Below are 55,141 nucleotides of genomic sequence, written 5' to 3' on the forward strand. Positions count from 1 at the left end.
TCTAACTGGGCCTATAACAGGACCCTGGTTGTTTGGACCGTTAATAATATTCCCCACACCTTCATAAATATTATTGGTTCCATGAGCCACAAGCATTGCCCCAAAAGGAGTCCCGATCCCATATGAGGCACCTGTAATAGCCACGCCTAATTCAACCTGAGCAGCCCCACCAACAATTGTTATTCCATTCGCCCCATAAAAAAAAACCTGACTCCTCAGTTCCCTCTGCTCCTCCCAAAAAACAGCAACTCCTTCAGCCGCACTGATAACGCCCTCTTTCACCTCTTCAACCACCTCATCCACAAACGCCGAGACTTCCCCCAGAAAACCCAACCGGGCAACACCGTCATGGATATGCATCGCACCGGCCGCACAGCCCAGTGCAATCAGCTCCTCGGCGGCCTGGTTGAGGTCTTCCAGTGAGCACTGAGCCTCATCTTTCATGAGGGACCTGCCACGTCATGCCTGCGCTGGTACGGGCGGCGATATGTTCGAGGATGATGTCGCCATAGCGAATAGCGACCGTTTCGATGGGTTGCGATTGACCCTTTGCACTCGAGGTAAGGACGTGCAAAACAATTTGGGCAATACGGGCTTCTCGCAATTCGATTCTGAAGTACTTCTCTTCACCTACGGTGGGTGACGCCCGATAGAGATGAATAATGCAGTTCACCTTTTCGCCGTCATCCAATGCTTTAGCAAGAAGAGGCGAAGACTTGTCGATGTATTTGGTTATCACCACAGGGGAGTGATTGGCGTTGCTACCGAACGCGTTCGGTGACCTGCCCGGCGAGCAAACCATGGGTCACCGATAACACCATGATCTCGTCCAGATGTGAGGTTTGACATTTATTACCCATAGACTGCGGTGTCGAACACCCCGCGGAGATCAGACCGTTATTGACCCCCTTAATGGTCATGTAACTGTTATTGGCCATGTGCTGCTCACTATCAGGGTTAAAGCCTGCATTTTGAGCGGGTGGCGATACAAGCTTTGTAGGGGTTTTCTGAAGTTTTCAAAAGAATCGCTAAGCATGACCGGCAACACTCAGCCCAACCGTTCCACCTCCGGCAGTTCCATTGCACCCACCTCGTGCAGCAAAAAGTCGCTCAAGCGGCGCAAACGTTCACCGCCGGGCCGGGTTTTGGGCCAAACCAGGTAGTAGTTTTCACCGCTGGCCACTGCCGTGCGAAAGGGCAGGCTCAAGCGGCCCTGAGCAACGTCTTCGGCGACCATCAACAAATCGCCCATTGATACGCCATAACCCCGAGCCGCAGCTATCATGCCCAACTCCAGCGTGTCGAATACCTGGCCGCCTTTAAGGGAGACCTGTGCGGTCAGCCCCATGCAATCGAGCCAGTGCCGCCAATCGCGACGGTCAGGCGTGGGGTGCAACAATTCGGTCGCCGCCAGCCGTTCGGCATTCCAGGGCAATTCGTCTTGCACCTGGGGCGCACCCACCGGGATCAGCATCTCGGGAAACAGCAACGTCGCTTCCCAGTCAGGCGGGAAGTGGCCGTTGCTCAACAGCACGGCGCAGTCAAACGGTTCTTGATTGAAATCCACATGGTCAATGTCCATCCACGCGCTGGTGAGTTGCACTTCATTGCCCGCTTGCAAATGACGAAAGCGGCTTAAACGTGCCAATAACCAGCGCATGGTCAGCGTTGAAGGCGCCTTCATTCGAAGAATGCCATCTTCAGCGCGCAAGGTGGTGCACGCACGTTCCAGCGCGCTGAACCCTTCGCGTACACCGGGGAGCAACAGCCGGGCGGCTTCGGTCAGTTGCAATGTTCGCCCGTTACGCTGAAACAAACGGCAGGCGAAATGAGCTTCAAGGGTTTTGATATGCCGGCTCACCGCACTTTGGGTGATCGACAACTCCTCGCCCGCCCGGGTAAACGAACTGTGACGGGCGGCGGCTTCAAAAGCGCGCAGGGCATAAAGCGGCGGAAGATTACGAATCATCAGGGCTGTTCCGTTAGCGCAAGGAGTGCCAAAGAGTGACATGAGTTTAAATCATGTCACTTATCATTTTTATCCCTTTGCTTAAATCAGTCAGGGCACCGAAAATTCAGCCTTTAAACGCACTTGAAGACAATTGACCGATGATCAAAAAGCATCCTGCACGTATCGAACTCGGGGCCATTCTGCGGCTGGCAGGGCCGTTGATTGCCTCGCAGTTGGCTCACATGTTGATGGTGCTCACCGACACGTTGATGATGGCGCGCCTCAGCCCCGAAGCATTGGCCGGTGGCAGCCTTGGGGCCGCCAGTTACTCATTCGTGTCCATTTTCTGCATCGGCGTTATTGCCGCCGTCGGTACGCTGGTGTCTATTCGCCAAGGGGCGGGGGACATAGAAGGGGCCACCCGCCTGACCCAAGCCGGATTGTGGCTCGCCTGGGCATTGGCCCTTGTGGGTGCCGTGGCGCTGTGGAATATCAAACCTCTGTTGCTATTGTTTGGCCAGACGCCCACCAACGTCGAAGCTGCGGGTGAGTTTCTGCTATTGCTCCCGCTGGCCTTGCCCGGCTACATGACCTTTATGGCGCTGCGCGGGTTCACCAGTGCGATGGGCCGTGCAACGCCAGTGATGGTGATCAGTCTGATCGGCACCGTGGCCAACTTTTTGCTCAATTACGCCCTGATCACCGGTATGTTCGGGCTTCCGAAGTTGGGCCTAATGGGTATAGGCCTGGTGACAGCGATTGTGGCCACCGCTATGGCGCTGGGCCTTGCTTGGCATATCCATCGTCACCCGGCCTACGACGCCTATCCGATCGGCAAAGGTTTATCCCGGCTTAATGTCACGTACCTGCGTGAACTGTGGCGGCTTGGCCTGCCTATCGGCGGCACCTATGCCGTAGAAGTGGGCTTGTTTGCGTTTGCCGCACTGTGCATGGGCACGATGGGCAGCACGCAACTGGCCGCTCATCAAATTGCCCTTCAGATTGTGTCTGCAGCTTTTATGGTGCCCGCCGGTCTCTCCTACGCGATCACCATGCGTATCGGCCAACATTACGGTGGCGGCGATTTACTGCGGGCACGATTGGCAGGGCGCGTCGGCATCGGTTGTGGCGCGTTGATCATGCTGGGTTTTTCAGTGGTGTTCTGGTTTTGGCCGACCCAACTTATTGGGCTGTTTCTGGACTACAACGACCCGGCGTTCCGTCCGGTGTTCGAGCTGGCCGTGAGCTTGTTGGCGGTCGCCGCCTGGTTCGAGCTGTTTGATGGTGCACAAACCATCGCGATGGGCGCCATTCGCGGGCTCAAAGATGCCAGAACCACGTTTTTGGTCGGGCTGTTCTGCTACTGGGCCATTGGCGCCCCAATGGCGTGGCTATTAGCGTTCACACTGGGCTGGGGCCCCACGGGGGTCTGGTGGGGGCTCGCATTGGGGCTGGCCTGCGCGTCAATCAGCCTGACACTGGCCTTTGAATGGAAGATGCGGCGCATGCTCAAGCGAGCGCGTAAGGCCGTGAACACTGCGAGCGTGAATACCTTGACGTGATGAAGGCTGCGCTTCAGGCCGGCGATACCGTCTGCTGCGCAGTCCCCAACGTCAAAAACTCCACAAGATCTGTAAACGGCAGCGGTCTGCTGATGAAGTAACCCTGCACCTGGTCGCAGCCAAAATCGCGAAGCAACGATAATTGCTCAGGGGTTTCTACGCCCTCGGCGACCACTTCCAGCTCCAAGTTGTGAGCCAGGTTAATCATGGCCAGCACCAGCTTGCGGTTTTCTTCGCGGATTTCCATGCCGCCCACGAAGCTTTTATCAATTTTAAGCAGCGCAATCGGCAGGCTGTTGAGGTGAACAAACGATGAAAAGCCCGTGCCAAAGTCATCCAGGGAGAAACGTACGCCCAAGCGCCCCAGCGCATCCATCGTTTGTTTGACCAAATCACTGCGGCGCATCACGGCGGTTTCAGTCAATTCGAACTCAAGCCAGTTGGCTTCAACGCCACGCTCGGTGATCAGGCGGCTAAGGGTCGAGAGTAATTGACTGTCCTGAAACTGGCGGAACGAGAGGTTGACGGCCATATGCAAAGGCGCCAGCCCGCGCTCGCGCAGCGCCTGCATATCACGCAGGGCACGCGAAATGACCCAGTAACCCAGCGGCACGATCAGCCCGCTTTGTTCGGCCAGTGGCACGAACTCATTGGGCGCAAGCAATCCGCGTTCGCCATGTCGCCAGCGCACCAGCGCTTCCAGACCCACGATATTTCCCGAGATCAGATCCAGGCGCGGTTGGTAATGCAATTCAAGTTCGTCGCAGCGCAACGCTCGGCGCAGTTCACTTTCGAGGTCGGCCAGGCTTCGCGCATTGCGATTGATGCGCTCGTCGAACACGTGATAGGTACAGCCTTGGGTCGTTTTGGCCTGTTGCATGGCGATGTGTGCATGCCACATCAAGGGGTCGGCCCCGGCGTTGACGCGGGCATGGGCAATCCCGAGGCTGCAACCGAGCAGAAGGCTTTCGCCGTCGATCCAGTAAGGCTCGGACAACACCTCGATGAGGCGTTCTGCCATCCACTCGGCACGCTCCGGCGCTCGTCGGGTATCGATCAACAGTGCGAATTCATCACTGCCAAGCCGTGCTAACTGATCACCGGCTTCAAGTCTGCTTTTAAGGCGTGCAACCACCTGCAGAATCAAGCGGTCACCGGCCTGATGCCCCAGCGCATCGTTGACGTGACGGAAGTTGTCCATATCCAGATGCCCCAATGCGAGGCCGCGCCCGTCGTTTTCGGCCAAGCGTACGGCCAGCAAGGCCTGAAAGCCCTGGCGGTTGGCGATACCGGTCAGCGGGTCCTCTTCGGCCAGGCGTTGCAGGGTGTATTCGAGTATGCCGCGCTCACGCACATGGCGCAGACAACGTCGCAGTACATCCGTGGTCAGACTGGGCCTGACCAGCCAGTCGCTGACGTCCGGGGGTGAAATTTGCGGCTCAGCGTCCAGCAACAAGACGGTGGGCAAGCGGCAACGACCCGGCGCAGGCTGCAAGGTGCTCGTCGTCAGGAGCAGTGCGTTGCGATCGTTCTCAAACAGGTAACTCACGGACTCCCAGCTGGGTGCGCACAGCAAAATGACTGAGCCTCCCATCGGCAGCAGGCACGTTCGTACCAACGCTTCCCAAGTGGGATCTTCAGCCAGTAAAAGCAAACGCAAGGGTTCGACATGCTCAGACACGCTAACTCCCTGAACTCTACTTAATGGAGTGATGAGCATTATGGTGCTCCCGTCAGTCATGACACACGAGGCCATTTGTCCGGAGCACGCGACCTGAACTTACCCTAAGGTAGACGCAAAATAAGGGGGTGGCCCGCGACAAACACACAAAAGCGGCAAATTTAGACCAAGAGCCGTGTCACACCGTCGCACAGAGGCAGCATTATCTGCTCAGCCTGTTAAAATGCTCGCCCTTTTTACACACGACCCCCTAACTCGTCATGTCCCGACTCAATCCCCGGCAGCAAGAAGCCGTGAGCTACGTCGGCGGCCCTCTTTTGGTGCTCGCCGGCGCAGGCTCCGGCAAAACCAGCGTGATTACCCGAAAAATCGCGCACTTGATTCAGAACTGCGGCATCCGTGCCCAATACATCGTCGCCATGACCTTTACCAACAAAGCCGCCCGGGAGATGAAGGAACGGGTCGGTACGCTGCTTAAAAAGGGTGAAGGCCGAGGCTTGACGGTGTGTACGTTCCACAATCTGGGGCTGAATATCATCCGCAAGGAACATGCGCGATTGGGTTACAAGCCGGGGTTTTCGATCTTTGACGAAGCCGACGTCAAAGCGCTGATGGCCGACATCATGCAAAAGGAATACTCGGGCGACGACGGGGTCGATGAAATCAAGAACATGATCGGCTCGTGGAAAAACGACCTGATCCTGCCGCCCGAGGCGTTGGAAAATGCACGTAACCCCAAGGAACAGACAGCCGCCATTGTTTACACCCATTATCAGCGCACGCTCAAAGCCTACAACGCGGTGGACTTTGACGACCTGATCCTGCTGCCGGTCAAGCTCTTCGAGGCGCACGCCGACATTCTGGAAAAGTGGCAGAACAAAGTGCGCTACCTTTTGGTGGACGAGTATCAGGACACCAACGCCAGCCAGTACTTGCTGGTGAAATACCTGATCGGCACGCGCAACCAGTTCACCGTGGTGGGCGATGATGACCAGTCGATCTACGCTTGGCGCGGTGCCCGCCCGGAAAACCTGATGCTGCTCAAGGACGATTATCCGTCCCTGAAAGTGGTCATGCTGGAGCAGAACTATCGCTCCACCAGCCGCATCTTGCGGTGCGCCAACGTGCTGATTGCCAACAACCCACATGCCTTCGAGAAGCAACTGTGGAGTGAGATGGGCCACGGTGATGAAGTGCGGGTGATTCGCTGCCGTAACGAAGACGCCGAAGCGGAGCGCGTCGCGGTTGAAATTCTCACGCTGCACCTGCGCACCGACCGGCCTTACAGTGACTTTGCGATCCTCTATCGCGGGAACTATCAGGCCAAATTGATCGAGCTGAAGCTGCAGCATCATCAAATTCCGTACCGTTTATCGGGTGGCAACAGCTTTTTTGGCCGTCAGGAGGTTAAAGACCTGATGGCCTATTTCCGCCTGATCGTGAACCCGGATGATGACAACGCTTTCTTGCGGGTTATCAACGTCCCACGCCGAGAAATCGGTTCGACGACGCTGGAAAAACTCGGAAACTACGCCACCGAACGCAAAATTTCGATGTATGCGGCCACCGATGAAATCGGCCTGGGCGAGCACCTGGACGCTCGTTTCACCGATCGTCTGGTGCGTTTCAAACGCTTTATGGACCGTGTGCGAGAACACTGCTCGGGTGAAGACCCGATAGCTGCCCTGCGCAGCATGATCATGGACATCGACTACGAGAACTGGCTGCGCACCAACAGTTCCAGCGATAAAGCCGCTGACTACCGCATGTCCAACGTCTGGTTTCTGGTCGAGGCGTTGAAAAACACCCTCGAAAAGGACGAAGACGGCGCCATGACCATTGAGGAAGCCATCGGCAAGCTGGTGCTGCGCGACATGCTTGAACGCCAGCAAGAAGAGGAAGACGGTGCCGAGGGCGTGCAAATGATGACGTTGCACGCCTCCAAAGGCCTGGAGTTTCCTTACGTGTTCATCATGGGCATGGAAGAAGAGATCCTGCCGCACCGCTCCAGCATCGAAGCAGACACCATCGAAGAGGAGCGCCGCCTTGCCTACGTGGGCATTACCCGCGCACGTGAGACGCTGGCGTTTACCTTCGCCGCCAAGCGCAAGCAGTACGGTGAGATCATCGACTGCGCGCCGAGCCGCTTCCTTGATGAGTTGCCCCCGGACGATTTGGCCTGGGAAGGCAACGATGACACCCCTACCGAAGTTAAAGCGGTTCGCGGAAATACAGCATTGGCCGATATACGCGCCATGCTAAAACGCTAAAATCGACTATTTTTTCATTCTACCTTCAGCGCATATGCGCTATTTGAGGACGTTACGTTGGAAGCACTGCACAAGAAAATTCGCGAAGAAGGCATCGTGCTTTCCGATCAAGTGTTGAAGGTCGACGCCTTTTTGAACCATCAGATCGATCCGTACCTGATGAAACAGATTGGCGATGAGTTTGCGCGCTTGTTCAAGGATGCGGGCGTCACCAAGATCGTCACCATCGAAGCCTCGGGCATTGCCCCGGCCGTGATGACTGGCTTGAACTTGGGCGTGCCGGTGATTTTCGCACGCAAGCACCAGTCCCTGACCCTGACTGAAAACCTGCTGACAGCCTCGGTGTACTCCTTCACCAAGCAAACTGAAAGCACCGTGGCTATCTCCCCGCGCCACTTGCAGGCCACTGACCGCGTGCTGGTGATCGACGATTTCCTGGCGAACGGCAAAGCCTCGCAAGCGCTGATTTCGATCATCAAACAAGCCGGTGCAGAAGTTGCCGGCCTGGGTATCGTGATCGAGAAGTCATTTCAGGGCGGCCGCGCTGAACTGGACGCACAGGGCTACCGCGTTGAATCGCTGGCCCGGGTTAAATCCTTGTCGGGTGGCAAAGTCACATTTATTGACTAAACCACCTCTGTAGTCGCTGCAACTGGCGGCGATTAGCGGCGCCGTGATCCTTATCGCAGCCTGCGGCAGCGACTACTGGGTTACGGGGTGATGTTGCGCGTTGCCTCCAATCCCGCCAGCAGCAAACGCTGGTACAGCTCTTCACGCAGCCCGTCTGGGTTTTCCAGCCCCATGCGTGCGAGGTGCTCAGGGAATGCCTGTGGTGAGGGCGCTTCCAGCGTGGCTTTGCCCAGTTCATAGATCTGCGTGAGTTTGAATTTGCTTCTAAGCCAGTTCAACGCCCGCAGCAGGTCTTGTTCCTGTGCGCTGAAATCGCTCCCCAGCGGATACTCCGGGAATAAATGCGAATGCTGTTCGGCAATCCCCTGGAGCCGCTCCGGGCTGTTGTCCATAAAACGTGGATCCAGGCAAAAATCCTCCGGCAACTTACGGAAGAACTGGGCCTGCGCAATCAGTTCGGCCTGAAAGCGTGAATCGGTGATATTGAGCAACGCTTCGATCACTTGACGATCGGTCTTGCCACGCAAGTCTGCGATGCCGTATTCAGTGATCACAATGTCGCGTAAATGGCGCGGGATGGTGCAATGACCGTATTCCCAGACAATATTGGAATTGACTTCCCCACCTGACTCACGCCAGCTGCGCAGAAGGATAATGGAGCGCGCATCGTGTAACGCGTGGCCTTGGGCAACAAAATTATATTGGCCGCCCACCCCGCTCAGCACTCGACCGTCTTCCAGTTGATCAGACACGGCGGCCCCGAGCAGCGTCATGGTGAATGCGCTGTTCACAAAGCGGGCATCTCGCCGCTGCAAACGCTTAAGGTCTTCCTGACCGTACAGCTCATTGATGTAGCTGATGGCGGTCATGTTGAATTCAGCACGTCGGCTGAGAGGCAAGGCCCTTAAGCGCTGGTAGAAACTGTCAGGCCCCAAAATGAAGCCGCCGTGAACACTGACGCCATCGGTGTGCAGAGATTCGTCCAAAGTGCCGGCATTGGCCTGCCTCTGGCGCTCAACATCGGGGTAAACCTTGCGTCTAACAATGCCCGCATCCACCAGCACCATCAGCCCACTGACGAACATTTCACTGCATCCGTAGAGGCCTTGGTCAAAGGGCCCGGTGCCACCTTCGCGCTCAATCAGCGCCTGCCACGGGGTGACATCGACAGTGTCCAACAGGGCGCGATAGCCTTCTCTGTCCGATTGACGCGTGAGTAAGGCCCCAGTCAATGCATCCCCCATCGAACCGATGCCAATTTGCAACGTACCGCCATCGCGCACCAGGGTGCTGGCATGCACACCGATAAAGTGATCTTGCAGGGTGAGCGGCATATTGGGGGTCGAAAACAAACGTGTGCGCTCAACGTCGTCGATCAGGTAATCGAAGTCAGCAGACTCAACCTCTGAATCACCCGGCATATAGGGTAAGTCGCCATGAACCTGACCCACCATCAGGATGGTTTCGCCTGCGGCTCGCCGCTTAGCGATCATGGGCAGCAAATCAAGGGTGATGTCGGGGTTGCAACTGAGGCTCAAACGGCTGGAGTCCTGCGGATCGCAAGCGATCAACTGTGCAATCACGTTCAAACCGCTGGCGTTGATGTCGCGTGCCGCGTGGCTGTAATTGCTGCTGACATAGTCTTGCTGCGCCGGCGGGCTATCCAGCAGGCTGCCCGCCTGCATATAAAATTGCTGGATGTGAATATTGTCTGGCATACGGTTGTGACGCAGGTCAGACAAGTAATCCAGCTCGATATAGTCGCCGAATACCCTTTCGACAAAGGGCTCAAGAAAGCGCTGCTGCAACCCGTCACCCAAGGGCGGGCGACCCAGACTCAAGGCGGTGTAAATCGTTAACTGGCGATCAGGCAGACCTTTAATCCGCTGATACAGCGCATTGATCAACCGATTGGGCTTGCCCAGCCCTAGCGGTGTACCCAAGCGAATATGGGCTGGCAAACGTGCGAGCAGCTCATCCACTGTGCGCTCGATCGAACAGGACTGCACCATCTGACCCTCCTTTACCATCCGTGTATAGAGATGTGACAGAGAGTGACTGTAGTTGGTTGCAAAGGCCAGTGACGTACGCGCAGGTTTGCACGAACGAAGCCAGCGGATGTTTCAGGCGGGATAAGTGTGCCCGCGCGTTTCATCGCGCGGGCACACCCTGCTCTGACGCAGGGTTTTACAGCTTGATCCAGGTGGATTTCAGCTCGGTGTATTTGTCGAACGCATGCAATGACTTGTCGCGGCCATTACCGGATTGCTTGAACCCGCCAAACGGCGCAGTCATGTCACCGCCATCGTACTGGTTAACCCACACGCTACCGGCCCGAAGGGCTTTGGCGGTCAGGTGCGCCTTTGAAATATCGGCCGTCCAGACAGCAGCAGCCAGACCATAAGGGGTGTCGTTGGCAATCTGGATCGCTTCAGCAGCCGTATCGAAGGAGATGACCGACAGCACGGGGCCAAAGATCTCTTCCTGGGCGATTTTCATGGCATTGCTGACGCCGTCGAAGATGGTCGGCTCAACGTAAGTCCCGCCCGTTTCTTGAAGGATTTGCTTACCGCCCGCGACCAGTTTGGCGCCTTCGCTATGACCCGACTCGATGTACGACAGCACGGTGTTCATTTGCTGTGTATCAACCAGCGCGCCCACCGTGGTTTCAGGGTCCAGAGGGTTGCCTGGCTTCCAGCCTTTGAGGGCTTCGATCACCAACGGCAGGAAGGTGTCTTTGATCGAACGCTCGACCAGCAGACGGGAACCTGCGGTGCAGACTTCGCCCTGATTGAAGGCGATCGCGCTGGCGGCGGATTCGGCAGCTGCTTTAAGGTCTGGCGCGTCGGCGAAAACGATGTTCGGGCTTTTGCCACCCGCCTCTAGCCAGATGCGCTTCATGTTCGATTCGCCAGAGTAAATCATCAACTGCTTGGCGATCTTGGTCGAACCGGTGAACACCAGCGTGTCGACATCCATGTGCAAAGCCAGCGCTTTGCCGACGGTGTGGCCGTAACCGGGCAGAACGTTAAGCACGCCTGCGGGAATACCGGCTTCGACAGCCAGTGCAGCAATGCGGATAGCCGTCAGTGGCGATTTTTCTGAAGGCTTGAGGATCACCGAGTTACCGGTAGACAACGCAGGCCCCAGTTTCCAGCACGCCATCATCAGCGGGAAGTTCCACGGCACAATGGCGCCGACCACGCCGACTGCTTCACGGGTAACCAGACCCAATTGGTCATGGGGGGTGGCGGCCACTTCATCGTAAATTTTGTCGATGGCTTCACCGCTCCAGCTCAGTGCACCGGCGGCGCCGGGCACGTCGATGTGCAGCGAATCGCTAATGGGCTTACCCATGTCCAGGGTTTCAAGAAGCGCCAGCTCCTCGGCGTTTTGCTTGAGCAGATCGGCAAAACGAATCATCACCGCTTTACGCTTGGCAGGTGCCAACCGCGACCAGACGCCGGACTCGAAGGTTTTGCGGGCATTTTCAACCGCACGCTTAGCGTCGGCGGCATCGCAACTGGCGACCTTGCCCAGCAAGCGACCGTCGACCGGGCTGAGGCACTCGAATGTTTCATTGGAGACTGCGTTGGTGTATTCACCGTTAATAAACGCACGACCTTCGATTTTCAGCTGCTGGGCCCGTTGTTCCCAATCAGCACGCGTCAGGGTGGTCATTCGAGTGTCCTCCTCATTGTTCAATGGAAGTGCCACCCTAACCAGTGGCCCTGGAACTTTCAATATATTTGACACATGGGGCGCGAATGCCTTGGCTTGTTCGTTTTAATAAACATAACCTTGGGTCTTTAAAGATCCACACATCTCACATTCAGGGGGGACAAGAACCATGAGTATCGAAAGCATCGTCGATTTCAACACGGCCAACACTCAGCCGGAACGCTTCAGCCCGGCTTCGGGAAAAGTGCTCAAGGGCTCCCCTGAGCAAGTTGTCCACAATCACTACAACAGTCCTTGTGGACAGATGAACGCTGGCGTGTGGGAAGGCGCTGTAGGTCAATGGACCGTCAATTACACCGAGCATGAATACTGCGAAATCATGCAGGGCGTTTCGGTTCTGCGTGACCATCAAGGGAATGCCAAGACACTCCGTGCGGGTGATCGTTTTGTAATCCCGGCCGGGTTCAGGGGCACATGGGAAGTACTGGAACCGTGTCGGAAGATTTACGTGGTGTTTGAGCAGGGCGCTCCAAGGCTCTGATTTAGACCCCTTCACAGCCTCGCCATGTAGACAGGGCGGGGCTTTTTATTGCCTGCTTTTGCACCCAACTATGCACAAATGCCGAAACACCTCAGGCGGTGCGCATGGGCCAAATTAAGCCAGTCTTTGGAGGCAGGAGCTGCGGTGCCAAACACTCATGGACGAGGAGGCACTGACAGTATCACCGCTCATTTTCGATGACTGACAAGGATGACTCATGTCGACAGTTACAGTAGTTAAAGGAGCAGCACTGGCTGCATGTGTAGCAATTTCGGGGTTTTCACTGCCATCGATGGCTGCTGAAGACGGGCTGTGCAATAAAAATATGGCAATCAACTACTTTTTGGCACCTGAGGCAACGCCCCAACTGGTTGAGTGGTTACGCATCGCTTACGGCGCACACGGGGTTCGTGTAGAACGGCCGGGAGAGGCCTTCACCAAAGAGTTCAACGCCTTTCGCTTAAGGGTGTTGGTGGACGAAGAAAATATCTTGATCAAACAAATGTGTGGGTAAACGCGCCTGGGATCTTTTTGACGGGGCAAGGAAGCGCAGTGAACTTCTCTGCTCAAGCCCCGCCAACACCTGCTTTTATTCAATCAAAAATCTATCTATGCAAGGAAGCAACACGATGACTTTAATTAAACTGAAAACAGCAGCACTGGTTGGTTTGGTAACGCTTGGCTTCGGCGCCCTGGAAGCATCCGCATCCGCATCCGCATCGGATTCGGTGGCAGGCAAATGCCACCTCGACTTTGCGCTGACCAAGATGATGCACCGGGCAACACCTGAATTTTTGGAAGATATCCGCATTCGCTCAGGCTCTGCCGTCGTGCGACTGGAGAAACCGGGACAAAAATTCACGCAAGATTTCCGAGATGATCGCCTGCGTGTGATCGTCGACGAAAACAACATCATGCAGCGTTATCTGTGTGGCTAATGGAATGACACTGGCGTAGCTGTCTAGCGCCCTTTAAACACAAAAAAGGCCCGTATCTCGCGATACGGGCCTTTTTTGTAAGAAGAAAAACCAATTACTTGATTTTGGCTTCTTTGTAGATCACGTGCTTGCGAACCCGCGGATCGAATTTTTTGATTTCGATTTTGTCCGGAGTGGTGCGCTTGTTCTTATCAGTGGTGTAGAAATGGCCTGTACCAGCGCTCGACACCAAACGGATCAATTCACGCATGAGTAGCTCCCTTAGATCTTGCCAGCACGGCGGATTTCGGCCAACACGACAGTGATGCCGCGCTTGTCGATGATACGCATGCCTTTAGCAGATACGCGCAGACGAACAAAACGTTTCTCTTCTTCAACCCAGAAGCGGTGATGCTGCAGGTTCGGCAGGAAACGACGACGGGTTTTGTTATTTGCGTGGGAAATGTTATTCCCAGTCACCGGACCCTTACCGGTAACTTGACAGACTCTCGACATGCCTCAGCCCTCTAAAACCACATGCCCAACCCGGCATGGGTTGGCCGCTTAATCTCTCAGTCATGGCGCCAGGCGCCGCGTTTCTTTAAGGGTCTTACCGGCTACACCTACAAACGCAGGAACCGGGCCCCTAGAAAAGAGCGCTGCTTTATACCAGAAAGACTAAAGAGCAACAACAAGCGATGTGATTTGCTGTAATTAATTTAGCGCGCATTCTAGCGCCAATCCGCGCTAAAGCCTATGTCCGGCTATCTACAACCGCTCGTCGCGAGATGAAAGGTTTCAGTCAGCATTGTCCAAGGCAGAGGGTGCTGCATACATTCTTGCTTCACAGCGACACCACAGATTACGCGTTAAAACGGTAGTCATTTGTCTACCCGCGCACTACGGTAGGACTTTTCCAGACTGCACTCGCAGATGGGCCCCATCGACTTGCAAAGGAAACACACCATGCGCCTCGCTGCCGCCCCCTTTTTGCTGACAATGTGCTTGAGCCCGTGGGTTCACGCGGCAACACTGACCGTTTGCACCGAGGCAAGCCCAGAAGGGTTCGACGTGGTGCAATACAACTCGCTCACCACCACCAATGCCTCCGCAGACGTGCTGATGAACCGGCTGGTGGACTTTGACGCGCATACGGGCAAGTTGGTGCCGGGGCTGGCACAAAGCTGGTCAGTGTCCCCTGATGGCCTTGTGTACGATTTCAAATTGCGCCCCGGGGTCAAATTTCACACCACCAAATATTTCACCCCGAGCCGGGAACTGAACGCCGACGACGTGCGTTTCAGCTTCGAGCGCATGCTCGACCCTGCCAACCCGTGGCACAAAGTTGCCCAAAGCGGTTTCCCTCATGCGCAATCTTTGCAATTGCCAGCACTGATCAAAAAAATCGAGACGCCTGACCCGCTCACCGTGCGCTTTACCCTAAGCCATCCAGACTCCACGTTCCTGCCAGAACTGAGCATGGGTTTCGCCTCGATTTATTCAGCCGAGTATGCCGACAAGCTCCTCAAGGCTGGCACCCCAGAGCTGATGAACAGCCAGCCGATTGGCACAGGCCCCTTTGTCTTCACGCGCTTTCAGAAAGATGCGGTGGTGCGCTACAAGGCCAATCCTGATTACTTCGCGGGCAAGCCCTCGGTAGACGGACTGATTTACGCCATTACGCCAGACGCCAACGTACGCCTGCAGAAACTGCGTCGCAATGAATGCCAGATAGCCCTGTCGCCAAAACCGCTGGACGTGGACAGCGCATCCAAAGACCCGGCATTAAGCGTCGCTCAGACACCGGCCTTTATGACTGCGTTTGTGGCCATCAACAGCCAGCATCCGCCCCTGGACAAACCTGAAGTGCGTCAAGCGATCAACCTCGCATTCGATAAAGACTCCTACCTTAAAGCTGTATTCGAAAACAGCGCTCAGGCGGCTAACGGCATCTACCCGGCCACCACCTGGAGCTATGCCAAGGATTTGCCGGGTTACGCTTACGACCCAAAAAAAGCCAAGGAGCTGCTGGCCAAAGCGGGCCTCAAGGACGGGTTCAAAACAACGATCTGGACACGCCCGACAGGCAGTGTGCTGAACCCCAACCCAAGTCTGGGTGCGCAGTTATTGCAGGCTGACTTGGCCAAAATTGGCGTTCAGGCGGATATTCGGGTGATTGAATGGGGTGAATTGATTCGGCGCGCCAAGGCAGGGGAACATGACTTGTTGTTCATGGGCTGGGCCGGAGACAACGGCGACCCGGATAACTTCCTCACACCACAATTTTCCTGCGCGGCAGTGAAGTCCGGGACTAACTTTGCGCGTTATTGCGACAAAACGCTGGACACCTTGATCAGCGAGGGCAAAACCCTCACCGATCAGGACAAACGCAGCGCGCTGTATCAAAAAGCCCAAGGGCTGATTCAGCAGCAAGCGCTTTGGCTACCGTTGGCACACCCAACGGCTTACGCACTGACCCGCAAAAACGTACAGGGTTATCAGGTTAACCCGTTTGGCAGGCAGGATTTTTCGACCGTCAGCGTCAAGCCTTAATCCTTACATCCAGCCGTGCTCAACCATTGAAAGCGGCTGGCCTTCGCCGACAATAAAATGATCCAGCACTCGCACCTCAATCAAATCCAGCGCCTCGGTGAGGCGCTGGGTCAGCGCGCGGTCGGCCTCGCTCGGCAAACTGATACCTGACGGGTGGTTATGACAGAAAATCACTGCAGCGGCGTTGTGCGCGAGTGCACGCTTGACCACTTGGCGCGGGTACACGCTAGCGCTGTCGATAGAGCCGCGAAACAACACTTCAAAGGCCAGCATTCTGTGTTTGGTGTCCATAAACAGGCACCCGAACACCTCATGCGGCTCATGGCGCAGTTGTGCTGTAAGGAAATCACGAACCGCCTGCGGGCTCTCCAGCGCGCAATCACGACGCAAACGCTCGGCCAAGTGACGGCGACCCATTTCAAGGACGGCCTGTAACTGGGTGAACTTGGCTGGACCAAGCCCAAGCGGTCGGCAAAATGAGCTCAAGTCCGCCTCCAGTAAAGCCCGCAGACTCCCGAACTCATTGAGTAGATGGCGGGCCAGATCAACAGCGCTTTTGCCGGAAACCCCGGTGCGCAGGAAGATTGCCAATAGCTCGGCATCAGAAAGACTGGATGACCCATGCTCTAAAAGTTTCTCGCGCGGTCGTTCGCCCGCGGGCCAATCTCTGATACTCATAACACCTCCGTGTGAGTGGTCGCCCGCTGTTCCCTAGCAGGCGCTGTGTTATCTTAGCCCATCATTTTTGCGTGGCATTTGGCCATTTTCCGCGCAGTCATCATCGAACTAAAAGGCAGGCCTATGCAGCGGCTGTATCGAAAACGCATTGTTTTGGGCGTCGGCGGCGGCATCGCGGCTTACAAGAGTGCAGAGCTGGTTCGCCGCCTGCTGGATCAAGGCGCCGAAGTCCGCGTTGTGATGACGCGCGGTGGCAGCGAATTCATCACCCCCCTGACCATGCAGGCCCTTTCCGGGCACCCCGTTCATCTGGACTTGCTCGACCCTGCGGCAGAGGCCGCAATGGGTCATATCGAGCTGGCCAAGTGGGCCGATCTGGTGCTTATTGCGCCTGCGACCGCTGACCTGATCGCGCGCCTTGCCCAAGGGCTGGCCAATGATCTGCTGACCACGCTGGTGCTCGCCACGGATGCCACGGTCGCCATTGCGCCCGCGATGAATCAGGCCATGTGGCGCGATCCTGCCACTCAAGCCAACACTCAATTGCTGCAAAGCCGCGGCTTGCGCGTGTTTGGGCCGGCCTCTGGGAGCCAGGCCTGTGGCGACGTGGGCTTTGGACGCATGCTGGAAGCCGATGATCTGGTGCATTGCGCAGCAGAGTGCTTTCAGCGCCAGCTGTTGACCGGCAAACATGTGCTGATTACCGCTGGACCGACGCAGGAAAACATCGATCCGGTGCGTTACATCACTAACCACAGCTCGGGGAAAATGGGCTTTGCCCTCGCCGAAGCGGCGGTTGAAGCCGGTGCCCGCGTGACCCTGATTACCGGCCCGGTGCACTTGCCGACCCCGGATCGGGTGAGTCGCATTGATGTCGTCAGTGCCCGCGACATGCTCGCGGCATGTGAAGCAGCGATCCCCTGTGACGTGTTTATTGCCTCGGCTGCCGTCGCGGATTACCGCCCAGAAGTTGTCGCCCCGCAAAAACTCAAGAAAGACCCTACCAAAGGTGACGGCCTGTTGCTGCAAATGGTGCGCAACCCCGACATCCTGGCCACCATTGCTACACGCCCTGACCGTCCCTTCAGTGTCGGCTTCGCCGCAGAAACCGAGCACCTGCTCGATTACGCTGCGCGCAAGCTGAAGGACAAGAACCTTGACCTGATTGTCGCCAATGACGTGGCTAACCCCAGCATTGGTTTCAACAGCGAGGAGAACGCGTGCAGCGTGATTGATCGCCAATTGCACGCCACTGTGTTTGCCCAGACCAGCAAGGGCAAGATTGCCCGCCAGCTGATCACTTTTATCGCCGAACGTCTGAACCAGGTTTAACTCGTATGCACGCTTTACAAGCCAAAATTCTCGATCCACGCATTGGCAACGAATTTCCGTTGCCGCAGTACGCCACACCCGGCTCCGCGGGCCTCGACCTGCGCGCCATGCTCCAACAGGACACCGTGCTGGAGCCGGGGCAAACCCTGCTGATTCCCACTGGCCTGTCGATTTACATTGGTGATCCGGGCCTCGCTGCACTGATCCTGCCACGCTCGGGGCTGGGCCATAAGCACGGTATCGTGCTGGGTAACCTGGTCGGTCTGATCGACTCCGATTACCAAGGCGAGCTCATGGTCTCGTGCTGGAACCGTGGCCAGACCGCCTTCAACATCACCATCGGCGAGCGCATCGCTCAGTTAGTGCTGGTGCCAGTGGTGCAAGCACACTTTGAGATGGTTGAAGCGTTTGACGAAAGCCAACGTGGTGCTGGCGGTTTCGGGCACTCCGGAAAGCTTTGACGGTGAAGCATCCGCTCGGGCGCCCTGCCCGAGCAGATGCATCTGGCGGGTTAATTCAGGATGATTCTCGCCCAGATCGGGATACCTTTTTCAGACTCGAATTCAATAGCAGCCTTGTGCCATAAGCCCAGTGATGCCAAATGGCCTCTCGAACTCTCGCGCCAAAACACCGTCCAAACCTTCAGTTTGCGTTCAACAGTATCCCGTCACCCCCGTGATTGCATGCCGTAGCGCTCAGTCGTTTTTGCGCGCCTGATCGTTTCAACGCGCCTATTGAATTCTCTGACAGACCATGGAGTCCCCTGTAATGAGCAGTCCCGCTACGGTTGCACCGAAGTTCCCCGACAGTATTTTTCGCGCCTACGACATTCGAGGCGTTGTGCCGACCACGTTGACTGCTGAAACTGCCTACTGGGTAGGACGGGCCATCGGCTCGCAGAGCTTGGCTCAAGGCGAACCTAACGTGTCGGTAGGTCGCGACGGCCGCTTATCGGGTCCGGAACTGGTTGAGCGCCTGATTCAGGGTGTAGCGGACAGCGGCTGCCACGTCAGCGATGTGGGCCTGGTGCCAACCCCCGCGCTGTATTACGCCGCGAATGTGCTGGCGGGCAAGTCGGGCGTAATGCTCACAGGCAGCCATAACCCGTCGAACTACAACGGTTTCAAAATCGTCATCGCGGGCGACACGCTGGCCAACGAGCAGATTCAGGCGCTGCATACCCGCCTTAAAACCAATGACTTGACCTCAGGTGAAGGCACCATCACCCAAGTCGATATTCTGCCGCGCTATTGCGATGAAATTACCAAAGACATCAAGCTGGCCAAACGCCTGAAGGTGGTGGTCGACTGCGGAAACGGCGCGGCCGGGGTCATTGCGCCCCAACTGATCGAAGCGTTGAACTGTGAAGTGATACCGCTGTTCTGCGAGGTCGATGGCAACTTTCCCAACCATCACCCGGACCCGGGCAAGCCAGAAAATCTGGTGGATTTGATTGCCAAGGTCAAAGAAACCAACGCTGATCTCGGGCTGGCCTTCGATGGCGACGGCGACCGTGTAGGCGTGGTGACCAATACGGGCACGATGGTGTTCCCTGATCGTTTGTTGATGCTGTTCGCCCAGGATGTACTGACCCGTAATCCGGCTGCCGAAATCATCTTCGATGTGAAGTGCACGCGTCTTCTGACCCCTCTGATCAAAGAATATGGCGGCCGTCCACTGATGTGGAAGACCGGTCATTCGTTGATCAAAAAGAAAATGAAAGAAACCGGGGCTTTGCTGGCCGGCGAAATGAGCGGGCATATCTTCTTCAAAGAGCGCTGGTTCGGTTTTGATGATGGCATTTACAGCGCTGCCCGCCTGCTGGAAGTGCTCAGCAAGCAAGAAATGAGCGCCGAAGAACTGTTTGAGACCTTCCCGAACGATATTTCTACGCCAGAAATCAATATCGATGTGACGGATGAGAGCAAATTCAGCATCATTGACGCCTTGCACGACGCTCAATGGGGTGACGACGCCAAGCTGACGTCTATTGATGGTGTTCGCGTCGACTACCCGCACGGCTGGGGCCTAGTTCGCGCATCCAACACTACGCCGGTGCTGGTGCTGCGATTTGAGGCTGAATCCGAGACCGAACTGCAACGAATCAAGGATGTTTTTCACGCTCAATTGAAGCGTGTGGCACCTGACCTCTCCCTACCGTTTTGATCGACTTTGTATTACCGGAGCCCTGAATGACCCTCGAACGTGATGCCGCCTCCAACGTCGCCAAGGTTTTGTCCGAAGCGCTGCCCTACATTCGCCGTTACGTCGGCAAGACGCTGGTGATCAAGTACGGCGGCAACGCAATGGAGAACGATGAGCTGAAAACCGGCTTTGCTCGCGACATCGTGTTGATGAAGGCCGTGGGTATCAACCCGGTGGTCGTTCACGGTGGTGGCCCACAAATCGGTGACCTGCTCAAGCGTTTGTCCATCGAGAGCCATTTTATCGACGGTATGCGCGTGACCGACTCGCAAACCATGGACGTGGTTGAGATGGTGCTGGGCGGTCACGTGAACAAAGAGATCGTCAACCTGATCAATCGCCATGGTGGCAGCGCCATCGGCCTGACGGGTAAAGATGCCACGCTGATTCGCGCCAAAAAAATGCTCGTGACTCGTCAGACGCCAGAAATGACCACGCCGGAAATCATCGATTTTGGTCATGTCGGTGAAGTGGTCGGTATCAACACTGATCTGCTAAACATGCTGACCAAGGGTGATTTCATCCCCGTGATCGCACCGATTGGCGTGGGCGAGAATGGCGAGTCTTACAACATCAACGCCGATCTGGTGGCGGGTAAAGTTGCCGAAGCGCTGAAGGCCGAAAAGCTGATGCTGCTGACCAACATTGCCGGCTTGATGGACAAAGAAGGCAAAGTGCTGACCGGCCTGACCACCGCGCAGGTCGATGACCTGATTGCCGATGGCACCATCTACGGCGGCATGCTGCCTAAAATCCGCTGCGCACTGGAGGCCGTGCAAGGTGGCGTGACCACCGCGCACATCGTCGACGGCCGCGTACCTAATGCGGTACTGCTGGAAATCTTCACCGACACTGGTGTAGGCACGCTGATTACCAACAGCAAATCTGTATAACCGATGCAAAAAAGCCCCCGTCCGGCGTGTCCGGACGGGGGCTTTTTTATGGCTGCGGTGTTTTGCTGTGCGGGTTAGATCCCGTACTGCGCCCGATAGGCTTCTACCGCAGGAAGGTGCTGTTTGAGTGTTTCGTCTTCAGCCAGAAATTCCAGTACTTGGTTGAGCGAAACAATGCTGACGACCGGAATGTTGAAGTCACGTTCAACTTCTTGAATGGCCGACAGCTCGCCGTTGCCACGCTCCTGACGGTTCAGGGCAATCAGTACGCCTGCGGCATTTGCGCCTTGGGCCTGAATGATCTGCATCACTTCACGGATGGCGGTGCCCGCCGTAATCACGTCGTCGATGATCAGAATATCGCCTTCAAGCGCGGAGCCAACCAGACTGCCACCTTCGCCGTGAGCCTTGGCTTCCTTGCGATTGAAACACCACGGCATGTCGCGTTCGTGATGTTCAGCCAATGCCACGGCCGTGGTCGCCGCCAAAGGTATACCTTTGTAAGCCGGGCCAAATAGCACGTCGAAGGAAATGCCGCTGTCTACGATCGCGGCGGCATAGAAGCGCCCCAGCTGAGCCAGCGCTGAACCGGTGTTGAACAAGCCGGCGTTGAAGAAGTAAGGGCTGGTGCGCCCGGACTTCAAGGTGAACTCACCGAAGCGCAAAACGCCGCGATCAATGGCAAAACGGATGAAGTCGCGCTGATACGTTTGCATGAAAAAGGCCCTGGATACCACGGATTTAGCTAATTAGTATGACGGCGTGTATCATACACGCACGTGATTTTTGGGGCCATTTATGCGGATCATCAGTGTGAACGTTAATGGCATTCAGACGGCAGTCGAGCGCGGTTTGCTCAGTTGGCTGCAAGCTCAGAATGCCGACGTTATTTGCCTGCAGGACACCCGCGCCTCCGCCTTTGAGTTGGACGATCCGGCCTACCAGCTGGATGGCTACTTTCTTTATGCCTGCGAAGCTGAAGTTCCTGCCCAAGGTGGCGTGGCTTTGTATTCGCGGTTGCAGCCGAAAGCCGTCATCACGGGGCTTGGCTTCGAAACGGCTGATCGCTACGGGCGCTACCTGCAAGCTGATTTCGACAAGGTCAGCATCGCGACCTTGCTGCTCCCTTCGGGGCAGAATGGCGATGAAGACTTGAATCAAAAATTCAAGTTAATGGACGACTTTGCCCGCTATCTGGATAAACAGCGCCGCAAACGTCGCGAGTACATCTATTGCGGCTCACTGTATGTGGCGCAGCAGAAACTCGATGTCAAAAACTGGCGTGACGGCCAGCAATCTCCTGGTTTCCTGGCGCCTGAGCGGGCCTGGATGGATGAGATTGTCGGCAACATGGGCTATGTCGATGCCCTGCGTGAAGTCAGTCGCGAAGGCGACCAGTACAGCTGGTGGCCTGACAACGAACAGGCCGAGATGCTTAATCTGGGCTGGCGTTTCGATTATCAGTTGTTGACCCCGGGCCTGCGCCGCTTTGTTAGAAGCGCTCGTTTGCCGCGTCAGCCACGCTTCTCGCAACATGCGCCGCTGATCGTTGACTACGACTGGACACTGACTATCTAAGTGTTTTCGCCGTCAAAAAAAGGCCCGTATCGAAAGATACGGGCCTTTTTTGTATGCCGAATTTGTCGGGGCCGAGTGATCAGGCGGTCATGCTGTGGCGTTGAGGGATACAGTGCCTACATACCAGGAAACAGCCTGCCAAATTAAGGGAAATGGCTGATAGCAACTTAATAAAGCTGCCCGATACAGTCCGCGGACTTCATCGGTTAGGCCTGTAGAGGTCGCGGTGTCTCCGGCACTTTATTAAGGACATACGCTATGTACATGCGACTAATCCGTCGAGAGGATCGCAAACGTCTGGGTATTGGTTTACACCGGATTGAGTCACCATTTTTTGCCCAAAGTAAGGTTGAGAGCGCCTTAAGGTCGCCTTTCAGCACGCTGAGCTTATTTGACATTGACACCACGTGGCCAAGCGGCCGGCCGCTAACGCATCAAGAAATAGTAAAAGGCGTCGAAGAAGGTACGTTTTTGTTGGTGACGGATGATCCTTTTAGTCCGTTGAGTGAAGACACCTTCAATAAGTATTACCACATCACTGGCCGAGGCTGGCCAGGAAGTTTTGCTGCGCCTGCAGAGCCTGAGAAACCGACGCCGGCAAAGACAGAACCTGTTCTTAGACAAAAGCCGAAGCCACAACCCGAAGAACCTGGCTTCTATATCGTCATGAAAAGCACCACGGGCGAACGATTGAAAGCCGCATTGTTCGCGGCTCAAGATCCTGCAGTAATGAGTAAGTTTGAGGCCTTAAATCCGAATCTCGGCAACATCAACGCGGGGACCATGATCGTATTAAGCGATCCGAATAACCTGCACTGCACCCGAGAAGAAGCCATCTTGATGCAGGCGGCGTCCAAAACCAACGATGCAATCAAAGAACTCAGCCCCGAAGAAGCGGACTTTATGGTGAGGCACCGTGAAGAGTTCGAATCCTTTTTTGCTCACGCGTCGACGTCCATCGGCATGGGCGAGGCGATGTTTGCCAAAAACCTGGACGATGTGAAACTGCTCATGAAGGATATTGAAGCGCTGCATGTAAGGACATTTGAAGCGAGTGGTGGCCTAAAAACCGCTGAGTTCTTTGCCGAACGTAAGCGTTTGTTGGCACAGCTCAACACGAACCTCACGGCTCTGACCCGCAAAAGTATCGGGTTCCCTGACCACCCTAATCTCAAAAGTGCGCTGGGCATTTCCAGCCGCAGCCTGATTCATCGCTGGACGTTGGCAGGCGGAGCGGATCAAATTCCCGGGTATGCAACCCATATTGAAGGCGTGTCCAGGGCGGCCAAGTATGTGAAGTACGGCGGCTGGATTGGCACCGCTATTGGTGGCGGCGCGTCAGTCATGAAGGTTCAGGATGTGTGTGCAGCGGGTGATGCAGAGGCTTGCAGGAAAGTTAAATTTACCGAGGCGGGAGGGTTCGTTGGCGGCATCGCTGGAGGTGCAGCTGCGGGCGCAGCTCTAACAGGAACAACTGTCGGAATGGCGTGTTTAGCTGTTGGCCCACCAACTGTTGGTATTGGCACATTAATCTGTGGCGTGTTAGTTGTCGGGACTGGATCTCTTGTCGGAGGTTTAATTTTGGGTGCGGCCGGAGAAGAGCTCGGCGAGGTTATTTATGAGCACAGCAAATGAGTACCGCTGAGTACATTTTTGGCTATACCGGGGGATTGGTTCTACTGGGTGTTTTAGTTTGGATCAGTATCGCTCTTCATTTGGCCTATACCAAGATAGATCTGATATTGACTCATTTAAAAAACTGCCCTGCGATAATGGTAAGAGCTCCATTGCGACATGGAGGACCGTGGGGGAAGTTATTGCTGGTTGGAGGAATTTCAGGAATTATCACATTCCCGAATTTTTACTTAAAAAGGGGTGAGTTAAACGCAGACGATTTATCCAAGCTTCCCTTCATGCTGAGACGAAAGCTCTTAATTATGCACTGGAGTATCATTCTGCTTTTGAGCGCCGCTTTTATACTATGGGTTATCGGGAAAATCGTTGGCTGGCATCATTAAATCCGCTCCAATCCCAGTTTTGCTCTTACTGACTTATAAGCTCATCTCAGCGTGCAACGCTGTTCGCTAAAGCAAAAACGGCGCCTACCCAAAAATGAATAAGCGCCGTTTTTCTTGGTCTTCACCGCAGCACTTAACAGCAAGACACTTCGGTCAGTGTCTTAAGTAAACAGCAGTGCGCCCCTACGTGGGCCTTTTTGTCTGAAACCGCGCAGTAACCTTTACTTGATCGGTCGCCACGTGAAGGGATAGCGATAAGCGATCCCGTCATTAGCCTTGACCCCGGCAATCACCACCAGTACGACCGCGCCAATCAGCACCAGCCCCAATAAGGCAAAGCCGATCAGCACGAACATCAGCACGTAGCAAATGGCCGAAGCTATCGCCACAGTGATCTGGAAATTCAGGGCTTCCTTGCCTTGGTCGTCGATAAAGGGGTCGCTGTCGCGTTTGAGCTGCCACACGACAAGCGGCCCGATCAGACTGCCAAACGGGAACCACATCCCCAGGAACGCCGAGAAGTGACAAAACATGGCCCATTTACGAGCGTCGCGGCTCGGCTCGGGTTTTGAAAGGTCTAGCTCGCTCATGACGTTCTCCAGTTAGGGGTTGAAGGCTTGGGCAATCAGTCCGCCAATGCAGCTTGCTGCAGAGCGAAGATTTCGTTCATGCCTTTTTGGGCCAATGCCAGCATGGCGTTCAGCTCTTCAGGCTGGAACGGCGCGCCTTCGGCAGTACCTTGGACTTCAATGAAACCACCGCTGCTGGTCATGACCACGTTCAGGTCGGTCTCGGCTGCCGAATCTTCAGGATAGTCGAGGTCAAGCACAGGCACGCCTTGATACATACCGACCGATACCGCTGCAATCATTTGCTTGATCGGGTCGCCACCTTTGAGGCCACCGCGTTTTTTGATGACTTTGAGAGCGTCGACCAGCGCCACCATGGCACCCGTGATCGAGGCCGTGCGCGTACCACCGTCAGCCTGGATCACGTCGCAGTCGACGTACAGGGTAATGTCGCCCAGCTTGGACATGTCGAGTGCGGCGCGCAGGGAGCGGCCGATCAGGCGCTGGATTTCGAGTGTGCGCCCGCCTTGTTTGCCGCGGCTGGCTTCACGCTGATTCCGGTCACCGGTGGCGCGTGGCAGCATGCCGTACTCGGCGGTCAACCAGCCTTGGCCCTGGCCTTTCAGGAAGCGCGGCACGCCGTTCTCAACGCTGACGGTGCAGATGACTTTGGTGTCACCGAACTCGACCAGTACAGAACCCTCTGCGTGTTTGGTGTAGTTGCGGGTGATGCGGATCGAGCGCAGCTGATCGGCAACGCGACCACTTGGACGTTTCATGTGGGATACCTGTACGGGACGGAAAACTGTCGAGCATTATAAAGGGCATGGCTTCATAGAACACGCCTAAAAGCACCCACTGTCCCTGACGTCTGCCATACGCCCGTTTGAGCATCGAAAACGGCCTAACCTGCATCAGATATTTCAGCCGCGAAAGCTGGCTGAAAGTATTCCCCTCTAACATCCCGTCATCACCGGCAAAAGACCGGCCGGCCTGAACTGCATTGCCTCACGCAGTCAGCGCCAAACCCACAACAATAATAAGGGTGACTTTATGCTGACCTTCCTTGGCTTTGCCATGGTCATTACGTTCATGTACCTGATCATGACCAAGCGCCTGTCGGCGCTGATCGCCTTGATTCTGGTGCCCATCCTGTTCGCCGTGTTCGGCGGTTTTGCCCCGAAAATCGGTCCGATGATGCTTGAAGGCATCACCAAACTCGCCCCTACCGGGGTGATGTTGATGTTCGCCATCCTCTACTTCGCCTTGATGATTGACTCCGGCCTGTTCGATCCGGCCGTGCGCAAAATCCTCAAACTGGTCAAGGGCGACCCGCTGAAAATCGCCGTAGGCACCGCCGTGCTGGCGTTGGTGGTGTCTCTGGATGGCGATGGGGCAACCACCTACATGATTTGCGTGGCGGCCATGCTGCCGCTCTACAGCCGTATCGGCATGAGCCCGCGGATCATGGCCGGGTTGATCATTCTGGCCGGGGGCGTGATGAACATGACCCCGTGGGGCGGCCCTACCGCGCGCGCCGCCAGTGCGCTGCACGTTGATCCCTCTGACATCTTTGTCCCCATGATCCCGGCCATGCTCGCGGGGTGTGCGGCCATTCTGGCCATCGCGTGGTGCTATGGCCTGCGTGAACGTGCCCGCCTGGGCGAGTTGCACCTGCAAGGCGATGAAGTCGATCACAGCGAAATCAGCGTCTCGCAGTTCCCGGATGCACGTCGGCCAAAGCTGATCTGGTTTAACGGTGCACTGACCCTTGCATTGATGGTGGCCTTGATTGCGGGCCTGCTGCCCTTGCCTGTGCTGTTTATGGTGGCGTTCAGCATTGCCATGATCGTCAACTACCCGTGCCTGCAACAGCAAAAGGACCGCGTCGCGGCCCATTCCGGCAGCGTGCTGGCCGTGGTCGGGTTAATTTTTGCGGCGGGTATTTTTACCGGAATCCTGTCGGGCACCGGCATGGTCGATGCCATGTCCAAAAGCTTGCTGGCGGTTATTCCGCCCTCGCTCGGGCCTTATCTGGCGGTAATTACCGCGTTGGTAAGCATGCCGTTCACCTTCTTCATGTCCAACGATGCGTTCTACTACGGTGTGTTGCCCGTCCTAGCCGAAGCGGCCAGTCATTACGGCATTACCGCCGCTGAAATGGCCCGCGCCTCCATTGTCGGCCAGCCTGTGCACTTGCTGAGTCCCCTGGTGCCATCGACTTACCTGCTGGTGGCGCTGGCCGGTATCGAATTTGGTGATCACCAGCGCTTCACCCTCAAATGGGCGATTCTGGTGTGCCTGTGCATCATGGTCGCGGCGTTGCTGCTGGGCACCTTTCCATTGTTCAGTACGCTTTAAACCCACACGCACCCGTAGCAGCGGCCGCAGGCTGCGTTCGGTTGCGAAGCGGCCGTAAATTCAGAGCGCTCGGTTCTACCGACACGCTGAGGCTTCTGTTTTTTTACGGCGACGCTGTCGCCGGACGCAGCCTGCGGCAGCTGCTACGGAATAGGGTGCGAGTAATATATTTCAGAAATGTTTCAAGACCACGCCAGCTGTGCAATGCTGGCGCTATGCTCATTTGCCTACTACATCTTAAGAAACATCTGTAGGAATTCCCCGCAGCTATCTGATCCTTCGACACATCCATCACAGGGAGCCAGCATGCTGACCCTGCTCAATTTACTGTCCGCTGTGGCCCTGCTGATTTGGGGCACGCATATCGTGCGAACCGGCATTTTGCGGGTTTACGGCACCAACTTGCGCCATGTCATCGGGCGCAACGTTTCCAAACGCATGTTTGCCTTTGTCGCAGGCATTGTCGTCACGGCCATGGTGCAAAGCAGTAACGCCACGGCCATGCTGGTCACCTCCTTTGTCGGCCAAGGGCTGATGGCGCTCACGCCAGCACTGGCAACCATGCTGGGCGCTGATGTCGGTACCGCGTTAATGGCGCGAGTGCTGACCTTCGACCTCTCATGGCTGTCGCCGCTGCTGATTTTTCTCGGGGTGATTTTCTTTCTGTCGCGCAAGCAGACCCGCGCCGGTCAATTGGGCCGGGTCGGAATCGGACTTGGGCTGATCATTCTCGCGCTGCAACTGATTGTTGAAGCCGCAGGCCCCATCACCCACGCCCAAGGCGTGAAGGTCATATTCGCCTCACTCACCGGCGACTTGCTGCTCGATGCCTTGGTGGGAGCGCTGTTCGCGATGGTCTCCTATTCAAGCCTGGCGGCCGTGCTGCTGACCGCAACCCTGGCGGGCGCGGGGGTGATCAGCCTGCACGTAGCCATCGGCCTGGTGATTGGTGCCAACATCGGCAGCGGCGTGCTGGCCTTGCTCAGTACCAACATGCAAAACGCGGCAGGTCGGCAGGTGGCGCTGGGCAGCTTGCTCTACAAGCTGATCGGTTTACTGCTGATCATGCCGGTGCTTGATCCGCTGGTCGAATGGATGGATGGCCTCAACTACAGTGCCCAAGAACTGGTGATCGGCTTTCACCTGCTCTACAACACAGCGCGATGCTTTTTGTTGCTGCCCACCGTTGGCGTTATGGCCCGGCTGTGCGCCTGGATGTTGCCCGAGCAAGAACAAACCAATGGCGTCATCAAGCCCCGTCATCTTGACCCCGCTGCACTGGACACGCCCAGCCTGGCACTCACCAATGCCGTGCGTGAAACCCTGCGCATTGGCGACGTGATCGACACCATGCTGGTCAATATGCTCGACGTATTGCGCGGCAAACAAACTGCGATCACCCAGCAAATGCGCACCCTCAGCGATGAAGTCGAAGTGCTCTACAGCGCCGTTAAACTCTATCTGGCGCAAATGCCCCGCGAGGACTTGAGCGAGCAGGACAGTCGGCGCTGGGCTGAAATTATCGAACTGGCGATCAACCTCAAACTCGCCAGCGACCTGATCGAACGCATGTTGCGTAAAGTCCAGCAGCAGAAAACGTCACAGCGCCGTGCGTTTTCTGAAACCGGGCTTGAAGAGCTGGTGGGCCTGCAAACTCACCTGATCGAAAACCTGCGCTTGGGGCTGACGGTTTTCCTGAACTCAGACCCTCACAGTGCTCGCCAACTGCTGCGCGAGAAACGTCGCTTTCGTGCACAAGAACGGCGCTTGGCCCACGCCCACGTCAGTCGCCTGCAACGAAAAATCACTCAAAGTATCGAGACCAGCTCCGTGCATCTTGAACTGATCGCCGATATGCAACGGCTTAATTCGCTGTTTTGCGGCAGCGCCTACGTGGTGCTGGAAACCTCTGAAATCGGGGCGCTGGAGCTTAATGAAACAGCGGACACTCAACATTCGCCGTGAACGTTGCACGCCGGGACGTTGTCAGTCTGTAAGCAGCGACTAACCTGCACAGTCTGTTTGCCCACCCCCGTAGGATTTTTTATGCGTTGCCTGCTGTTGATTTGCCTGTTGCTAGGCGCCGCCAAAAGCTATGCACTTGATCGTTACAGCGTGGAGGGCTACCAGCTCCCCAATGGCTTGCAACTGATACTCAAGCCGGGCAGCGAACGCGGGCACGTGGCCATCCGGCTGGTCGTCGGCGTGGGGCTGGACGACTTCAGCTGCGCCGAGCAACAGTTGCCGCATCTGCTGGAGCACTTGCTGTTCAGCGGCACTGACGACAGCGGCGAGGGCGGCCTTGAGGAACGCATGCAAGCCTTGGGCGGTGAATGGAATGCCTTTACCAGCCATGCCGACACCACCTTTGTGATCGAAGCACCGGCCAAAAACCAACGAAAAGTGCTCGACCTGCTGTTGAGTTTGCTCACCCGCACCCCGCTGACGGACCAGCGCATCAGCGAAGCCAAGCACGTGGTTGAGCGTGAAGACGGCGGCCATTATTCGCACTTGCAACGCTGGCTCGATCGTCAGGATTTGGGCCACAGCGCTAGTAATCAACTGGCGGTTGAGTTAGGCCTCAAATGCGCCGAGCGCGCCGAAGTGCACAACCTCACCCGCGAGCAACTTCAAACGGTACTTCAAGACTGGTACGCCCCCAACAACATGACGCTGATCATTGTCGGTGACCTGGATCGCCTGCTGCCGGCCTACCTGGAACGCACCTACGGCGCACTCGAACCGGTGGAACCCAGCGAGCACAAACCACTGGCAGCAATTGATGCCAAGGCCGATGCCGAACGGGTGCTGATCCGTGGGGTGGTGGGCAATACCGCCAAACTCCACTGGTTACTGCCCGAGCCCGTGATCGAGGGCCAAAGTGACGACACCTGGAACCTGCTCAGGGATTATCTGGAGTGGGCGTTGTACAGCGAACTCAGGCTCAAACAGGGGCTGTCGTATGGGCCCTGGGCTGAGCGTGAAGTGTTCGGAGGGGTCGGATTTTTGAGCCTTAATGCGGATCTGGAGCGCGACGATGTCCCTCGCGCCCGTGAGGTGGTTGAGCAACTCAAGGCGAACCTGCTCAAGGACGGCCTCAACCCTGAAATATTTGCCCGCCTCAAAAACGCGGCCGTCGCCCGTCAAGCGTGGGCGTCGCAAGGTAACAGCGCGCTGGCCGACTATTACTGGGCCTCGATGGGCGACTACGAAGACGGCCACTTTAGCGATCCGGCCAAGCAGCTACAGGCTATCAGTCTTGATCAGGCCAACGTCGCCATGCGTGAGCTGTTCGCTGAACCCGGGTATGTGCGCATCGAGAAGCCGCTGTTCAGTTATAACAGCCTGAGCCTCGCCATCCTGGGTGCTCTGGGGGTATTGCTGGTGCTGGCCCTGTGTTGGCGAGTCTGGCGTCATCGTCGGCACTGAGCCCTAATTGTTACAACCCGAAACGGTTTGATACCGTAAAATCATTGCCATTCGCGGCTGTTCAAATCAGCCGCCAGTGTGCGGAGTATGCATCGTGAGTGATCGTTCCCATCCTTGGCAATTGCAAACCATCGTCAGCCAACTGCGCTCGGCACGTAACCAGTGGCGCACGCAAAACGGGCGCGTCAGCGGTGAACAGGGCGGCCGTGAATTACCCTCGCGTGCGGCCATGGCAGACATTCTGGAAGCCCTGTGCGGTGCCTTGTTTCCGATGCGTCTGGGGCCGGTTGACCTGCGTGAAGAAAGCGAAGATTTCTACGTGGGTCACACGCTGGACGTCGCACTGAATGCGTTGCTGATTCAGGCGCGACTGGAGTTGCGTTACGCGGCGCGTCAGGGCGGTCTGCCCGATGATGGCGTGGACGCGACCGCAACGCTGTTGATTCAGGACTTCGCGTTGGCGTTGCCCAAACTGCGCAGCATTCTGGACACGGACGTACTGGCGGCGTACCACGGTGACCCGGCGGCGCGCAGCGTTGATGAAGTGTTGTTGTGCTATCCGGGGATTCTGGCGGTGATTCATCACCGCCTGGCTCATCATCTGTACCGTGCCGGGCTGCCGCTGCTGGCGCGCATCAGCGCCGAGATCGCTCACTCGGCCACCGGTATCGACATTCACCCCGGTGCTCAGATTGGCCGCAGTTTCTTTATCGACCATGGAACCGGCGTCGTGATTGGTGAGACCGCGATCATTGGCGAGCGAGTACGGATTTATCAAGCCGTGACGTTAGGGGCCAAGCGTTTCCCGGCCGATGAATCGGGGCAATTACAGAAGGGCCATCCACGCCATCCGATTGTTGAGGATGATGTGGTGATCTATGCCGGTGCGACCATTTTGGGGCGTATTACCATCGGGCAAGGGACGACGATTGGCGGCAATGTGTGGCTAACCCGCAGCGTGCCCGCAGGCAGCAACCTGACCCAGGCCAACTTGCTGCACGATGACGGCACACAGAAGTAAAACAGTCCACATGAGTAGGGCTTTTGCTCGCGCTTAAGCCCTTTCCCACACTTCAAAGCTGAACGCGGGCTTACCATCGGCCGCTGCATGCAATTCTTCTGACACCAGCGTCCATTGCGTGTGATCAAACTCAGGAAACCACGCATCGCCCACCGGGCTCAGGCCCACCCGCGTCAGGTACAACCGGTCGGCATCCGGCAACCCCTGGCGGTACAGTTGCGCACCACCAATCAACATCACTTCGCTGACGCCCTGCTCTTCAGCCCATTCCTCTGCGCGCTCAATGGCGTCTTGGAGAGAGGCAAAGACCTCGGCACCTTCAAGGTGTAAATCGGTCTGACGACTGACCACCAGATTCAAGCGACCCGGCAACGGGCGGCCCAGCGAATCCCAGGTTTTACGACCCATAATGATCGGCTTACCCAGCGTGGTTGCCTTGAAATACTTGAAATCCGCAGGCAAATGCCACGGCATGCTGTTATCGACGCCAATCACGCGGTTTTCAGCAAGGGCCGCGATCAGGCTAAGAGGGAGTGTTTTTTTCATGGCGCGAGAATACCAGAGCCACCCGCACCCGCAGTACCCCGCCTGACTAACAGCGGTTATGCTCATGGCTCACTTGAATGGACTGGCCTGTGACTCAACTTTCCCCTTTGCAACGCCTTTGGTTGACCGAAACCGTGCGCCTGCGTGAAGAACACGCCGGCCCGCTGGACGACCTTGAAGCCAATCGCCATGCCCGCGCCAGTGGCGGCGACTTGCCGGCACGCGTCCAAAACCGTGCCCTGTGGCTGGCCAAGCGCGATGGTTTGCTTGACGCCATGCAGCATTGGTTACAAGGCGCGAGGCTGGCGTTGCTGGTGTTGGCCGTATTGGCCGTTGTCAGCGGTGCCGGGCTGGCATTTGCTGCGCTGGGCGACGGCAGAACACCCGTTAACGTCTTTTGGGCGCTGGGCAGCCTGCTGGGCCTGAACCTGATTCTGCTGGTCAGCTGGGTGCTCGGTGTGTTGTTTGCCGGGGAGCACGGGGCCAGCCTGGGCCGATTGTGGTTATGGCTGAGCGAAAAGCTCGCGCGTGACGCCAAGGCCGCGCAATTGGCCCCCGCATTAGTGCTATTGCTGCAACGGCGCAAGCTTAATCGCTGGGCACTCGGCACACTGGTCAATGGCCTGTGGCTGTTGGCGATGCTCAGTGCGCTGGTGATGATGCTCTTGTTGATGGCGACCCGGCGCTACGGCTTTATCTGGGAAACCACCATTCTGGGTGCGGACGTCTTCGTCGCCGCCACCCGCGCACTGGGGGCGCTGCCGAACTGGCTAGGGTTCAACGTACCGACCGTGGAGATGATCCGCGTCAGCAATGACTCCAGCCTCTACAACAATGAACTGGTGCGTCAGGCGTGGGCGGTCTGGTTGGTGGGCGTGGTGCTGATTTACGGGGTCATGCCGCGTCTGTTGCTCGCCGTCTTCTGCCTGTGGCGCTGGAAAGTCGGCCGCCGGACGCTGCAACTGGACCTCAATCTGCCCGGTTACAGCCCGTTACGCGAGCGCCTGATGCCCAGCAGTGAGCGTCTCGGGGTCAACGATATCGCCCCCGATCAGTTGCATAACGTGAGCGCCGGTAGCAGTGACCTGCACACCGATGGCGCCTTGATCGTGGCCATTGAGCTAGACGATCAGCACCCGTGGCCTCCCAAATTGCCCGTAACGGTCAAGGACGCCGGCATCCTCGACACCCGCGAATCGCGACAAAAGCTGCTGGAGCAGATGACCCGCTTTCCCCCGAGCCGACTGGCCATCGCCTGCGACCCACGTCGCTCACCGGATCGCGGCAGTCTGGCGTTGATTGGCGAACTGGCCCGCAGCGCCAGCGAAACCCGCGTATGGCTGTTGCAAGCCCCGCCCGGCCAGGCACTGGACGCTGATCGCCTGAGCGACTGGCACACGGCACTGGATCAGCTAGGTCTGCCCTATGCCGCCAGTGCCCCGCTGAACTGGCTGGAGAATGGCCATGACTAAACCACTTACGCTGGCCGTAGTGGGCCATACCAACGTCGGTAAAACCTCGTTGCTGCGCACCCTGACCCGCGATGTTGGCTTTGGTGAAGTGTCCCATCGCCCCAGCACCACACGTCATGTTGAAGGTGCACGACTATCAGTGGACGGTGAACCGCTGCTGGAGCTGTACGACACACCGGGGCTGGAAGACGCCATTGCTCTGCTCGACTACCTGGAACGCCTCGACCGCCCCGGCGAGCGGCTTGATGGCCCGGCGCGGGTGGCCCGCTTTCTCGACGGCAGCGAGGCGCGTCAGCGCTTTGAACAAGAAGCCAAAGTGCTGCGCCAACTGTTGGCCTCAGACGCCGGTCTGTATGTGATCGATGCCCGTGAGCCCGTGCTGGCCAAATACCGTGACGAATTAAGCGTGTTGTCCAGTTGCGGTAAACCGCTATTGCCCGTACTCAACTTCGTCAGCAGCCCGCAGCACCGCGAGCCGGAGTGGCGTGACGCCTTGGCTCGCCTTGGCCTGCATGCTCTGGTGCGGTTTGACAGCGTGGCCCCGCCAGAGGATGGGGAGCGCCGTTTATATGAGAGCCTCGCCCTGCTGCTGGAGCATTCTCGGGACGCCTTGCAGCGCTTGCTGACCGACCAGGAGGCACAGCGCGAAGCCCGCAAGCGCAGCGCCCTGCGCCTGATTGCCGAATTGTTGATCGACTGCGCAGCCTGTCGCCGCAGCGTGGCCAGCGAGAAGGCCATTGAACAACAGGCGATCAATCAACTGCGCGAAGCGGTGCGTCAGCGCGAACAACGCTGTGTTGAAGCCCTGCTCAAACTCTATGGCTTTCGCTCCAATGACGCGGCGGCCAGCGACTTGCCACTGCTGGACGGACGCTGGGGCAATGATTTGTTCAACCCCGAAACCCTCAAGCAATTGGGTGTGCGTGTTGGCAGCGGCGTTGCCGCGGGCGCCGCTGCGGGTGCGGGCGTGGACTTGATGGTCGGTGGTCTGACACTGGGCGCAGCTGCATTGGCGGGCGCAATTGCCGGGGGTGCACTGCAAACCGCGCGCAGCTATGGCAGCCGCCTGTTGGGCAAGCTCAAGGGCAAACGGGAATTGACCGTGGACGACAGCGTGCTGCGCTTGTTGGCCTTGCGCCAACGTCAACTGCTGCATGCGCTGAATGCGCGCGGGCATGCGGCGGTCGACAGCATCAAAGTGGCCACGCCCGAGGACAAAACCTGGCGCGAAGGCAAACTGCCCGAAGCCCTGAAAAAAGCTCGGGCATACCCGCAGTGGTCATCGCTCAACCCGCATCCCAAGCTCAGTCAGGCCGAGCGACAGGAGCAGATTGAGGCATTGGCACAACAGATATAGCATCGCCACTTTTGCGTAGCAGTTGCCGAAGGCGACGTGATTTTACGACCGCTTTGCGCTCGGACGCAGCCTTCGGCAGCGGCTACAGAGTAAGCAGGCGCAGGGCTTTGTCCTTGAGCATGTGCAGATCAATCAACGGTACATTCGCGTGCTTGGCCTGCTCGTCCCACGCCCGCATGCGCAAACTGAGGGCACACAACGGGTCGCGCTCGAACGCATCCGCCTCGGCTTCGCTCATGACGCCGCCCTGATAACCCAAGGTGCGAATACTCGCCTCACTCAGCAACGCGTAATAGCCGGGTTGTCGCAGGGTTAGATAGCGCTTGGCCTGCACGTGATATTCCACCAGTCTGGCAACCCGCTCACTGAAGCCTGCTTGACGCAGATAATCCGCGCCCAACCGCTCGTGACTGACCACCCCGTATGCGCCCATGTTCTGTGCCTCTTCGCCACAGAAGTGCCCAATATCGTGAAAAAAAGCCGCCAACACCACTTCATCGTCACAGCCCTCATCCAGCGCCAACTGCGCGGCCTGAGACATGTGTTCGATCTGGGACACCGGCTCGCCGATGTAATCTTCAGCACCGTGTTGCTGATACAACCCAAATACGGCTTCAACCACGTGCTGTGCAGGCGTCATGCTCTTTCTCCCAGCAGTCGGGCGATATGAGCCTCAGCCATCGCGGGGCCTACGCTCATGCCGACACCCGTTTGCATCAGCGCGGCACTCAACTCCGGCTCTACTTCCAAACAGGTGAATGGCTTGGCACCCCGTGCTCCGTAAACACCCTGCCAGCGTTCAACGACCTGGACTTCACACCCGAGGGTTTCTTCACACAGTTGCAACATCCAGTTATCGACCTGTTCGCCGTTGAACGGCGAAGGATCGCGGCTGTAATCATGGGAATCGCCGATGATCAGATCACCATAAGGGGTGGGACTGACCAGCAGATGGATACCGTGCTGATCCAGATGAGGGCAGTCACGCAGGATTTGCGCCTGCACGGCCGCTGCTTCTGGCAAGTCGGCAAATGCACCGTAATGCACGCAACTGAGCCCGGTCAGCAACGCATGTTGCAGGTTCATTTCGACCTTGGGACGTACCCGCAGCATTTGCAGTCGACAGGTCTGCGGGTTGAGCGTGGCCAGCGGTTCGGCCAACAGTGTCAGGTAGTCGTGGCCTGCACATACAATCACGTGTTCGCCTTTGAAGTTGCCTGCTGTGGTGTGCACTTGCCCAGGCTCAACGTCGCGCACCAAGGTCGAAAAGTGGAACTCAACGCCCAGTTCACGTTGCAGGTAGTCGACCAGCGACGGGATGGCTTCGCGCGAATACACCAACTGGTCATCAAGGCCGTGCAAGGCGGCCCGGTGATGACTGAACTGACCGTCGTACAGGGCATTTAGCTTGGCTCTGCGCAGCAGTTCGACGCGGTAGTCATACTCAAGAGCCCGGCCTTGGCAGAAGGCTTCCAACAAGTGCTCTTCAGCTTCAGTGCGGGCGAACAGATAGGAACCGTTACGCTTGAGATCAAAGCCCGCGTGGCGTGACCACTCGGCCCAGAGGCTGCGGCTGGCACGGGCCAGATCAAGCATTTCGCCCGGCGGCTGGCCTGTGACCAATGCCTGGCCAAAGTTGCGCACTGAGGCACCCAGTGGCGTACCGGTGCGCTCGAAGACCTGAACCTTGAGTCCCCGTTTGGCGGCAGCGAAAGCATGGGATAGCCCCAGAATGCCTGCGCCAACGATAAGAATTGATTGCGAGTGGGGCATGTTGAAGTCCTTGAATAACCTCGACCCTCACCCCAGCCCTCTCCCAGAGGGAGAGGGAGCAGATAGGAGTCGTACACACGATTGAGATACAACCGAGTAAAGTCCCTTCTCCCAGAGGGAGAGGGAGCAGATGTGAGTCATGCACACGATTGAGTCACTCCCCTGTCCAGCCCCCTCTCCCTCTGGGAGAGGGTTGGGGTGAGGGTAGTTATTGCGCCGCTTTCTCAGACTTGCCGTCATAGCGCTTGCGCCACTCAGCCAGAATGCTGTCGCGGTTCTTCGAAGCCCAGGCGAAATCATTTTTGATCAGTCGCTGCTCATAATCCGCAGGCAATTCAGTTTGCGGCTTGGCAAGCCCCGGCTGCGCCAGCACGGCAAAGTTCTCTTTATAAAGGTCCATCGCTACCGCACTGGCAGAGAAATCAGCCAGCTTTTTCGCCGCCTCTTCGTGCGGGGTGCCTTTGATCACCGCCGTGGCTTCAATTTCCCAACCCAGACCTTCTTTCGGCAATACGATGTCCAGCGGCGCACCCTGACGCTTGAGTTGCACGGCCGGGTATTCAAACGAAATACCGATCGGGAATTCACCCGCCGCCGCCAACTTGCACGGCTTGGAACCCGAGTGAACGTACTGTCCGATGTTCTGGTGCAACGCGTCCATAAACTGCCAGCCCTGCTTCTCGCCGAAGGTCTGCAACCAAGCACTCACGTCCAGAAAGCCTGTGCCGGATGAAGCCGGGTTGGGCATGACGATCTTGCCTTTGTACTCAGGCTTGGTCAGGTCCTGCCAGCTCACCGGCTTGGGCAGCCCCTGCTTTTCAGCTTCGATGGTATTAAAGCAAATGGTCGCGGCCCACACGTCCATCCCCACCCACGCGGGCGGGTTGGCCGCATCACGGTAGTTAGCGCCGATTTTGCCCAAGTCGTTAGGCGCGTAGCGTTGCAACATGCCGTGCTGATCAAGAATCGCCAGACTGGACGCCGCCAGTCCCCATACCGCGTCAGCTTGCGGACGGTCTTTTTCGGCCAGCAATTTGGCCGTGATGATGCCGGTGGAATCGCGCACCCATTTGATTTCAATGTCCGGGTTGGCTTTCTCGAAAGCCTGCTTGTAGGTTTTCAACTGCTCGGCTTCAAGCGCCGTGTATACGGTCAATCCGGTTTTTGCAGCCAACGCATTAACGCTAAAGGCAGTGAGGACAGCAGCGACAAGAGCCAGTGGTTTGAACATGGTGCGGTTCCTTTGGGTTTTTATGAGTTATTGCGCTGGAGCGCCCTGACGCCAGGCCTGGGAGCGACGCAAGACGCCGCGCGAAGCCCAGGCCAGCAGCAGAGACACACCCGCCGAGGTGAAGAGGATCAGGGTCGACATGGCCGCAGCACCGCCCACGTTACCGGCGTCGTCCATGTTCAGGACTGCCACCGCCGCGAGGATCGTATCGGGGCTGTAGAGGAAGATCGCCGCCGAGACCGTGGTCATCGCCGAGACAAACAGGTAGCGCACGATATCGAGCAGCGCGGGCAGGCAAATCGGCACGGTGACGCGCCAGTAGTGCCGATACAACGGCGCCTTGAGCGATAACGCAGCGGCTTCGAACTCACTGTCGAGCTGGCGCAGGGCCGTGGTGGCGGTCATCTGTGCGGTGGTCAAATAGTGCGCGATGGTGCACACCACCAGCAGCGTCATGGTCCCGTAGAGCACATGAAGCGGGTTGTCGGGCAGGTTGAAAAAGAACACATAGCCCAACCCCAGCACTAAACCCGGCACCGCCATCGGCACAAAGCTGAGCATGCGCAATGCCAGGTTCAGGCTCTTCTGGCCGCTGGTTTTTTCCATCAGGTAAGCGCCGGTGAAAATCACCCCGCTGCCTATCAAGGCGACACACACCGCCATCGTGACGCTGTTGCGATAGGCCAGCCAGCCGCCACCGGCCGTGTCATTGAACTGGTAGTGACTCAGCGATAACGACAAGTTATACGGCCAGAATTTGACCAACGATGAGTAGACCGCCATGCCGAACACCAGCAGCAAGATGGCGCAAATCAGCAGCACAATGGCCAGGTAGCAGCGGTCTCGAACCTTCGACGGCTGCGGCTTGAACACTTGAGCACGACCGCTCATCGAATCGCTTTGCTGGCGGCGCAACCACGCATCAACCCCGAAACTGAACAGCGCAGGCAGCAGCAGCACCATGCCTATCAAGGCACCCCGGCCAAATTGTTGCTGCCCCACCACCGCTTTGTAGGCTTCCAGCGCCAGCACTTGATAGTCGCCGCCCACCACAACGGGTACGCCGAAGTCGGTTATGGTCAGTGTGAACACCAGGCAGAACGCCGCAAACACGGCTTGCTGGGTGCCCGGCCAGGTGATGCTGCGAAACGCTTTGAAGGGGCCTGCGCCCATGCTTGAGGCCGCGTCGAATAAGCGGGCATCGGCCAGCGACAGCGCCGACAGCAAAATCATCAACGCATGGGGAAACGTGTAAATCGCCTCGCCCAGCACGATCCCCCAAAAACCGTAGATGTTATCTGCGATAAGCCCGCGCAACAGGCCCTGATTACCGAACAGATACACCAGCGCAATGCCCGGCAACATCGAAGGTGCCATCAGCGGTAACAGCGACAGCCCGCGCCAGATACGCTTGCCGGGGATCATGGTGCGTTGCAGTGCGTAGGCAAACAAATAGGCCAGCGGCACGACAATCGCCGCCACACTGAGGGACACTTTCAAACTGTTGCCGACCAACCAATGGAAGTTGTCGCTGGTGACTAACGCCCGCGCGGCAATCCAGCCACCTCCTTGGCCCTCTTCGGCGCTGAAGCCGCGCCAGAAAATCGCCAGCAACGGCATCAAGACCGCGACAATCAATAACAGCAGTAACAGCAGTTTGCCGCCCACCACAAATATCCGGTCGCCCAGTTCAGCCCTTGATACCTGTCTGCCGGGCAATGGCAGCGCCCTGTCAGCGGCCATCTTAAGCAAAGACCTGCAAGCTGCTCGGCGGCAAGGCCACGAGAATGTCCTGTGCGCCAAGGCGCGGCATATCTTGTGTGCCCACTTCAGCGGTCAGCGCATGACCGGGTAAATGATTAAGCTCAAAACTCATGCGGCAGCGATTGCCCAGAAAGGTGATTTCCTGAATACGCGCCGGGAACAGGTTTTCTTCATGGCGCTGCGGATTAACGCTGATTGTTTCAGGCCGGCAGAACAACCTCCCTGAATCGGCTCGCCCGGCATCGGCGGCCAGACGCATGTTCATGCCACCGACTTGGGCATGGGTGTCGTTGCGATGCTGAAAAGGCAGCCAATTACCTTGCCCCACGAACTCGGCTACAAACGGTGTGGCGGGCTTGTCGTAAATTTCTTGCGGGGTGGCGTATTGCTCAACCTGACCGTTGTTCATGACGGCGATGCGGTCGGCCATCAGCATGGCCTCGTCCTGGTTGTGCGTGACCATTAACGTGGTAATGCCCAGGCTGCGTTGCAGTTGGCGCAACTCAGTGCACAAATGCTCTCGCACACGGGCATCGAGCGCCGACATCGGCTCATCGAGCAGCAACAACGAAGGCGCCGGTGCCAAGGCGCGAGCCAGTGCGACACGCTGCTGCTGACCGCCTGAAAGCTGGCCGGGAAATTTCTTTTCGCTGCCGGTCAGCCCCACCAGCTCCAGCATCTCGGCCACACGTTTACGTAGCACCTCGCGATGACTGCCGACGAGGCCGTAGGCGATGTTGGCTTCTACTGTCAGGTTGGGAAACAGTGCATAGGACTGGAACAAGATGCCGTAATCCCGCGCCTGCGGTGCCAGGTTGGACACATCGCGATCCCCCAGATAGAGAACGCCGCTGTCCTGCCGCTCAAGGCCAGCAATGCAGCGCAGCAGGGTGGTTTTGCCGCAGCCGGATGGCCCTAGCAGGCACACCAGTTCACCTGCGGCCACCTCCAGCGAGACGTGATCCAATGCGGTGAAAGCACCAAAGCGCTTGCTCACATCACGCACCTTCATCGGTACGCCGGGTTGGGTCAAAGCGGTTGCGTTCATGGATGCACCTCATCAGCAGATGGGGCCATCCTAGAGACGCAATGCGTAGGAGATGTGGCAGTGAAGCAAAAGCTGCCGATAGTGGTATTGGTGGATTTAGTGATCCCCTCACCCCAACCCTCTCTCGGAGGGAGAGGGAGCTCGATCTGCGGCATCGCCAAAATCTGCTTTTGCCTTTAGTCCCCTCGCCCTTCGGGTGAGGGAGCTCGATCTGGCGCCTAGCCAAATCTGCTTTTGCCTTTAGTCCCCTCTCCCTTTGGGAGAGGGCTAGGGTGAGGGGCTTTTGCTGTTAATCAGCATCCCACCATTTCCTGCGCCAAGCCCAAAAACGCCGCCGGCAAGCGCGCCGATTTGCGCTCTTTAAGGCAGTACAAGTACTCGGAGATCACCGGCGCATTTTCCAGCGTCAGTACCTTCAATTGCGGGTCATGCGGCACTTCTTGACGCGCAATGATGCTAATACCGATATTGCGCAGCACCGCTTCGCGGATCGATTCGCGACTGCCGATTTCCAACAATGGACCATAGCTAACGCCCGCCTCTTCAAGCAGTTTTTCAGTGAGCTTACGCGTCGTTGAACCCGATTCGCGCATCAATAAACAATGCCCGGCCAGCGCGCTCAGCGGCACATGATCAAGCTTGGCCAACGGATGAGTGCGGTGCACCGCCAGCACCAGCGGATCGGCGCCCAGCAGCCGGCGGATCAGCCTTGGGTCTTCGAGCAATTGCGATGACGCGGCAATATCCACCCGGTATTCGTCCAGCGCCTCAAGCACTTGCTGCGAGTTGCCAATGTCCACCGACACCTCAATCTGCGGCAGGCGTTGGCGAAAGGTCTTTACCAGATCAAGGATGTAATACGGCGCTGTGGCGGCAAGGCGCAGGGTGCCGCTGCCCTGACCACTGTTGCGCAGAAAGAACTCAATCTCGGCCTCTTGCTGCATCAGGGCCTTGACCATCGGCAACAAGCTCACGCCTTCATCGCTCAAGGTCAGGCGCCGACCGCCGCGGAAAAACAGCTCCACGGCGTATTGGCTCTCCAGCTGTCGAATTTGTGTGGTCACGGTTGGCTGGCTAAGCCCAAGTTTTTTAGCGGCCTGAGTAATGCTGCCCAGTTGGGCGACCCGGTAAAACGCTTTCAGCTCGGCACTCAGCACTGCGGCCTCTCTTGTTCTATTTGCGCAACAGGCGCAAACCGTTAAACACCACCAACAAACTGACGCCCATGTCGGCAAAGACGGCCATCCACATGGTGGCCATGCCGAGGAAGGTTATCGCAAGAAAGATCCCTTTGATGACCAAGGCCAAGGCAATGTTCTGCTTGAGGATGCTGGAGGTCTGACGTGACAAACGAATGAATGCCGGAATTTTGCGTAGATCGTCGTCCATCAAGGCGACATCGGCCGTTTCAATGGCGGTGTCTGTGCCGGCAGCCGCCATTGCAAAGCCGATCTCGGCACGTGCCAGGGCAGGTGCATCATTAATCCCGTCACCGACCATGCCAACGTGATGCCCTTGGGCGTACAGCGCTTCAATCGCCTTGAGTTTATCCTCCGGCAGCAAGTTGCCTTCAGCCTGGTCGATGCCCACTTGATCGGCGATTGCCTTGGCCGTATGGGGGTTGTCGCCGGTCAGCATCAGGGTTTTGATGCCCAGTTCATGCAACTCGCGTATGGCTTGGCGGCTACTGTCCTTGACGGTATCGGCCACCGCAAACAGCGCCATCGGGCCGGATCGATCGCACAACAAAATAACGGTCTTGCCCTGTTCTTCCAGCGCGAACAGCTTTTCTTCTAGCTCGGGCGAACACAGCTCAAGCTCTTCCACCAGACGATGATTGCCCAAGTGGTACAACTTGCCGTCGATTTCACCACGTACACCACGCCCTGCCAGGGCCATGAAGTTATCCACAGCGAGTGGTGACACATTGTTATCCACAGCCGCCGTGGCCACGGCCAGTGACACCGGATGGTCCGAACGGCTGGCAAGGCTTGCGGCGAGTAGCAAGGCTGTGTCAGCAAACAGCGGATCAAGCACCACGTAATCGGTTTGCACCGGCTTGCCGTGGGTGATCGTGCCGGTCTTGTCGAGCGCTAGAAAGTCGAGTGTGTGACCACTTTCGAGGTAAACCCCGCCTTTAACCAGAATGCCTTTACGCGCAGCGGCCGCTAACCCACTGACAATCGTCACCGGAGTCGAAATCACCAGCGCACAAGGGCATGCCACCACCAGCAGCACCAACGCGCGATAGATCCAGTCAAACCACACCCCGCCCATGAAAAGCGGTGGAATCACAGCCACCGCCAACGCGAAGATAAACACCAAAGGGGTATAGATTTTCGCGAAGCGATCGACAAACCGTTGCGTCGGCGCCCGTGCGCCTTGTGCTTGCTCCACGGCGTGAATGATGCGCGCCAGCGTGGAGTTGCTGGCCGCGGCCGTGACCCGGTACTCCAGTGCTCCGGCCTGATTGATGGTGCCGGCAAACACTTTGTCGCCCACCGTTTTTTCGATGGGCAGACTTTCACCGGTAATCGGCGCCTGATCAATGGTCGAGCTCCCCGCCACCACTTCGCCGTCCAGCCCGATGCGCTCGCCGGGTCGCACACGCACGATGTCACCCAGCGCGACCTCTTTCACCTCACGCTCAGCCCAGGTGCCATCCGCTTGCTGCACGGTGGCTTTATCCGGAGCCATTTGCATAAGGCCCCCGATGGCATTGCGCGCACGGTCGAGGGATTTGGCTTCGATCAGTTCGGCCACGGTAAACAGGAACATCACCATCGCCGCTTCGGGCCATTGACCAATCAGCACCGCGCCGGTCACGGCGATACTCATCAAGGCATTGATGTTCAGGTTGAGGTTCTTCAGGGCAATCCAGCCCTTTTTGTAGGTGGTCAGGCCGCCGCTCAGGATAGAAACCAACGCCACCAGCGCAATCACCCAGGTCGGTGCAGCCTCGGTAAAGTGCAGGACTTCTGCCGCCAACGCCCCCACACCGGCCACGGCCAGCGGCCACCAGTGCTTCTTGGCAACCGGCGCTGGCGGGGTGTCAGTGTCCGACTCCAGCGGCTCGGCCTGCATGCCGAGGGACTTAATGGCCGCCACAATCGGATCAGTGGTTGGCAAGTCGTGGGTGACACCCAGCACCCGATTGATCAGGTTGAACTCCAACTGCTGCACACCGGCCAGCTTGCCCAGTTTGTTCTGGATCAGGGTCTGCTCAGTCGGGCAGTCCATGGCTTCAATGCGAAAGCTGCTCAGGCGAGCGCCCGCTGTTGGCGCGGCGCTCAGCTTGATCACGCTGGGCACAGGGCTGCTAGAGCAGCAACTGTGCGCGGGGCTGGCATGATCATGTTTTTCTTCATGACCGTGGTCATGATCGTGGTCATGGTCATGACCTGCGTGTGGTGTGTGCGGAGTGTGGATGGAGTCGCTCATCGGGTTGCGTCCAATAAAGATGCCTGTTACCAAGTAAAGACCCTGTAGCCACTATAGGGTCAAGCACCCTTTCGGAGATTGTCGTGATGAAAATTGGCGAACTGGCGAAACTGACCGACTGTCAGGTCGAAACGATTCGATATTACGAGCGTGAAGGGCTGCTGCCGGAGCCGGCGCGCAGTGAGGGCAATTACCGCTTGTACACACAGGCGCATGTTGAGCGGCTGACGTTTATCCGAAACTGCCGCAGTCTGGACATGACCCTGGAAGAAATCCGTAGCCTGCTCAGCCTGCGCGACAGCCCGCAAGACCAGTGCGAAAGCGTCAATGCACTGATCGACGAACATATCCACCATGTCAAGGCGCGGGTCGACAGCTTACTGGCGTTGCAAGCACAACTGCTCGACCTGCGACAACGCTGTAGCACGGGCTCAGACAAGGATCATTGCGGGATTTTGCAGCGTCTGGAAGTCAGTGGCTCGGTGACAGCACCCGAAGGCGAGCCCAGCCATGTGGGCAGAAGCCACGGGCATTGAAACAATCCATCTGTAGCCGCTGCCGTAGGCTGCGATCGAGCCCGAAGGGGTCGCGCTTTTCAAGAGCGAAGGGCCTTCGGCCCTTATCGCAGCCTACGGCAGCGGCTACAGGTTATGGGCTACACCGCCATCGGTGCAGTCATAGGGGCGTGGTGCTGGTAGCCTTCGAGGCTGAAATCACTCGGCTCAATCAGGCCTAGCCATTCAGGTTGATAGATGCCGGTTTTAGCGAACTCCGGGACGCGATCCGAGATCACCAGCTTGGGCATCGGGAAGGGTTCGCGGGTCAGCTGCTCGTTGAGCATGTCCAGGTGGTTTTCATACACATGGGCATCGCCGATAAAGTAGGTAAACCAACGCGGCGTATAACCGGTCAGGCGCCCGATCAGGCTCAGCAATGCCGCGCCTTCCGTCAAGTTGAACGGCGTGCCCAGTCCCAGGTCATTGGAACGAATGTACAGGGTCAGGGAGATTTCCTTGGTCTCGACATTCGGGTGGAACTGGTACAGCAAGTGACACGGCGGCAAGGCCATTTCGTCAAGCTGGGCGCAGTTCCAGCCGTGGAACAGGATGCGGCGACTGCCGGGATCATTGATGATGGTGTCCACGCATTGGCGCACTTGATCAATGGCCTTGTACAACACCACGTAGGCCTGCCCGTCTTCCTCACCTTCAGCAATCTGGCGATAACCCTGGCTCAGGCACAGCTCGATAGCGGCCACGTTGCTGCGCTCGACTTGCTTGTAGGCAGGCCATTTACGCCATTGCACGCCGTAAATTTCGCCCAGATCGTCTTCGCCTTGACGGAACGGGTTGGCCAGCCACTGTGCGTTTTCATTGGCGTTTTGGTCCCACACCTTGCAACCCAGCGCACGAAAGTCCGCCGCGCTGTTGACGGGGCGCAAGAAACCGCACATCTCGCCAATGGCCGATTTGAAAGCCATGCGGCGGGTGGTGATGGCCGGGAAGCCTTCTTTGAGGTCATAACGCAACATGGCGCCGGGCAGACTGATGGTCTTCACACCGGTGCGGTTGGCTTGCAAGGTGCCATTTTTAATCACGTTGGCAACGAGGTCGAGATATTGCTTCATGGTTTTCCTACCGTTTGAATGCAGGGTTTTATGAACCCTGCCATTCGAATGTATTACGCCGCTTTTTGAGCCGCGGGGTCGCGCTGGTAGGCCCACCAGATGAGGAACAGGCCGCCCATAATCATTGGGATGCAGAGAATTTGCCCCATCGTCACCCAACCAAACGCCAAATACCCAAGCTGGGCATCGGGTACACGGACGAATTCGACGATAAAGCGGAAGATGCCGTAAAACAGCGCGAACATGCCGGAAACGGCCATCGTTGGACGGGGTTTACGCGAGTACAGCCAAAGAATGATGAAGAGTGCCACACCTTCCAGGGCGAACTGGTAAAGCTGCGACGGATGACGCGCCAATTGTTGCGGGTCGGTCGGGAAAATCATCGCCCAAGGCACATCACTGGCTTTGCCCCACAACTCGGCGTTGATGAAGTTGCCGATACGTCCGGCGCCCAGGCCGATGGGCACCACAGGGGCGATAAAGTCCATGATCTGGAAGAACGACTTATTGTTGCGCTTGCCGAACCACCAAGTGGCCAGCATCACACCAATCAGGCCACCGTGGAACGCCATACCGCCTTTCCACACTTCAAATATCAGCAGCGGGTTGGCGATGTAAGCACTCAGGTCGTAGAACAGCACATACCCTAAACGGCCGCCAACAATCACACCCATCGCCACCCAGAACACCAGATCGGAGAGCTTTTCTTTGGTCCACGTGGGATCAAAGCGATTAAGGCGGCGGGACAGGATCAGCCAGGCGGCGCCAATACCGATCAGGTACATCAAACCGTACCAATGGATTTTCAGCGGGCCGATGGCCAATGCCACCGGATCAATCTGCGGGTAAGGCAGCATTACGACTCCTCGTTAGATCAGGAAACTCAAACCGACACAGAACAACAGTGCGGCAAACAGCCGTTTCAGCAGGCGCGGCGACAGTCTGTGAGCCAAACGCGCACCAAAACGGGCGAAAAACATACTGGTCAGGGCAATCCCGAGCAGCGCCGGCAGGTAAACAAAACCTAGACTATGCGCGGGCAAGTCAGGATTGTGCCAGCCAATGATCATGAAACTTAATGCCCCCACCAGCGCGATGGGTAAACCGCAGGCTGCCGAGGTGCCCACGGCTTGCTGCATCGGCACACTGCGCCAGCTCAGGAACGGCACCGTCAACGAACCGCCACCCACCCCGAAAATAGCCGAGGCCCAGCCAATCACTGTGCCGGCGACCGTCAGTCCGATTTTACCGGGTACTGTGCCGCAGGCTTTGGGTTGCAGCCCCAGCGCCATCTGAAGGGCAATGACAACGGCAAATACGCCGATGATTTTCTGCAAATAAGGGCCGGAAATTGCTTCTGCTGTCAGCGCACCGATGCCTGCGCCCATCAAAATACCGACTGTCAGCCAGATAAACAGCGGCCAGCGCACAGCGCCTTTGCGGTTGTGCTCACGAATCGAGTTAATGGACGTAAAAATGATCGTCGCCAATGAGGTGCCGACGGCCAGGTGGGTTAACACTTCACTGTTAAAACCTTGCACAGTGAAGCTGAACACCAGCACCGGCACAATGATGATCCCGCCACCGACCCCGAATAACCCGGCCAGCACGCCTGCAAAACTTCCAAGCACCAAATAGAGCAGAAATTCCATGATGCCCCCCAAATTTGACCCGCATGGTAACGGAGCAAAGGCCACGGCTCCACTCAATGGCGCGACACGGCAGAGCAATCTATAAGTAGAGGGGTTAAAAAAACATTAAGGAGTGCCCTGCCCATGTGTCTGATTGTCTTCGCTTGGCGCCCCGGCCACGCACAGCCTCTGGTCGTTGCGGCCAACCGTGATGAGTTTTACGCGCGCCCCAGCAAACCGCTGGCCCATTGGGCCGAGTCGCCGCAGGTGTATGCCGGTCGTGATCTTGAAGCCGGCGGCACGTGGCTGGGGATTGGCGCCAACGGCCGATTTGCTGCGCTGACCAATATTCGTGAACCGCACAAGCCCCCGGCCCGACGGTCACGAGGGGAGCTGGTGTCTGACTTCTTGAGCGGTGACATTTCGATCGGGGAATATTTCAACGAAGTGGGTCGCCGTTCGGTGGATTACGCCGGGTTCAATTTATTGTTGGGTACAGCCGATCAACTGTGGCATTTCAATTCCAGCGAGCTGGCTGCACAGCCCGTGGAGCCAGGCCTTCACGGCATCTCAAACGCCGGCCTGGATACCCCTTGGCCCAAGTTACTGAAAGCCAGAGCGGCGCTGAATGAAGTGCTTGTCGACCCACAGCCTCAAGCGTTGATGGCGCTGCTCAAAGATACGCAGACGGCGCCCTTTAGCGAGCTGCCAGACACCGGAGTCGGGTTGGCGACCGAGAGTTTGCTATCGAGTGTGTTTATTGCCAGCCCCACCTACGGAACACGCGCCAGCACCGCGCTGATCGTCAATGCAGACGGTTCGAGGGTGATGGTGGAACGCAGTTATGGACCTTCGGGCGCGCGGTTGGGGGAAGTGACGTTGACGGTGTGACCGCTACCCTCACCCCAACCCTCTCCCACAGGGAGAGGGAGCTGATACGGGGTGCTGCGCAAATCTGCTGTTGCCTTTAGTACCCCTCCCTCAGGGAGAGGGCGCTGATACGGGGCGCTGCGCAAATCTGCTATTGCCTTTAGTCCCCCCTCCCTCCGGGAGAGGGAGCTGATACGGGGTGCTGCGCAGATCTGCTGTTGCTTTTAGTCCCCTCTCCCTCCGGGAGAGGGAGCTGATACGGGGTGCTGCGCAAATCTGCTGTTGCTTTTAGCCCCCTCTCCCTCCGGGAGAGGGTTAGGGTGAGGGGCTTTTGATTTTCAGCGTGCTTTGCGCACACCTTCCGCCAGTGCCGCACACAAGCTCAGCACGCCATCAATGGCTTGCTCGGGCGTTGCAGCATTTTCGATCTTGTCGATCAACGCCGAACCCACCACCACACCATCTGCCAACCGGGCAATCGCCGCCGCCTGCTCCGGGGTGCGAATCCCGAAACCCACGCTGATCGGCAAATCGGTATGGCGTCGCAGACGCTCGATCGCCGTGCTCACCTGCTCAGTCGTCGCAGAACCCGCACCGGTCACACCCGCTACCGAGACGTAATACACAAAGCCCGAGCTACCGGCCAGGACCGTTGGCAGACGAACATCGTCCGTCGTCGGCGTGGTCAGACGAATGAAATCCAGACCCGCCACCTGCGCCGGGTCGCACAACTCACCGTTATGCTCAGGCGGCATGTCGACAACGATCAGGCCATCCACGCCCGACTCTTTGGCCTCAGCAATAAAACGTGCCACACCGTAGTGGTGAATAGGGTTGAAATAGCCCATCAGCACCAGCGGCGTATCCGTGTTGTCTTCACGAAATTCGCGAACCATTTGCAGGGTTTTCGCCAGATTTTGCTTGGCGCCCAAAGCCCGGATATTGGCCAGCTGAATGGCCGGGCCATCTGCCATAGGGTCAGTGAAAGGCATGCCCAGCTCGATCACATCCGCGCCCGCTGCAGGCAGTCCCTTGAGAATGGCCAAAGAGGTGGCGTAATCCGGGTCACCCGCGGTGACGAAGGTCACCAGCGCGGCGCGGTTTTGTTCTTTAAGATCGGCAAAACGCGTTTGCAGGCGGCTCATCAGTGTTTCTCCTGCTGGGACTGTTCCATGTGGTGCATCACGGTTTGCATGTCTTTGTCGCCTCGGCCCGACAGGTTGACCACCATCAGGTGATCGGCTGGCAGGGTCGGTGCACGTTTGAACACTTCAGCCAGGGCATGGGCGCTTTCCAGTGCCGGGATGATGCCTTCAAGACGGCAGCACTTATGAAATGCATCCAGGGCTTCATCGTCAGTGACCGAGGTGTACTCAACGCGACCAATGTCGTGCAACCACGCGTGCTCTGGGCCGATACCTGGATAGTCCAGGCCTGCGGAAATCGAATGCGCGTCGATGATCTGCCCATCGTCGTCCTGAAGCAGGAAGGTGCGGTTGCCGTGCAGTACGCCCGGCTCGCCACCATTGAGGCTGGCTGCGTGCTTGCCGGTTTCAATGCCGTAACCCGCCGCTTCAACACCGATAATTTCAACGCTGGTGTCATCCAGAAACGGGTGAAACAGGCCCATGGCATTGGAGCCACCGCCGATACACGCCACCAGACTGTTTGGCAGACGACCTTCCTGTGCGTGCATCTGGTCGCGGGTTTCCTTGCCGATGACCGCCTGGAAATCACGCACCATTGCAGGATAAGGATGTGGCCCGGCCACGGTGCCAATCAGGTAGAAGGTGTCATCAACGTTGGTCACCCAATCACGCAGGGCTTCGTTCATCGCATCTTTGAGGGTGCCTGTGCCCGCCACAACCGGGATGACTTCGGCGCCCAGCAACTTCATGCGGAACACGTTGGCCTGTTGACGCTCGATGTCAGTGGTGCCCATGTAGATCACGCATTGCAGGCCAAAACGTGCGGCCACAGTGGCCGTTGCCACGCCGTGCATGCCTGCGCCCGTCTCGGCGATGATGCGTTTTTTACCCATGCGCCGGGCCAGCAGAATCTGGCCAATGCAGTTGTTGATCTTGTGCGCCCCGGTGTGATTCAACTCTTCGCGCTTGAGGTAAATCTTGGCGCCGCCGCAGAACTCAGTCAGACGCTCGGCGAAATAAAGCGGGCTGGGACGACCCACGTAATCACGCTGGAAATAGGCCAGTTCTTTAATAAACTCAGGATCAGTCTTGGCCCGCTCATACTCACGATCCAGATCAAGGATCAGCGGCATGAGGGTTTCGGCCACGTAGCGGCCACCGAATGCGCCAAAAAGGCCATTGGCATCAGGGCCGGTACGCAAGGTTGATTGGGTCATGTGACACTCCAGCTGAAAAGGTACGAAGGTCGATGGACCTGACTGTAACCGCGACAGCGCGGGATGAAAACCGATAAGATCGCTACAACCTGTCAGGAAAACTCACAGATATCATGAGCCGAGACCTCCCCCCCCTTAATGCCCTTCGTGCATTTGAAGCGACTGCTCGCTTGGGCACCGTCAGCCTTGCAGCGGATCATTTGAATGTCACCCACGGCGCCGTTAGTCGGCAATTGAAAGTATTGGAAGAGCACTTGGGCGTCAGCCTGTTCGTGAAGGAAGGACGCGGCCTGAAGCTGACTGAGGCCGGTATCCGTCTGCGCGATGCCAGCAGTGAAGCCTTTGAACGATTGCGTAATGTGTGCGCCGAAATCACACAAAGCCACGACAACGCGCCGTTTGTTCTCGGGTGTTCAGGCAGCTTGCTGGCGCGCTGGTTTATCCCACGGCTAGGCCGTTTGAATGCCGACTTGCCAGATTTGCGCCTGCACCTGTCTGCCGGTGAAGGCGATCTGGACCCCCGTCGACCCGGCCTCGATGCGTTGCTGGTGTTTGCCGAGCCACCGTGGCCAGCCGACATGCAGGTGTACGAGTTGGCCAGTGAACGCATCGGGCCGGTCATCAGCCCACGTTTCGCCCGCTATGAGCAACTGAGCAAGGCACCTGCCAGTGCGCTGCTTGAAGAGCCGTTATTGCACACCACGTCGCGGCCACAGGCATGGCCAAGGTGGGCGCAGCAAAACGCGCTAGACCCGAAAGCGTTGAAATACGGGCAAGGGTTTGAGCATTTGTATTATTTGCTGGAGGCAGCGGTGGCGGGACTGGGTGTAGCGATCGCCCCCGAGCCGTTGGTGGCTGAGGATTTGAAGGCGGGACGCCTGGCTGCGCCTTGGGGCTTCAAGGAAACCTCGGCACAGCTGGCATTGTGGCTGCCCAAGCGCGCCGCTGACGGACGCGCCCGGCAACTGGCGCAATGGCTCAAGGCTGAGCTTGCACGCAGCGCGGTAAATTAGTTACCGCGTTTGCACATCAGAAAGGCGGCCAGCAGACCCAGCGCGCCGATTGCAACGCCAGCGGTGGCATACGGATGCTCCTGCGCGTATTCGCGGGTAGCCACTGCTGTTTCACGCGTTTTATCTTTCACTTCTTCGTAGGCATCGGTGATCAGATGACGAGAGTGTTTCAGTGCGCTTTCTGCATTGCTTTTGAGTACTTTCAGGGTCTTCTGGGACTCCTCGGAAGCGTCGTGCTTGAGGCTTTCCAGCGACTTGAGCAGGCTTTCGATCTCTGCTTCCATACTTTGCAATGATGCTTTACGTAGAGAATTGCTAGCCATTAGGGCTCTCCTGCATTGATGAGTGAGGTGCTTGTTAAGTCCGACTACAGGGGTTTGAGAAAGTGCAGTTGAACTGAACTTTTCCTTTCAAATCGTCCACAAAGTATTTAGCACAATCGCTGCTAGGCTTTGATCTACGACAAAGGAGAACGTTATGTCTGACCACCACACCTACAAAAAAATCGAACTGGTAGGCTCGTCCCCGAGCAGCATAGAAGACGCCATCAGTAATGCACTGGCCGAAGCCAACAAAAGCATCAAACATATGGAATGGTTTGAAGTGATCGACACCCGTGGGCACATCAAGGACGGTAAGGTGGCGCATTATCAAGTCACGCTTAAAGTCGGTTTCCGTATTGCCAACAACTGATCCGAAGCACGCTTTTGACCCGCGGACTGGCCGATTGCCATAAAGTCCGCTACACCATCAGGGTGCAACGCGGCACATGCGCGTTGCACCCTTTTGTTTTGACTGGGGAATGTGACCGATGAAAAAGATTTTATTGGCGGCAGGCTTACTCAGCCTCGCCGGAACCGCGTTCGCAGCGGGCAAGCCGTGCGAAGAGCTGAAAAGTGAAATTGCCGCGAAGATTGATGCCAAAGGTGCTGTTGGCTATTCGCTGGAAGTCGTTGATAAAGGCGCCAGCACAGATGGGAAGGTCGTAGGCTCGTGCGAAGCCGGTACCAAAGAAATTGTCTACAAGCGCGGTTGAGTGTGAAAAAAGCCGACATACGTGTCGGCTTTTTTGTGGCTCACATACGTAAAGGGTTACGCCTCTTTTAAAACCTGCGCCAGCAACTTATACGAATGAATGCGATCGGCGTGCTCATACAAATCACAGGTGAAAATAAGTTCGTCCGCCTGAGTTTGCTCAACCAGCACCTCAAGTTTGGCGCGAATTTTCTCTGGGCTACCGACCATTGCCAGGCCCAAAAAGCTCATCACCGCGTCTTTCTCGTGAGGCAGCCACAGGCCTTCCATTGTCTTTACAGGCGCACGCTGAACCAGACTTTGGCCGCGCATCAACGCCAGAATCCGCTGGTACACGGAGGTTGCCAAATACTCGGCATGCTCGTCCGTATCGGCAGCGACCAAGGGCACCCCGAGCATGACGTAAGGTTTGTCGAGAACGGCTGAAGGCTTGAAGTGATTGCGGTACACACGAATCGCCTCATGCATCAAACGCGGTGCGAAATGTGACGCGAAAGCGTACGGCAAACCGCGCTCACCGGCCAACTGTGCGCTAAACAGGCTGGAACCGAGCAACCAGATAGGCACTTGGGTGCCCGTTCCCGGCATGGCGATCACCCGTTGATCCGGCGTGCGTGGGCCCAAGTAACGGGCCAGCTCAGCCACGTCTGCGGGGAAGTCGTCTGAACTGCCGGAGCGCTCGCGGCGTAAAGCACGGGCGGTCATCTGGTCAGACCCCGGCGCACGGCCAAGGCCCAAGTCAATACGGCCCGGATACAGGCTTTCCAGGGTGCCGAACTGCTCGGCAATCACCAGCGGTGCGTGATTGGGCAGCATGACACCACCCGATCCCACGCGAATGGTCGACGTGCCACCCGCCAGGTAACCGATTAACACTGACGTCGCAGAACTGGCGATGCCGTCCATGTTGTGGTGTTCAGCCACCCAAAAACGGTTGTAGCCGAACTTTTCCACATGCTGTGCCAAGTCCAGCGAATTGCGCAGCGACTCGGCGGCGCTGCCATTTTCACGCACAGGCACCAGATCGAGAGTCGAGTATTTGATATCACACAAACGTGTCATGGCCGGCTTCTCCTAAATGGACGCAGGCCATGACGCTCGCCAAGACCTGCCAGTGTTCATTCAATATGGGCATATACCCGAGTTTCAATAGCAGCCTAAGAATTGAGCTACAAAAAAAGACGATTGGTCTTACAAGGTGAACTTTGTGATGAGGTCTACCCTCACAACTCCAGTCAGGCGTGAAAACTTTGCGCCGCTCTTCAGGAGGCACGTATGAGTATCAAAAAGAAAGCATCGGCTCATTGGGAAGGCGACCTTAAAACCGGCATCGGCTCCATCTCCACAGAAACCGGCGTGTTACGCGAAGCCCCGTATGGCTTCAAGGCGCGCTTTGAAGGCGGTAAAGGCACCAACCCCGAAGAACTGATCGGCGCAGCCCATGCGGGTTGTTTTTCCATGGCGCTGTCGATGATTCTCGGTGATGCCGGGCTAAAAGCCGACAGCATCGACACAACAGCCGAAGTCACGCTGGATCAGGTCGATGGCGGTTTCGCGATCAGTGCCGTTCACCTGATTCTCAAGGCTAAAGTTCCGGGAGCGACTCAAGAGAAGTTCACTGAGCTGACCAACAAGGCCAAAGAAGGCTGCCCGGTGTCCAAGGTGCTCAATGCCAAAATCACCCTGGACGCGACACTGCTGAGCTAAATCGGCGCTGGCTGCTCCGTTGTGCGAGAGCGCAACGCGGGTAGCCATATGGCCCTGGGTTGCGGCAGATCAGATGCGTGAAGCGGTAAATGTGATTGGGTGATCACTCATCGCGTCAGACCATGACTTAGCGTTGTGCCATAAGGGAGTTTCCACCATGAAACGTTTCGCTTTAGCTGTCATCTGCTGCGCCATGACCACTTCGATACTCGCCGCTCCAAAGCCGTGCGATGAACTGAAGGCTGAAATTGAAGCCAAAATTCAGGCCAAGGGCGTGGCAGCCTACACATTGGAAGTCGTGACCAACGACGAAGTACACGACCAGAACATGGTGGTGGGTACGTGCGAAAACGGCACTAAAAAGATCATTTATCAAAAGAACGACGCCTGA

General features: G+C 57.2%; 54 protein-coding genes and 1 pseudogene (1 of these 55 cut by a window edge). 27 read left to right on the top strand and 28 right to left on the bottom strand.

All coding sequences use genetic code 11. The features are described from left to right. The 4 genes from ACI7MX_RS05460 to ACI7MX_RS05475 form a co-directional block, all read right to left on the bottom strand. Nucleotides 1-444: the 5' portion of a DUF4225 domain-containing protein gene (locus ACI7MX_RS05460; protein WP_405584297.1), read on the bottom strand. The gene continues 249 nt to the left of window position 1, outside the view; the window shows 444 of its 693 coding nt (coding positions 1-444); it begins with the start codon at nucleotides 442-444; its stop codon lies beyond the left edge, outside the window. Continuing rightward, a complete protein-coding gene (gene tssD / locus ACI7MX_RS05465) occupies nucleotides 434-802 on the bottom strand; it encodes a type VI secretion system tube protein TssD (RefSeq protein WP_405584294.1) in 369 nt (122 codons plus the stop codon). The genes ACI7MX_RS05460 and tssD overlap by 11 nt, the downstream gene beginning before the upstream one ends. Continuing rightward, nucleotides 762-938 (bottom strand): hypothetical protein, encoded by a 177-nt coding sequence (locus ACI7MX_RS05470; RefSeq protein ID WP_405584291.1) that lies wholly within the window; start codon nucleotides 936-938, stop codon nucleotides 762-764. Before ACI7MX_RS05470 ends, tssD begins: the two co-directional genes overlap by 41 nt. Nucleotides 939-1,048: 110 nt before the next feature. Beyond that, on the bottom strand, nucleotides 1,049-1,969 hold the full coding sequence (locus ACI7MX_RS05475; RefSeq protein ID WP_314486079.1) for a LysR substrate-binding domain-containing protein: 921 nt from the start codon (nucleotides 1,967-1,969) through the stop codon (nucleotides 1,049-1,051). 140 nt (nucleotides 1,970-2,109) lie between these two features. Between ACI7MX_RS05475 and ACI7MX_RS05480 the strand changes: the two genes are divergently transcribed. Then, entirely contained in the window at nucleotides 2,110-3,513 is a 1,404-nt protein-coding gene (locus ACI7MX_RS05480; protein WP_405584288.1) for a NorM family multidrug efflux MATE transporter, read from the top strand. A gap of 13 nt (nucleotides 3,514-3,526) precedes the next feature. On the opposite strand, the gene ACI7MX_RS05485 is transcribed toward ACI7MX_RS05480, so the two are convergent. Continuing rightward, on the bottom strand, nucleotides 3,527-5,194 hold the full coding sequence (locus tag ACI7MX_RS05485; RefSeq protein WP_314486077.1) for a bifunctional diguanylate cyclase/phosphodiesterase: 1,668 nt from the start codon (nucleotides 5,192-5,194) through the stop codon (nucleotides 3,527-3,529). Nucleotides 5,195-5,454: 260 nt separating this feature from the next. Between ACI7MX_RS05485 and rep the strand changes: the two genes are divergently transcribed. Together rep and ACI7MX_RS05495 are read left to right on the top strand one after the other, a co-directional pair. Next, nucleotides 5,455-7,464, top strand: a complete 2,010-nt coding sequence (rep, locus tag ACI7MX_RS05490) for a DNA helicase Rep (RefSeq protein ID WP_314486076.1) — start codon at nucleotides 5,455-5,457, stop codon at nucleotides 7,462-7,464. A 57-nt stretch (nucleotides 7,465-7,521) separates the two neighbouring features. Then, nucleotides 7,522-8,094 carry a xanthine phosphoribosyltransferase gene (locus tag ACI7MX_RS05495; RefSeq protein ID WP_314486075.1) on the top strand — a complete coding sequence of 191 codons (573 nt, stop codon included), beginning with the start codon at nucleotides 7,522-7,524 and terminating at the stop codon, nucleotides 8,092-8,094. 80 nt (nucleotides 8,095-8,174) lie between these two features. Here ACI7MX_RS05495 and ACI7MX_RS05500 read toward each other — a convergent pair whose 3' ends face one another. Both ACI7MX_RS05500 and ACI7MX_RS05505 read right to left on the bottom strand, forming a co-directional pair. After that, the gene (locus tag ACI7MX_RS05500) at nucleotides 8,175-10,106 is read right to left on the bottom strand and encodes an acetyl-CoA hydrolase/transferase C-terminal domain-containing protein (RefSeq protein ID WP_314486073.1); all 1,932 of its coding nucleotides are present in this window, start codon (nucleotides 10,104-10,106) and stop codon (nucleotides 8,175-8,177) included. Nucleotides 10,107-10,281: 175 nt separating this feature from the next. Further along, nucleotides 10,282-11,775, bottom strand: coding sequence for an aldehyde dehydrogenase (locus ACI7MX_RS05505; RefSeq protein ID WP_122786269.1), 1,494 nt, complete (start codon nucleotides 11,773-11,775; stop codon nucleotides 10,282-10,284). Between the two features lie 169 nt (nucleotides 11,776-11,944). Here ACI7MX_RS05505 and ACI7MX_RS05510 point away from each other — a divergent pair, with 169 nt between their 5' ends. The 3 genes from ACI7MX_RS05510 (at nucleotide 11,945) to ACI7MX_RS05520 (ending at nucleotide 13,254) form a co-directional block, all read left to right on the top strand. Further along, nucleotides 11,945-12,316: a cupin domain-containing protein gene (locus ACI7MX_RS05510; protein ID WP_405584282.1), complete on the top strand. Its 372-nt coding sequence runs from the start codon at nucleotides 11,945-11,947 to the stop codon at nucleotides 12,314-12,316. A 217-nt stretch (nucleotides 12,317-12,533) separates the two neighbouring features. After that, nucleotides 12,534-12,830: an I78 family peptidase inhibitor gene (locus tag ACI7MX_RS05515; RefSeq protein ID WP_314486068.1), complete on the top strand. Its 297-nt coding sequence runs from the start codon at nucleotides 12,534-12,536 to the stop codon at nucleotides 12,828-12,830. Between the two features lie 115 nt (nucleotides 12,831-12,945). Beyond that, a complete protein-coding gene (locus ACI7MX_RS05520; protein ID WP_405584279.1) occupies nucleotides 12,946-13,254 on the top strand; it encodes an I78 family peptidase inhibitor in 309 nt (102 codons plus the stop codon). 94 nt (nucleotides 13,255-13,348) lie between these two features. Here ACI7MX_RS05520 and rpmG read toward each other — a convergent pair whose 3' ends face one another. Both rpmG and rpmB read right to left on the bottom strand, forming a co-directional pair. Further along, nucleotides 13,349-13,504 (bottom strand): 50S ribosomal protein L33, encoded by a 156-nt coding sequence (rpmG, locus tag ACI7MX_RS05525; protein WP_003437824.1) that lies wholly within the window; start codon nucleotides 13,502-13,504, stop codon nucleotides 13,349-13,351. Between the two features lie 11 nt (nucleotides 13,505-13,515). Beyond that, nucleotides 13,516-13,749 (bottom strand): 50S ribosomal protein L28, encoded by a 234-nt coding sequence (rpmB, locus tag ACI7MX_RS05530; protein WP_019410280.1) that lies wholly within the window; start codon nucleotides 13,747-13,749, stop codon nucleotides 13,516-13,518. Between the two features lie 450 nt (nucleotides 13,750-14,199). On the opposite strand from rpmB, the gene ACI7MX_RS05535 reads away from it, so the two are divergent. Beyond that, entirely contained in the window at nucleotides 14,200-15,786 is a 1,587-nt protein-coding gene (locus ACI7MX_RS05535) for an ABC transporter substrate-binding protein (protein ID WP_405584276.1), read from the top strand. Nucleotides 15,787-15,789: 3 nt separating this feature from the next. Here the strand turns inward: ACI7MX_RS05535 and radC are convergent, their stop codons facing one another. Then, entirely contained in the window at nucleotides 15,790-16,464 is a 675-nt protein-coding gene (gene radC, locus ACI7MX_RS05540) for a DNA repair protein RadC (RefSeq protein WP_314486062.1), read from the bottom strand. Nucleotides 16,465-16,587: 123 nt separating this feature from the next. Between radC and coaBC the strand changes: the two genes are divergently transcribed. From coaBC to argB, 4 genes and pseudogenes are all read left to right on the top strand, one after another. Continuing rightward, nucleotides 16,588-17,796, top strand: a complete 1,209-nt coding sequence (gene coaBC, locus ACI7MX_RS05545; RefSeq protein ID WP_122786263.1) for a bifunctional phosphopantothenoylcysteine decarboxylase/phosphopantothenate--cysteine ligase CoaBC — start codon at nucleotides 16,588-16,590, stop codon at nucleotides 17,794-17,796. A 5-nt stretch (nucleotides 17,797-17,801) separates the two neighbouring features. Continuing rightward, a complete protein-coding gene (gene dut, locus ACI7MX_RS05550; RefSeq protein WP_405584271.1) occupies nucleotides 17,802-18,257 on the top strand; it encodes a dUTP diphosphatase in 456 nt (151 codons plus the stop codon). A 295-nt stretch (nucleotides 18,258-18,552) separates the two neighbouring features. Continuing rightward, nucleotides 18,553-19,962: pseudogene (locus tag ACI7MX_RS05555) on the top strand (phosphomannomutase/phosphoglucomutase); the annotation flags it as partial. A 26-nt stretch (nucleotides 19,963-19,988) separates the two neighbouring features. Next, on the top strand, nucleotides 19,989-20,894 hold the full coding sequence (gene argB / locus ACI7MX_RS05560; protein WP_405584268.1) for an acetylglutamate kinase: 906 nt from the start codon (nucleotides 19,989-19,991) through the stop codon (nucleotides 20,892-20,894). Nucleotides 20,895-20,968: 74 nt separating this feature from the next. On the opposite strand, the gene pyrE is transcribed toward argB, so the two are convergent. Beyond that, nucleotides 20,969-21,610, bottom strand: a complete 642-nt coding sequence (gene pyrE, locus ACI7MX_RS05565) for an orotate phosphoribosyltransferase (protein ID WP_153377465.1) — start codon at nucleotides 21,608-21,610, stop codon at nucleotides 20,969-20,971. Nucleotides 21,611-21,692: 82 nt separating this feature from the next. Here pyrE and ACI7MX_RS05570 point away from each other — a divergent pair, with 82 nt between their 5' ends. From ACI7MX_RS05570 to ACI7MX_RS05580, 3 genes are all read left to right on the top strand, one after another. Continuing rightward, a complete protein-coding gene (locus tag ACI7MX_RS05570; RefSeq protein WP_122786258.1) occupies nucleotides 21,693-22,472 on the top strand; it encodes an exodeoxyribonuclease III in 780 nt (259 codons plus the stop codon). A 258-nt stretch (nucleotides 22,473-22,730) separates the two neighbouring features. Then, complete coding sequence (locus ACI7MX_RS05575; protein WP_405584264.1) at nucleotides 22,731-24,107, top strand: hypothetical protein; 1,377 nt, start codon at nucleotides 22,731-22,733, stop codon at nucleotides 24,105-24,107. Next, nucleotides 24,104-24,490 carry a hypothetical protein gene (locus ACI7MX_RS05580; protein ID WP_405584261.1) on the top strand — a complete coding sequence of 129 codons (387 nt, stop codon included), beginning with the start codon at nucleotides 24,104-24,106 and terminating at the stop codon, nucleotides 24,488-24,490. The genes ACI7MX_RS05575 and ACI7MX_RS05580 overlap by 4 nt, the downstream gene beginning before the upstream one ends. Before the next feature lie 221 nt (nucleotides 24,491-24,711). Here the strand turns inward: ACI7MX_RS05580 and ACI7MX_RS05585 are convergent, their stop codons facing one another. Both ACI7MX_RS05585 and rph read right to left on the bottom strand, forming a co-directional pair. Further along, the gene (locus ACI7MX_RS05585; RefSeq protein ID WP_314483008.1) at nucleotides 24,712-25,080 is read right to left on the bottom strand and encodes a DUF4870 domain-containing protein; all 369 of its coding nucleotides are present in this window, start codon (nucleotides 25,078-25,080) and stop codon (nucleotides 24,712-24,714) included. A 35-nt stretch (nucleotides 25,081-25,115) separates the two neighbouring features. Then, the gene (gene rph / locus ACI7MX_RS05590; RefSeq protein WP_122786255.1) at nucleotides 25,116-25,838 is read right to left on the bottom strand and encodes a ribonuclease PH; all 723 of its coding nucleotides are present in this window, start codon (nucleotides 25,836-25,838) and stop codon (nucleotides 25,116-25,118) included. A 274-nt stretch (nucleotides 25,839-26,112) separates the two neighbouring features. On the opposite strand from rph, the gene ACI7MX_RS05595 reads away from it, so the two are divergent. The 4 genes from ACI7MX_RS05595 to epsC all read left to right on the top strand — a co-directional run bounded on the left by ACI7MX_RS05595 (nucleotide 26,113) and on the right by epsC (nucleotide 31,870). Next, nucleotides 26,113-27,420: a CitMHS family transporter gene (locus tag ACI7MX_RS05595; RefSeq protein WP_314483003.1), complete on the top strand. Its 1,308-nt coding sequence runs from the start codon at nucleotides 26,113-26,115 to the stop codon at nucleotides 27,418-27,420. A 306-nt stretch (nucleotides 27,421-27,726) separates the two neighbouring features. Beyond that, nucleotides 27,727-29,385 (top strand): Na/Pi cotransporter family protein, encoded by a 1,659-nt coding sequence (locus ACI7MX_RS05600; protein ID WP_314483001.1) that lies wholly within the window; start codon nucleotides 27,727-27,729, stop codon nucleotides 29,383-29,385. An 81-nt stretch (nucleotides 29,386-29,466) separates the two neighbouring features. Beyond that, nucleotides 29,467-30,849, top strand: a complete 1,383-nt coding sequence (locus tag ACI7MX_RS05605; protein WP_405584256.1) for a M16 family metallopeptidase — start codon at nucleotides 29,467-29,469, stop codon at nucleotides 30,847-30,849. A gap of 94 nt (nucleotides 30,850-30,943) precedes the next feature. Then, nucleotides 30,944-31,870, top strand: a complete 927-nt coding sequence (epsC, locus tag ACI7MX_RS05610; protein ID WP_314482996.1) for a serine O-acetyltransferase EpsC — start codon at nucleotides 30,944-30,946, stop codon at nucleotides 31,868-31,870. Nucleotides 31,871-31,903: 33 nt separating this feature from the next. Here epsC and ACI7MX_RS05615 read toward each other — a convergent pair whose 3' ends face one another. Further along, nucleotides 31,904-32,416 carry a dihydrofolate reductase gene (locus tag ACI7MX_RS05615; RefSeq protein ID WP_405584253.1) on the bottom strand — a complete coding sequence of 171 codons (513 nt, stop codon included), beginning with the start codon at nucleotides 32,414-32,416 and terminating at the stop codon, nucleotides 31,904-31,906. Between the two features lie 89 nt (nucleotides 32,417-32,505). Between ACI7MX_RS05615 and ACI7MX_RS05620 the strand changes: the two genes are divergently transcribed. Next, nucleotides 32,506-33,888, top strand: coding sequence for a DUF2868 domain-containing protein (locus ACI7MX_RS05620; protein WP_405584250.1), 1,383 nt, complete (start codon nucleotides 32,506-32,508; stop codon nucleotides 33,886-33,888). Next, a complete protein-coding gene (locus ACI7MX_RS05625; RefSeq protein WP_405584247.1) occupies nucleotides 33,881-35,245 on the top strand; it encodes a GTPase/DUF3482 domain-containing protein in 1,365 nt (454 codons plus the stop codon). Before ACI7MX_RS05620 ends, ACI7MX_RS05625 begins: the two co-directional genes overlap by 8 nt. A gap of 82 nt (nucleotides 35,246-35,327) precedes the next feature. Here ACI7MX_RS05625 and ACI7MX_RS05630 read toward each other — a convergent pair whose 3' ends face one another. The 7 genes from ACI7MX_RS05630 to ACI7MX_RS05660 form a co-directional block, all read right to left on the bottom strand. Then, nucleotides 35,328-35,885 (bottom strand): phosphonate degradation HD-domain oxygenase, encoded by a 558-nt coding sequence (locus ACI7MX_RS05630; protein WP_314482988.1) that lies wholly within the window; start codon nucleotides 35,883-35,885, stop codon nucleotides 35,328-35,330. Then, a complete protein-coding gene (locus ACI7MX_RS05635) occupies nucleotides 35,882-37,018 on the bottom strand; it encodes a TIGR03364 family FAD-dependent oxidoreductase (RefSeq protein WP_405584244.1) in 1,137 nt (378 codons plus the stop codon). The genes ACI7MX_RS05630 and ACI7MX_RS05635 overlap by 4 nt, the downstream gene beginning before the upstream one ends. Before the next feature lie 208 nt (nucleotides 37,019-37,226). Next, complete coding sequence (locus ACI7MX_RS05640; protein ID WP_405584241.1) at nucleotides 37,227-38,249, bottom strand: putative 2-aminoethylphosphonate ABC transporter substrate-binding protein; 1,023 nt, start codon at nucleotides 38,247-38,249, stop codon at nucleotides 37,227-37,229. A gap of 27 nt (nucleotides 38,250-38,276) precedes the next feature. After that, nucleotides 38,277-39,992 carry a putative 2-aminoethylphosphonate ABC transporter permease subunit gene (locus ACI7MX_RS05645; RefSeq protein WP_405584238.1) on the bottom strand — a complete coding sequence of 572 codons (1,716 nt, stop codon included), beginning with the start codon at nucleotides 39,990-39,992 and terminating at the stop codon, nucleotides 38,277-38,279. 1 nt (nucleotide 39,993) lies between these two features. Beyond that, entirely contained in the window at nucleotides 39,994-41,061 is a 1,068-nt protein-coding gene (locus tag ACI7MX_RS05650) for a putative 2-aminoethylphosphonate ABC transporter ATP-binding protein (RefSeq protein ID WP_314482980.1), read from the bottom strand. Nucleotides 41,062-41,354: 293 nt separating this feature from the next. Then, nucleotides 41,355-42,218 (bottom strand): LysR family transcriptional regulator, encoded by an 864-nt coding sequence (locus ACI7MX_RS05655; protein ID WP_314482978.1) that lies wholly within the window; start codon nucleotides 42,216-42,218, stop codon nucleotides 41,355-41,357. Between the two features lie 16 nt (nucleotides 42,219-42,234). Continuing rightward, entirely contained in the window at nucleotides 42,235-44,502 is a 2,268-nt protein-coding gene (locus ACI7MX_RS05660; protein WP_405584233.1) for a heavy metal translocating P-type ATPase, read from the bottom strand. Nucleotides 44,503-44,588: 86 nt separating this feature from the next. Between ACI7MX_RS05660 and cadR the strand changes: the two genes are divergently transcribed. Beyond that, complete coding sequence (cadR, locus tag ACI7MX_RS05665) at nucleotides 44,589-45,038, top strand: Cd(II)/Pb(II)-responsive transcriptional regulator (RefSeq protein WP_314482975.1); 450 nt, start codon at nucleotides 44,589-44,591, stop codon at nucleotides 45,036-45,038. Nucleotides 45,039-45,157: 119 nt separating this feature from the next. Here cadR and ACI7MX_RS05670 read toward each other — a convergent pair whose 3' ends face one another. The 3 genes from ACI7MX_RS05670 to ACI7MX_RS05680 are packed head-to-tail and all read right to left on the bottom strand — an operon-like array spanning nucleotide 45,158 to nucleotide 47,781. Further along, on the bottom strand, nucleotides 45,158-46,129 hold the full coding sequence (locus tag ACI7MX_RS05670; protein WP_314482974.1) for a thymidylate synthase: 972 nt from the start codon (nucleotides 46,127-46,129) through the stop codon (nucleotides 45,158-45,160). A 53-nt stretch (nucleotides 46,130-46,182) separates the two neighbouring features. Then, a complete protein-coding gene (gene lgt, locus ACI7MX_RS05675; RefSeq protein WP_314482972.1) occupies nucleotides 46,183-46,986 on the bottom strand; it encodes a prolipoprotein diacylglyceryl transferase in 804 nt (267 codons plus the stop codon). A gap of 12 nt (nucleotides 46,987-46,998) precedes the next feature. Then, nucleotides 46,999-47,781, bottom strand: a complete 783-nt coding sequence (locus ACI7MX_RS05680; protein ID WP_405584228.1) for a sulfite exporter TauE/SafE family protein — start codon at nucleotides 47,779-47,781, stop codon at nucleotides 46,999-47,001. 123 nt (nucleotides 47,782-47,904) lie between these two features. Between ACI7MX_RS05680 and ACI7MX_RS05685 the strand changes: the two genes are divergently transcribed. Continuing rightward, nucleotides 47,905-48,651, top strand: a complete 747-nt coding sequence (locus ACI7MX_RS05685) for an NRDE family protein (RefSeq protein WP_405584225.1) — start codon at nucleotides 47,905-47,907, stop codon at nucleotides 48,649-48,651. Nucleotides 48,652-48,968: 317 nt separating this feature from the next. Here the strand turns inward: ACI7MX_RS05685 and trpA are convergent, their stop codons facing one another. After that, nucleotides 48,969-49,775 (bottom strand): tryptophan synthase subunit alpha, encoded by an 807-nt coding sequence (gene trpA, locus ACI7MX_RS05690; RefSeq protein WP_314482963.1) that lies wholly within the window; start codon nucleotides 49,773-49,775, stop codon nucleotides 48,969-48,971. Next, nucleotides 49,775-50,995, bottom strand: a complete 1,221-nt coding sequence (gene trpB, locus ACI7MX_RS05695; RefSeq protein WP_405584222.1) for a tryptophan synthase subunit beta — start codon at nucleotides 50,993-50,995, stop codon at nucleotides 49,775-49,777. The genes trpA and trpB overlap by 1 nt, the downstream gene beginning before the upstream one ends. Before the next feature lie 113 nt (nucleotides 50,996-51,108). On the opposite strand from trpB, the gene ACI7MX_RS05700 reads away from it, so the two are divergent. Continuing rightward, entirely contained in the window at nucleotides 51,109-52,008 is a 900-nt protein-coding gene (locus ACI7MX_RS05700) for a LysR family transcriptional regulator (protein WP_405584219.1), read from the top strand. Here ACI7MX_RS05700 and ACI7MX_RS05705 read toward each other — a convergent pair. Then, nucleotides 52,005-52,331, bottom strand: a complete 327-nt coding sequence (locus tag ACI7MX_RS05705; RefSeq protein WP_314482954.1) for a DUF883 family protein — start codon at nucleotides 52,329-52,331, stop codon at nucleotides 52,005-52,007. The two genes, ACI7MX_RS05700 and ACI7MX_RS05705, sit on opposite strands and share 4 nt — an antisense overlap. A gap of 154 nt (nucleotides 52,332-52,485) precedes the next feature. On the opposite strand from ACI7MX_RS05705, the gene ACI7MX_RS05710 reads away from it, so the two are divergent. Beyond that, entirely contained in the window at nucleotides 52,486-52,701 is a 216-nt protein-coding gene (locus ACI7MX_RS05710; protein ID WP_314482951.1) for a dodecin, read from the top strand. Nucleotides 52,702-52,819: 118 nt separating this feature from the next. Then, nucleotides 52,820-53,044 carry a DUF1161 domain-containing protein gene (locus ACI7MX_RS05715; protein WP_314482948.1) on the top strand — a complete coding sequence of 75 codons (225 nt, stop codon included), beginning with the start codon at nucleotides 52,820-52,822 and terminating at the stop codon, nucleotides 53,042-53,044. Between the two features lie 56 nt (nucleotides 53,045-53,100). Here ACI7MX_RS05715 and ACI7MX_RS05720 read toward each other — a convergent pair whose 3' ends face one another. Next, on the bottom strand, nucleotides 53,101-54,105 hold the full coding sequence (locus tag ACI7MX_RS05720) for an LLM class flavin-dependent oxidoreductase (RefSeq protein ID WP_314482944.1): 1,005 nt from the start codon (nucleotides 54,103-54,105) through the stop codon (nucleotides 53,101-53,103). Nucleotides 54,106-54,318: 213 nt separating this feature from the next. On the opposite strand from ACI7MX_RS05720, the gene ACI7MX_RS05725 reads away from it, so the two are divergent. Next, complete coding sequence (locus ACI7MX_RS05725; protein ID WP_314482941.1) at nucleotides 54,319-54,750, top strand: OsmC family protein; 432 nt, start codon at nucleotides 54,319-54,321, stop codon at nucleotides 54,748-54,750. Nucleotides 54,751-54,907: 157 nt separating this feature from the next. Then, nucleotides 54,908-55,141 (top strand): DUF1161 domain-containing protein, encoded by a 234-nt coding sequence (locus ACI7MX_RS05730; RefSeq protein WP_314482939.1) that lies wholly within the window; start codon nucleotides 54,908-54,910, stop codon nucleotides 55,139-55,141.

The sequence above is a fragment of the Pseudomonas sp. 2024-210 genome, assembly GCF_045062345.1.
Lineage (GTDB): Bacteria > Pseudomonadota > Gammaproteobacteria > Pseudomonadales > Pseudomonadaceae > Aquipseudomonas.

What these genes read in the sequence shown, in the direction of transcription:
- ACI7MX_RS05505 (WP_122786269.1), bottom strand. Translation starts at nt 11,775, where the DNA reads ATGACCACCCTGACGCGTGCTGATTGGGAACAACGGGCCCAGCAGCTG.
- ACI7MX_RS05730 (WP_314482939.1), top strand. Translation starts at nt 54,908, where the DNA reads ATGAAACGTTTCGCTTTAGCTGTCATCTGCTGCGCCATGACCACTTCG.
- ACI7MX_RS05615 (WP_405584253.1), bottom strand. Translation starts at nt 32,416, where the DNA reads ATGAAAAAAACACTCCCTCTTAGCCTGATCGCGGCCCTTGCTGAAAAC.
- pyrE (WP_153377465.1), bottom strand. Translation starts at nt 21,610, where the DNA reads ATGCAAACGTATCAGCGCGACTTCATCCGTTTTGCCATTGATCGCGGC.
- trpB (WP_405584222.1), bottom strand. Translation starts at nt 50,995, where the DNA reads ATGACCCAATCAACCTTGCGTACCGGCCCTGATGCCAATGGCCTTTTT.
- ACI7MX_RS05715 (WP_314482948.1), top strand. Translation starts at nt 52,820, where the DNA reads ATGAAAAAGATTTTATTGGCGGCAGGCTTACTCAGCCTCGCCGGAACC.
- ACI7MX_RS05725 (WP_314482941.1), top strand. Translation starts at nt 54,319, where the DNA reads ATGAGTATCAAAAAGAAAGCATCGGCTCATTGGGAAGGCGACCTTAAA.
- rph (WP_122786255.1), bottom strand. Translation starts at nt 25,838, where the DNA reads ATGAAACGTCCAAGTGGTCGCGTTGCCGATCAGCTGCGCTCGATCCGC.
- dut (WP_405584271.1), top strand. Translation starts at nt 17,802, where the DNA reads ATGCACGCTTTACAAGCCAAAATTCTCGATCCACGCATTGGCAACGAA.
- ACI7MX_RS05660 (WP_405584233.1), bottom strand. Translation starts at nt 44,502, where the DNA reads ATGAGCGACTCCATCCACACTCCGCACACACCACACGCAGGTCATGAC.
- ACI7MX_RS05585 (WP_314483008.1), bottom strand. Translation starts at nt 25,080, where the DNA reads ATGAGCGAGCTAGACCTTTCAAAACCCGAGCCGAGCCGCGACGCTCGT.
- ACI7MX_RS05670 (WP_314482974.1), bottom strand. Translation starts at nt 46,129, where the DNA reads ATGAAGCAATATCTCGACCTCGTTGCCAACGTGATTAAAAATGGCACC.
- cadR (WP_314482975.1), top strand. Translation starts at nt 44,589, where the DNA reads ATGAAAATTGGCGAACTGGCGAAACTGACCGACTGTCAGGTCGAAACG.
- ACI7MX_RS05520 (WP_405584279.1), top strand. Translation starts at nt 12,946, where the DNA reads ATGACTTTAATTAAACTGAAAACAGCAGCACTGGTTGGTTTGGTAACG.
- ACI7MX_RS05580 (WP_405584261.1), top strand. Translation starts at nt 24,104, where the DNA reads ATGAGTACCGCTGAGTACATTTTTGGCTATACCGGGGGATTGGTTCTA.
- ACI7MX_RS05500 (WP_314486073.1), bottom strand. Translation starts at nt 10,106, where the DNA reads ATGGTGCAGTCCTGTTCGATCGAGCGCACAGTGGATGAGCTGCTCGCA.
- ACI7MX_RS05575 (WP_405584264.1), top strand. Translation starts at nt 22,731, where the DNA reads ATGTACATGCGACTAATCCGTCGAGAGGATCGCAAACGTCTGGGTATT.
- ACI7MX_RS05720 (WP_314482944.1), bottom strand. Translation starts at nt 54,105, where the DNA reads ATGACACGTTTGTGTGATATCAAATACTCGACTCTCGATCTGGTGCCT.
- ACI7MX_RS05605 (WP_405584256.1), top strand. Translation starts at nt 29,467, where the DNA reads ATGCGTTGCCTGCTGTTGATTTGCCTGTTGCTAGGCGCCGCCAAAAGC.
- rpmG (WP_003437824.1), bottom strand. Translation starts at nt 13,504, where the DNA reads ATGCGTGAATTGATCCGTTTGGTGTCGAGCGCTGGTACAGGCCATTTC.
- ACI7MX_RS05645 (WP_405584238.1), bottom strand. Translation starts at nt 39,992, where the DNA reads ATGGCCGCTGACAGGGCGCTGCCATTGCCCGGCAGACAGGTATCAAGG.
- ACI7MX_RS05630 (WP_314482988.1), bottom strand. Translation starts at nt 35,885, where the DNA reads ATGACGCCTGCACAGCACGTGGTTGAAGCCGTATTTGGGTTGTATCAG.
- coaBC (WP_122786263.1), top strand. Translation starts at nt 16,588, where the DNA reads ATGCAGCGGCTGTATCGAAAACGCATTGTTTTGGGCGTCGGCGGCGGC.
- ACI7MX_RS05705 (WP_314482954.1), bottom strand. Translation starts at nt 52,331, where the DNA reads ATGGCTAGCAATTCTCTACGTAAAGCATCATTGCAAAGTATGGAAGCA.
- ACI7MX_RS05650 (WP_314482980.1), bottom strand. Translation starts at nt 41,061, where the DNA reads ATGAACGCAACCGCTTTGACCCAACCCGGCGTACCGATGAAGGTGCGT.
- tssD (WP_405584294.1), bottom strand. Translation starts at nt 802, where the DNA reads ATGGTTTGCTCGCCGGGCAGGTCACCGAACGCGTTCGGTAGCAACGCC.
- ACI7MX_RS05480 (WP_405584288.1), top strand. Translation starts at nt 2,110, where the DNA reads ATGATCAAAAAGCATCCTGCACGTATCGAACTCGGGGCCATTCTGCGG.
- ACI7MX_RS05475 (WP_314486079.1), bottom strand. Translation starts at nt 1,969, where the DNA reads ATGATTCGTAATCTTCCGCCGCTTTATGCCCTGCGCGCTTTTGAAGCC.
- lgt (WP_314482972.1), bottom strand. Translation starts at nt 46,986, where the DNA reads ATGCTGCCTTACCCGCAGATTGATCCGGTGGCATTGGCCATCGGCCCG.
- ACI7MX_RS05595 (WP_314483003.1), top strand. Translation starts at nt 26,113, where the DNA reads ATGCTGACCTTCCTTGGCTTTGCCATGGTCATTACGTTCATGTACCTG.
- radC (WP_314486062.1), bottom strand. Translation starts at nt 16,464, where the DNA reads ATGAGTATCAGAGATTGGCCCGCGGGCGAACGACCGCGCGAGAAACTT.
- ACI7MX_RS05625 (WP_405584247.1), top strand. Translation starts at nt 33,881, where the DNA reads ATGACTAAACCACTTACGCTGGCCGTAGTGGGCCATACCAACGTCGGT.
- ACI7MX_RS05600 (WP_314483001.1), top strand. Translation starts at nt 27,727, where the DNA reads ATGCTGACCCTGCTCAATTTACTGTCCGCTGTGGCCCTGCTGATTTGG.
- ACI7MX_RS05640 (WP_405584241.1), bottom strand. Translation starts at nt 38,249, where the DNA reads ATGTTCAAACCACTGGCTCTTGTCGCTGCTGTCCTCACTGCCTTTAGC.
- ACI7MX_RS05710 (WP_314482951.1), top strand. Translation starts at nt 52,486, where the DNA reads ATGTCTGACCACCACACCTACAAAAAAATCGAACTGGTAGGCTCGTCC.
- ACI7MX_RS05700 (WP_405584219.1), top strand. Translation starts at nt 51,109, where the DNA reads ATGAGCCGAGACCTCCCCCCCCTTAATGCCCTTCGTGCATTTGAAGCG.
- ACI7MX_RS05570 (WP_122786258.1), top strand. Translation starts at nt 21,693, where the DNA reads ATGCGGATCATCAGTGTGAACGTTAATGGCATTCAGACGGCAGTCGAG.
- ACI7MX_RS05470 (WP_405584291.1), bottom strand. Translation starts at nt 938, where the DNA reads ATGGCCAATAACAGTTACATGACCATTAAGGGGGTCAATAACGGTCTG.
- rep (WP_314486076.1), top strand. Translation starts at nt 5,455, where the DNA reads ATGTCCCGACTCAATCCCCGGCAGCAAGAAGCCGTGAGCTACGTCGGC.
- argB (WP_405584268.1), top strand. Translation starts at nt 19,989, where the DNA reads ATGACCCTCGAACGTGATGCCGCCTCCAACGTCGCCAAGGTTTTGTCC.
- ACI7MX_RS05635 (WP_405584244.1), bottom strand. Translation starts at nt 37,018, where the DNA reads ATGCCCCACTCGCAATCAATTCTTATCGTTGGCGCAGGCATTCTGGGG.
- ACI7MX_RS05680 (WP_405584228.1), bottom strand. Translation starts at nt 47,781, where the DNA reads ATGGAATTTCTGCTCTATTTGGTGCTTGGAAGTTTTGCAGGCGTGCTG.
- trpA (WP_314482963.1), bottom strand. Translation starts at nt 49,775, where the DNA reads ATGAGCCGCCTGCAAACGCGTTTTGCCGATCTTAAAGAACAAAACCGC.
- ACI7MX_RS05535 (WP_405584276.1), top strand. Translation starts at nt 14,200, where the DNA reads ATGCGCCTCGCTGCCGCCCCCTTTTTGCTGACAATGTGCTTGAGCCCG.
- ACI7MX_RS05510 (WP_405584282.1), top strand. Translation starts at nt 11,945, where the DNA reads ATGAGTATCGAAAGCATCGTCGATTTCAACACGGCCAACACTCAGCCG.
- rpmB (WP_019410280.1), bottom strand. Translation starts at nt 13,749, where the DNA reads ATGTCGAGAGTCTGTCAAGTTACCGGTAAGGGTCCGGTGACTGGGAAT.
- ACI7MX_RS05515 (WP_314486068.1), top strand. Translation starts at nt 12,534, where the DNA reads ATGTCGACAGTTACAGTAGTTAAAGGAGCAGCACTGGCTGCATGTGTA.
- ACI7MX_RS05685 (WP_405584225.1), top strand. Translation starts at nt 47,905, where the DNA reads ATGTGTCTGATTGTCTTCGCTTGGCGCCCCGGCCACGCACAGCCTCTG.